At 54.6% G+C, this 57,671-nt stretch carries 45 protein-coding genes, 1 pseudogene and 1 riboswitch (2 of these 47 cut by a window edge); of the genes and pseudogenes, 22 read left to right on the top strand and 24 right to left on the bottom strand.

Annotated features, from left to right (window positions below):
* Positions 1–758 carry the beginning of a methionine--tRNA ligase gene (gene metG / locus QLG09_RS00495; RefSeq protein ID WP_049022976.1) on the bottom strand. The gene continues 1,276 nt to the left of window position 1, outside the view, so only the first 758 of its 2,034 coding nucleotides appear in the window; the start codon lies at positions 756–758; its stop codon lies beyond the left edge, outside the window.
* Between the two features lie 137 nt (positions 759–895).
* On the opposite strand from metG, the gene apbC reads away from it, so the two are divergent.
* Positions 896–2,005 (top strand): iron-sulfur cluster carrier protein ApbC, encoded by a 1,110-nt coding sequence (gene apbC / locus QLG09_RS00490; protein WP_020883218.1) that lies wholly within the window; start codon positions 896–898, stop codon positions 2,003–2,005.
* A gap of 94 nt (positions 2,006–2,099) precedes the next feature.
* Here the strand turns inward: apbC and QLG09_RS00485 are convergent, their stop codons facing one another.
* Together QLG09_RS00485 and QLG09_RS00480 are read right to left on the bottom strand one after the other, a co-directional pair.
* On the bottom strand, positions 2,100–2,555 hold the full coding sequence (locus QLG09_RS00485; protein WP_282488669.1) for a GNAT family N-acetyltransferase: 456 nt from the start codon (positions 2,553–2,555) through the stop codon (positions 2,100–2,102).
* The gene (locus QLG09_RS00480; protein ID WP_008500887.1) at positions 2,530–2,862 is read right to left on the bottom strand and encodes an RcnB family protein; all 333 of its coding nucleotides are present in this window, start codon (positions 2,860–2,862) and stop codon (positions 2,530–2,532) included. Before QLG09_RS00480 ends, QLG09_RS00485 begins: the two co-directional genes overlap by 26 nt.
* Positions 2,863–3,351: 489 nt before the next feature.
* Between QLG09_RS00480 and QLG09_RS00475 the strand changes: the two are divergent.
* The 3 genes and pseudogenes from QLG09_RS00475 (at position 3,352) to QLG09_RS00465 (ending at position 7,138) form a co-directional block, all read left to right on the top strand.
* Positions 3,352–4,491, top strand: a pseudogene (locus QLG09_RS00475) (polysaccharide export protein).
* Entirely contained in the window at positions 4,491–4,940 is a 450-nt protein-coding gene (locus QLG09_RS00470; RefSeq protein ID WP_020883220.1) for a protein-tyrosine-phosphatase, read from the top strand. Before QLG09_RS00475 ends, QLG09_RS00470 begins: the two are co-directional and overlap by 1 nt.
* Positions 4,940–7,138 carry a polysaccharide biosynthesis tyrosine autokinase gene (locus QLG09_RS00465; protein ID WP_040017976.1) on the top strand — a complete coding sequence of 733 codons (2,199 nt, stop codon included), beginning with the start codon at positions 4,940–4,942 and terminating at the stop codon, positions 7,136–7,138. The genes QLG09_RS00470 and QLG09_RS00465 overlap by 1 nt, the downstream gene beginning before the upstream one ends.
* On the opposite strand, the gene QLG09_RS00460 is transcribed toward QLG09_RS00465, so the two are convergent.
* The gene (locus tag QLG09_RS00460; protein WP_049022974.1) at positions 7,135–8,478 is read right to left on the bottom strand and encodes an NCS2 family permease; all 1,344 of its coding nucleotides are present in this window, start codon (positions 8,476–8,478) and stop codon (positions 7,135–7,137) included. The genes QLG09_RS00465 and QLG09_RS00460 overlap by 4 nt on opposite strands.
* A 20-nt stretch (positions 8,479–8,498) precedes the next feature.
* Positions 8,499–10,277, bottom strand: coding sequence for an adenine deaminase C-terminal domain-containing protein (locus QLG09_RS00455; protein ID WP_282488668.1), 1,779 nt, complete (start codon positions 10,275–10,277; stop codon positions 8,499–8,501).
* 122 nt (positions 10,278–10,399) lie between these two features.
* Between QLG09_RS00455 and QLG09_RS00450 the strand changes: the two genes are divergently transcribed.
* Together QLG09_RS00450 and QLG09_RS00445 are read left to right on the top strand one after the other, a co-directional pair.
* On the top strand, positions 10,400–11,320 hold the full coding sequence (locus tag QLG09_RS00450) for a LysR family transcriptional regulator (protein ID WP_160890458.1): 921 nt from the start codon (positions 10,400–10,402) through the stop codon (positions 11,318–11,320).
* Positions 11,321–11,390: 70 nt separating this feature from the next.
* Positions 11,391–11,906: a protein disulfide oxidoreductase gene (locus QLG09_RS00445; protein ID WP_121339288.1), complete on the top strand. Its 516-nt coding sequence runs from the start codon at positions 11,391–11,393 to the stop codon at positions 11,904–11,906.
* 36 nt (positions 11,907–11,942) lie between these two features.
* Here the strand turns inward: QLG09_RS00445 and QLG09_RS00440 are convergent, their stop codons facing one another.
* Positions 11,943–13,409 carry an aspartate aminotransferase family protein gene (locus QLG09_RS00440; RefSeq protein WP_041162772.1) on the bottom strand — a complete coding sequence of 489 codons (1,467 nt, stop codon included), beginning with the start codon at positions 13,407–13,409 and terminating at the stop codon, positions 11,943–11,945.
* Between the two features lie 18 nt (positions 13,410–13,427).
* The gene (locus tag QLG09_RS00435) at positions 13,428–14,804 is read right to left on the bottom strand and encodes a diaminobutyrate--2-oxoglutarate transaminase (protein ID WP_014170865.1); all 1,377 of its coding nucleotides are present in this window, start codon (positions 14,802–14,804) and stop codon (positions 13,428–13,430) included.
* A gap of 493 nt (positions 14,805–15,297) precedes the next feature.
* Positions 15,298–15,394: riboswitch (TPP riboswitch) on the top strand.
* Between the two features lie 35 nt (positions 15,395–15,429).
* Here QLG09_RS00435 and thiM point away from each other — a divergent pair.
* From thiM to QLG09_RS00420, 3 genes are read left to right on the top strand one after another with little or no spacing between them, the layout of a single operon-like run.
* On the top strand, positions 15,430–16,200 hold the full coding sequence (gene thiM, locus QLG09_RS00430; protein ID WP_049022970.1) for a hydroxyethylthiazole kinase: 771 nt from the start codon (positions 15,430–15,432) through the stop codon (positions 16,198–16,200).
* Positions 16,197–16,997 carry a bifunctional hydroxymethylpyrimidine kinase/phosphomethylpyrimidine kinase gene (gene thiD, locus QLG09_RS00425; RefSeq protein WP_049022969.1) on the top strand — a complete coding sequence of 267 codons (801 nt, stop codon included), beginning with the start codon at positions 16,197–16,199 and terminating at the stop codon, positions 16,995–16,997. Before thiM ends, thiD begins: the two co-directional genes overlap by 4 nt.
* A 42-nt stretch (positions 16,998–17,039) precedes the next feature.
* Positions 17,040–17,786: a GntR family transcriptional regulator gene (locus tag QLG09_RS00420; RefSeq protein ID WP_014170861.1), complete on the top strand. Its 747-nt coding sequence runs from the start codon at positions 17,040–17,042 to the stop codon at positions 17,784–17,786.
* Here the strand turns inward: QLG09_RS00420 and QLG09_RS00415 are convergent.
* The 3 genes from QLG09_RS00415 to QLG09_RS00405 are packed head-to-tail and all read right to left on the bottom strand — an operon-like array spanning position 17,760 to position 20,988.
* Positions 17,760–18,713, bottom strand: coding sequence for a PfkB family carbohydrate kinase (locus QLG09_RS00415; protein WP_047955866.1), 954 nt, complete (start codon positions 18,711–18,713; stop codon positions 17,760–17,762). The two genes, QLG09_RS00420 and QLG09_RS00415, sit on opposite strands and share 27 nt — an antisense overlap.
* Entirely contained in the window at positions 18,710–19,714 is a 1,005-nt protein-coding gene (locus tag QLG09_RS00410; RefSeq protein WP_049022968.1) for an ADP-ribosylglycohydrolase family protein, read from the bottom strand. The genes QLG09_RS00415 and QLG09_RS00410 overlap by 4 nt, the downstream gene beginning before the upstream one ends.
* The gene (locus tag QLG09_RS00405) at positions 19,711–20,988 is read right to left on the bottom strand and encodes a nucleoside permease (protein ID WP_020883238.1); all 1,278 of its coding nucleotides are present in this window, start codon (positions 20,986–20,988) and stop codon (positions 19,711–19,713) included. Before QLG09_RS00405 ends, QLG09_RS00410 begins: the two co-directional genes overlap by 4 nt.
* A gap of 251 nt (positions 20,989–21,239) precedes the next feature.
* Here QLG09_RS00405 and fbaB point away from each other — a divergent pair, with 251 nt between their 5' ends.
* Positions 21,240–22,292, top strand: coding sequence for a class I fructose-bisphosphate aldolase (fbaB, locus tag QLG09_RS00400; RefSeq protein ID WP_049022967.1), 1,053 nt, complete (start codon positions 21,240–21,242; stop codon positions 22,290–22,292).
* A gap of 54 nt (positions 22,293–22,346) precedes the next feature.
* On the opposite strand, the gene yegS is transcribed toward fbaB, so the two are convergent.
* The 11 genes from yegS to QLG09_RS00345 all read right to left on the bottom strand — a co-directional run bounded on the left by yegS (position 22,347) and on the right by QLG09_RS00345 (position 38,351).
* The gene (gene yegS, locus QLG09_RS00395; protein ID WP_025203669.1) at positions 22,347–23,246 is read right to left on the bottom strand and encodes a lipid kinase YegS; all 900 of its coding nucleotides are present in this window, start codon (positions 23,244–23,246) and stop codon (positions 22,347–22,349) included.
* A 181-nt stretch (positions 23,247–23,427) separates the two neighbouring features.
* Positions 23,428–24,033 (bottom strand): hypothetical protein, encoded by a 606-nt coding sequence (locus tag QLG09_RS00390; RefSeq protein ID WP_049022966.1) that lies wholly within the window; start codon positions 24,031–24,033, stop codon positions 23,428–23,430.
* Positions 24,034–24,040: 7 nt separating this feature from the next.
* On the bottom strand, positions 24,041–25,006 hold the full coding sequence (locus QLG09_RS00385; RefSeq protein ID WP_025203671.1) for a hypothetical protein: 966 nt from the start codon (positions 25,004–25,006) through the stop codon (positions 24,041–24,043).
* Between the two features lie 417 nt (positions 25,007–25,423).
* Positions 25,424–26,785, bottom strand: coding sequence for a tRNA 5-hydroxyuridine modification protein YegQ (gene yegQ, locus QLG09_RS00380; RefSeq protein ID WP_049022965.1), 1,362 nt, complete (start codon positions 26,783–26,785; stop codon positions 25,424–25,426).
* 154 nt (positions 26,786–26,939) lie between these two features.
* The gene (locus QLG09_RS00375) at positions 26,940–27,272 is read right to left on the bottom strand and encodes a YegP family protein (RefSeq protein ID WP_014170853.1); all 333 of its coding nucleotides are present in this window, start codon (positions 27,270–27,272) and stop codon (positions 26,940–26,942) included.
* A gap of 135 nt (positions 27,273–27,407) precedes the next feature.
* Positions 27,408–28,130: a two-component system response regulator BaeR gene (gene baeR / locus QLG09_RS00370; protein ID WP_014170852.1), complete on the bottom strand. Its 723-nt coding sequence runs from the start codon at positions 28,128–28,130 to the stop codon at positions 27,408–27,410.
* A complete protein-coding gene (gene baeS, locus QLG09_RS00365) occupies positions 28,127–29,530 on the bottom strand; it encodes a two-component system sensor histidine kinase BaeS (RefSeq protein WP_020883244.1) in 1,404 nt (467 codons plus the stop codon). Before baeS ends, baeR begins: the two co-directional genes overlap by 4 nt.
* Positions 29,527–30,942, bottom strand: a complete 1,416-nt coding sequence (locus QLG09_RS00360) for an MFS transporter (protein ID WP_049022964.1) — start codon at positions 30,940–30,942, stop codon at positions 29,527–29,529. The genes baeS and QLG09_RS00360 overlap by 4 nt, the downstream gene beginning before the upstream one ends.
* Entirely contained in the window at positions 30,943–34,020 is a 3,078-nt protein-coding gene (gene mdtC, locus QLG09_RS00355; protein ID WP_014170849.1) for a multidrug efflux RND transporter permease subunit MdtC, read from the bottom strand. It lies immediately after the preceding gene.
* Complete coding sequence (locus QLG09_RS00350; RefSeq protein WP_049022963.1) at positions 34,021–37,143, bottom strand: MdtB/MuxB family multidrug efflux RND transporter permease subunit; 3,123 nt, start codon at positions 37,141–37,143, stop codon at positions 34,021–34,023.
* Positions 37,143–38,351, bottom strand: a complete 1,209-nt coding sequence (locus QLG09_RS00345) for an MdtA/MuxA family multidrug efflux RND transporter periplasmic adaptor subunit (RefSeq protein WP_020883246.1) — start codon at positions 38,349–38,351, stop codon at positions 37,143–37,145. The genes QLG09_RS00350 and QLG09_RS00345 overlap by 1 nt, the downstream gene beginning before the upstream one ends.
* Positions 38,352–39,080: 729 nt before the next feature.
* Between QLG09_RS00345 and QLG09_RS00340 the strand changes: the two genes are divergently transcribed.
* The 8 genes from QLG09_RS00340 (at position 39,081) to QLG09_RS00305 (ending at position 48,375) form a co-directional block, all read left to right on the top strand.
* Positions 39,081–39,665, top strand: coding sequence for a common pilus major fimbrillin subunit EcpA (locus QLG09_RS00340; protein WP_020883247.1), 585 nt, complete (start codon positions 39,081–39,083; stop codon positions 39,663–39,665).
* 51 nt (positions 39,666–39,716) lie between these two features.
* Positions 39,717–40,394 (top strand): hypothetical protein, encoded by a 678-nt coding sequence (locus QLG09_RS00335; RefSeq protein WP_032678543.1) that lies wholly within the window; start codon positions 39,717–39,719, stop codon positions 40,392–40,394.
* A 55-nt stretch (positions 40,395–40,449) separates the two neighbouring features.
* Positions 40,450–42,942, top strand: a complete 2,493-nt coding sequence (locus QLG09_RS00330; RefSeq protein WP_282488667.1) for a CS1-pili formation C-terminal domain-containing protein — start codon at positions 40,450–40,452, stop codon at positions 42,940–42,942.
* Between the two features lie 4 nt (positions 42,943–42,946).
* The gene (locus QLG09_RS00325; protein WP_282488666.1) at positions 42,947–44,563 is read left to right on the top strand and encodes a fimbrial protein; all 1,617 of its coding nucleotides are present in this window, start codon (positions 42,947–42,949) and stop codon (positions 44,561–44,563) included.
* On the top strand, positions 44,560–45,255 hold the full coding sequence (locus QLG09_RS00320) for a fimbrial protein (RefSeq protein ID WP_032680624.1): 696 nt from the start codon (positions 44,560–44,562) through the stop codon (positions 45,253–45,255). The genes QLG09_RS00325 and QLG09_RS00320 overlap by 4 nt, the downstream gene beginning before the upstream one ends.
* Positions 45,256–45,351: 96 nt before the next feature.
* A complete protein-coding gene (locus QLG09_RS00315; protein WP_151711892.1) occupies positions 45,352–46,080 on the top strand; it encodes a winged helix-turn-helix domain-containing protein in 729 nt (242 codons plus the stop codon).
* A complete protein-coding gene (locus tag QLG09_RS00310; RefSeq protein ID WP_020883251.1) occupies positions 46,055–46,528 on the top strand; it encodes a hypothetical protein in 474 nt (157 codons plus the stop codon). The genes QLG09_RS00315 and QLG09_RS00310 overlap by 26 nt, the downstream gene beginning before the upstream one ends.
* A 359-nt stretch (positions 46,529–46,887) precedes the next feature.
* Positions 46,888–48,375 carry an EAL domain-containing protein gene (locus QLG09_RS00305; RefSeq protein ID WP_223398945.1) on the top strand — a complete coding sequence of 496 codons (1,488 nt, stop codon included), beginning with the start codon at positions 46,888–46,890 and terminating at the stop codon, positions 48,373–48,375.
* A 41-nt stretch (positions 48,376–48,416) separates the two neighbouring features.
* Here QLG09_RS00305 and yegD read toward each other — a convergent pair whose 3' ends face one another.
* Complete coding sequence (gene yegD / locus QLG09_RS00300) at positions 48,417–49,769, bottom strand: molecular chaperone (RefSeq protein WP_020883253.1); 1,353 nt, start codon at positions 49,767–49,769, stop codon at positions 48,417–48,419.
* Positions 49,770–49,899: 130 nt separating this feature from the next.
* Here yegD and alkA point away from each other — a divergent pair, with 130 nt between their 5' ends.
* Positions 49,900–50,772 (top strand): DNA-3-methyladenine glycosylase 2, encoded by an 873-nt coding sequence (gene alkA, locus QLG09_RS00295; protein ID WP_032679714.1) that lies wholly within the window; start codon positions 49,900–49,902, stop codon positions 50,770–50,772.
* Here the strand turns inward: alkA and QLG09_RS00290 are convergent.
* Positions 50,737–54,066, bottom strand: a complete 3,330-nt coding sequence (locus QLG09_RS00290; protein WP_282488665.1) for a diguanylate cyclase — start codon at positions 54,064–54,066, stop codon at positions 50,737–50,739. The two genes, alkA and QLG09_RS00290, sit on opposite strands and share 36 nt — an antisense overlap.
* Positions 54,067–54,409: 343 nt before the next feature.
* Here QLG09_RS00290 and udk point away from each other — a divergent pair, with 343 nt between their 5' ends.
* From udk to asmA, 3 genes are all read left to right on the top strand, one after another.
* A complete protein-coding gene (gene udk / locus QLG09_RS00285) occupies positions 54,410–55,051 on the top strand; it encodes a uridine kinase (RefSeq protein WP_020883256.1) in 642 nt (213 codons plus the stop codon).
* Between the two features lie 91 nt (positions 55,052–55,142).
* On the top strand, positions 55,143–55,724 hold the full coding sequence (gene dcd / locus QLG09_RS00280; protein ID WP_020883257.1) for a dCTP deaminase: 582 nt from the start codon (positions 55,143–55,145) through the stop codon (positions 55,722–55,724).
* Positions 55,725–55,746: 22 nt separating this feature from the next.
* On the top strand, positions 55,747–57,597 hold the full coding sequence (gene asmA, locus QLG09_RS00275) for an outer membrane assembly protein AsmA (RefSeq protein ID WP_032680627.1): 1,851 nt from the start codon (positions 55,747–55,749) through the stop codon (positions 57,595–57,597).
* A 46-nt stretch (positions 57,598–57,643) separates the two neighbouring features.
* Here the strand turns inward: asmA and QLG09_RS00270 are convergent, their stop codons facing one another.
* Positions 57,644–57,671, bottom strand: partial view of a TerC family protein gene (locus tag QLG09_RS00270; RefSeq protein WP_126487905.1) — the 3' portion only. It continues 1,556 nt past the right edge of the window; only the last 28 of its 1,584 coding nucleotides appear in the window; its start codon lies off the right edge, out of view; it ends in the stop codon at positions 57,644–57,646.

The following is a 57,671-nucleotide window of genomic DNA, read 5'->3' as shown; positions in this document are numbered from 1 at the left end:
ACGTAGAAGTATTTACCCGGTGCGTTCGGAATTTCGAAACCGAAGTACGGTGCATCGCGGGAGATATCCCACTGCTGCAGACCGGATTCGAACCACTCCTGCATTTTATTCGCGACTTGCTCCTGCAGCGCGCCGCTGCGGGTCCACGCCTGCAGCATTTCGCTGAAGGACGGCAGGTCGAAGAAGAAGTGCTCGGAATCACGCATTACCGGTGTGGCACCCGAAACAACAGATTTCGGATCGATAAGCTCGGTCGGGCTGTAGGTTGCGCCGCATACTTCGCAGTTATCGCCATACTGATCCGGTGATTTACATTTCGGGCAGGTACCTTTGACAAAGCGGTCCGGCAGGAACATGCCTTTTTCCGGATCGTACAGCTGAGAGATGGTGCGGTTTTTAATAAAACCGTTCTCTTTCAGGCGAGAGTAGATCAGCTCCGACAGCTCACGGTTTTCGTCGCTGTGCGTGGAGTGATAGTTGTCATAGCTGATGTCAAAGCCCGCAAAATCGGTCTGATGCTCCTGACTCATTTCGGCAATCATCTGCTCTGGGGAAATCCCCAACTGCTGCGCTTTCAGCATGATCGGCGTGCCGTGGGCATCGTCCGCGCAGATGAAGTTAACCTCGTGGCCGCGCATTCGCTGGTAACGGACCCAGACATCAGCCTGGATATGCTCCAGCATGTGGCCGAGGTGGATTGAGCCGTTGGCGTACGGCAGTGCGCACGTTACCAGAATTTTCTTCGCGACTTGAGTCATAGTAGGCATTACTTCTTTTAACTGTGAAAAGGGTTTTTGATATTACCAAAAGGGGCATTATTAAGTAAGCACAAACCACGGCCTTTCAGGTAAACTTGTTCATCTAAGGTCTTATTCACAAGAACAAAGGAGTCGGGATGAGTTCTCAATCCCAGGCCAAATCACCGGAAGCCTTAAGAGCAATGGTCGCCGGGACGCTGGCTAACTTTCAGCATCCAACCCTGAAGCACAATCTCACCACGCTGAAAGCGTTACACCATGTCGCATGGCTGGACGATACGCTGCACATCGAGCTGCAGATGCCCTTCGTCTGGACCAGCGCGTTTGACGCGCTGAAAGAGCAAACCAGCTCTGAGCTGTTGCGCATTACCGGCGCGAAAGCCATTGACTGGAAGCTGACCCACAGCATCGCCACCCTCAAGCGTGTGAAAAACCACCCGGGCGTTAACGGCGTGAAAAACATCATTGCCGTCAGTTCAGGCAAGGGTGGGGTGGGTAAATCCTCCACGGCGGTAAACCTGGCGCTCGCGCTGGCAGCCGAAGGGGCGAAAGTCGGTATTCTGGACGCCGATATTTACGGACCGTCTGTGCCTAACATGCTGGGCGCGGAAAACCAGCGCCCAACCTCGCCGGATGGCACGCACATGGCGCCGATCATGGCCCACGGTCTGGCAACCAACTCCATTGGTTATCTGGTGACTGACGATAACGCCATGGTGTGGCGTGGCCCGATGGCCAGCAAAGCGCTGATGCAGATGCTGCAGGAGACAATGTGGCCCGATCTGGATTATCTGGTGCTGGATATGCCGCCGGGCACCGGTGACATTCAGCTGACGCTGGCGCAAAACATTCCGGTCACGGGAGCGGTCGTGGTGACCACCCCGCAGGACATCGCGCTGATCGACGCCAAAAAAGGCATCGTGATGTTCGAGAAAGTGGACGTGCCGGTGCTGGGTATTGTCGAGAACATGAGCATGCATATCTGCAGCAACTGCGGACACCATGAGCCTATTTTTGGCACCGGTGGGGCAGAAAAACTGGCTGCGCAGTATCACACCCAGCTGCTTGGGCAGATGCCGCTGCACATCTCGCTGCGTGAAGATCTGGACAGCGGGAAGCCGACGGTCGTCAGCCGTCCGGACAGTGAATTTGCAGAGATGTATCGACAGCTGGCGGGGCGCGTTGCGGCGCAGCTTTACTGGCAGGGCGAAGTCATCCCGAGTGAAATTGCGTTTCGCGCGGTGTGAGTGCTTTAGTCTGAATTGCCGGGCGGCGTTTGCACCTGACCCGGCCTACGGAAATAACGTGTTGTAGGCCGGCTCAGCGAAGCGTCACCCGCGTTTAACGCTGTACGTAATGCATTAAAAAGTACTCACCTTCCGGCGAGTCACCCTTCGCTTCAATATGCCAGCCATGGCGCTGGTAAAAGGCAACAGCCCGGTCATTCTTTACCAGACACTTCAGCGAACCCGTACTGGTGAACGCGTTTTGCACCTGTTCAAGGAGCAAATGACCGACGCCCAGACCTTGATACTGCGGATCGACAAACAGATTGTGCAGGAAATTGTCGTTCGTCCACACCGAAGCAAAACCCAGTCGATGCCCGTCCTGAACGGCCACCCAAATCACTTCGTCGCGGGTTGCCGCGTCAAAGTCTTCAAGCTGCCACTCGGAACCGTCCAGCCATGGCCAGGCCTCGCGCCGCGCGTGGAGATAGAGTGTTCGCAAAAAGGGGCGATCGCTCTCCTGCCAGAGCCGGATTAAAATGTCATTAGCGGTGATAGAAGATATCTCCATTGTAGGCTTTGTAGATTTTGCCATCTGCATCGCCAATCAGGACGTAGTTCTCGCCCATATAGGTCCAGTGGGTACCCGCATCCGGGGCCGGCAGGTTACGCAGCTGGTACTGTTTAATGGTGTACTCAGGCGTTTGATACTGCGCCGGTGCGGTGTCGCCAATCTTGAATTTGGTGAAATCAGCGATGAACTCTTGTTCCTCATAGGCTTTAATGCCTGATGGCGCAGCGGCGGTTTGCGGGGCAGAAAACGCGGAACCCGCCAGAGACAGTAATACACCCAGAAGCAGCAATTTACGCTTAGCCATTTTTTCTCCAGTGATATCGTTACAGATACTTTTCGTCTGCGGGTTCATGGAACGCGAGGCAGACGGTCCATTTTAAGTACCAAAGCATGGTGTGTTTGAAAAAAAATGTAACAAAAGTGGACGGTTTTGTGTAGTCGTAATGACGTGTGCAGTATCACTACAGTCAATATCTCCCGAGTTTGATATTTCCAATATTTATTATTTCATTAATCAATTCTGAAAATACCTTTTCACTTCGCAAATGGACTGTTCAACGCATGCTTTCCCACGTAAGAACATTTAATATCGCCTCCGTATGACATCAATCTCTTTCCATTTTTTCCAAAAGAATGGGAACGATTTTGCTTTTTTATCACCAGGAAGGGAAACGTTGTCTGTATTTTGTAATACGTCCGCTAAAACAATAACCCGTTGAAAATTTTAATGTAAATGAATTTATTTTTTATCTGTTTAACAACAAACACAACAATAAAAGAACTTTTTATATAAATGAAAAATACAACGCTATTTTCACTTTTATTTCTTTCAGTCGGCCAGTTAACTGGTTGCGTATTTTCGCCAGGTCAGGATCTCAGCATTACCGGGAAAAAAGTCATGGCTGACGGAGAAGCGAATTATCAGCTCGATCAACACGTGGAAATTTATCCCCTGACCCCGACGCTCGTTGAAAAATTGCGACCGCCTGTCCTCAAATCTCAGGCAAATCCTACTCTGGATGAGCAGGTTAAAAATTGGGAATACCGCATAGGCACCGGCGACATCCTGACGGTCACCGTCTGGGATCATCCGGAATTAACCACGCCCGCAGGGCAGTATCGTACCGCGAGTGACGCGGGTAACTGGGTGAATGCGGATGGAACGCTCTTCTATCCCTACGTCGGAAAACTGCATGTTGCAGGCAAAACGGTCGCGCAGGTGCGTGAAGCAATCACCGCGCAACTGGAGAAGGTTATTGAGAGCCCGCAGGTGGATGTCAGCGTGGCGTCTTTCCGCTCACAAAAAGCTTATGTGACAGGAGAGGTGGCAAAATCAGGCCAGCAACCGATAACCAATATTCCGTTGACGGTAATGGACGCGGTCAACGCCGCAGGTGGGCTTTCCGCGGATGCCGACTGGCGTAACGTGGTCCTCATGCATAATGGCCAGGACGCGCGCCTTTCGCTCTAAGCGCTGATGCAGCATGGTGATTTAAGCCAGAATAAGCTGCTGTATCCGGGCGATATCCTCTTTGTTCCGCGTAACGATGCCTTAAAAGTGTTCGTGATGGGCGAGGTGGTGAAGCAGAGCACATTAAAGATGGATCGTAGCGGAATGACCCTGGCGGAAGCCCTGGGGAATGCAGGCGGGCTGGATCAGAATATGGCCGATGCAACCGGGATTTTTGTTATTCGCTCGGTAGCGAAAAAAGGGGCGACGGACAAAATTGCCAATATCTATCAGCTCAATGCGAAGGATGCCTCCGCGATGGTACTGGGGACGGAATTCCAGCTTGAACCGTATGACATTGTCTACGTCACCACCGCGCCGTTGTCACGCTGGAATCGCGTGATCACCCAGCTGGTACCCACCATCAGCGGTGTCCATGACCTGACCGAAACCGTCCGCTTCATCCGTTCATGGCCGCAATAATGTTCAACTCAATCTTAGTGGTTTGCACCGGCAATATTTGCCGTTCGCCGATGGGGGAGCGGCTGTTGCGACAACAGCTGCCCGGCAGACTCGTGACATCGGCTGGGATTTACGGATTTGAAGGACGCCCGGCGGATGCAACTGCACGGGAGGTGGCCCGGTGTTACGGCGTTTCGCTGGAGGGGCACGTGGCACGCAAGATGACGCGCAGCATGCTGCAAACCTCCGATTTGATTCTGGTGATGGAGCCGGAGCACCTGCGTTTTATTGCCGCTGTGTCGCCCGAATGTCGCGGAAAATCGCTGCTGTTTGGCCAATGGCTGGAAAACAGGGACATTCCCGATCCTTACCGCAAAAGTCGTGAAGCGTTTGAATATGTTTTCGGGCAGCTGGTAAAAGCCAGTCAGGAATGGGCTCGTCGTGTGGGTCAAAAAGGAATGAAGCGTTAATGTCTTCTCATACATCAGACAAATACGGTGCTGCCGCACCGCACAGTAATGAAATCGATCTTATGCAGCTACTTGCTGAGATGATTGATCACCGCATGCTAATCGGGCTGGTCACGCTCCTGTTTACGGTGTGCGCGGGGCTCTACGCGTTTAGCGCCACGCCGGTCTACCAGGCGGATGCCCTGGTACAAATAGAAGCAAAGCAGGACAACTCGTTGCTTAAAAGCTTAAGCCAGTTTGGGTCTGACCTTTCACCCGACGCTGAACCTGAACTGTTGCTGCTTAAATCGCGCATGATCCTGGGGGGAACCGTTGATAATCTGGGGCTGACATATCAGGTAACACAGCGCGTTCTCCCGGTTGTGGGGCGCCTCTGGGAACGTCTACGCGGCAGCAAACCTGGCAACATGACGATAGGTGAGCTTACCCTGCCCCAGCAGGAGGGGAAACCGCAAGCGGTTGTCCTGACCGTGCTGGGGCAGGGCCGGTATCGTCTGGAAGGGGAGACGCTTAAGGCTGACGGTAGGGTTGGCAAACGGCTGGTGAAAGACGGGATCACGCTTCTGGTGACCTCGCTGAGCGCGGAGCCGGGGACCCAATTTACCCTTCAAGCCTTTACCAGGCTTGAGGCAATTAACGCGCTGCAGAAGAGACTTTTTGTCGCGGAATCCGGTAAACAGAGCGGTATGATCACCCTGACGCTGACGGGTGAAGACCCGGACAGGATAGCGGTGGTGCTCAATACGATTGCAGAAAATTATCTCAGCCAGAATATTGCGCGTCAGGAGGCACAGGATTCCCGAAGTCTGGCGTTTTTACAGGAGCAGTTGCCTAAGGTCCGTCACGAACTGGATGAGGCCGAAGCACGACTGAATGCCTATCGGGCGCAGCGCGATTCCGTCGACTTATCCCTTGAGGCGAAGTCCGTACTGGATCAGGTCGTTAACGTGGAAAATCAGCTCAACGAACTGACCTTTCGTGAGGCAGAGGTTTCTCAGCTTTTCAAAAAGGATCACCCGACCTATCGCGCATTACGGGAGAAGCGACAAACGCTCGAAGAGGGACGCGCGCGCCTGAACAGCCGGGTTTCATCTATGCCTTCTACCCAGCAGGAAGTGTTGCGCCTGAGCCGTGATGTCGAGTCCGGGCGTACCATTTACCTGCAGCTGCTGACACGCCAACAGGAACTGAACATTTCACGCTCCAGCGCCATCGGCAACGTGCGGATCATTGATACCGCGGTTACGCAACCTGAGCCAATAAAACCCCGTAAAGCGCTTATTATTCTGCCTGGCGTGCTGTTAGGGCTGATGGTCTCCATGGGCTGGGTGTTGGTTCGTACTGCCTGTCGGCGAGGGATCACCTCGTCAGAGCAAATAGAAGAGCAGGGGATGCCGGTTCTGGCGACGCTGCCGCGCTCGGTCTGGCTGTGGAAAAAAACGCATTTGCGCCGAAAGCACTTTTTGGCGCCCCACGGGAAACATAAAACTTCGGATATCCCCTTCCTGCCCACAGACCGGCCAGCGGATATGTTTGTTGAAGCGATGCGTGGACTGCGTACCAGCCTGCATTTCACGATGATGGATGCCTCAAACCAGATCGTGGTGATTACGGGCCCCACGCAGAATTGCGGCAAAACGCTGGTCAGCACGTCACTGGCATCAATAGCGGCTCAGGCCGGAAAGCGGGTGCTCTTTATCGATGCGGATATGCGTAAAGGCTATGTGCATAATCTCTTTAAGCTGAACAACCATCACGGATTATCCGCTGTCCTTGAGGGAAATGTGGCGTGGCAGGAGGCGATCCAGCGCGTTGATAAGGCGGGATTTGATGTTCTGACCTGCGGTCCTCAGCCGTTACGTCCCGCGGAGCTGCTCATGGGAGAACGCTTCCAGGAGGTGATGTCGGGGATGAACGCACACTATGACGTTGTTATCGTTGATACACCGCCGGTGCTGGCCGTGACCGATGCGGTGCTGATTGCCAGAGTGGCCGCAACCACGTTACTGGTTGCCCGCTTTGGTAAAACCAACGTGAAAGAGACGGAAAACTGTGTAAAGCGTCTGCAGCAGATGGGTGTGCAGGTGAACGGTGCCATTCTCAATGATATCGTGAAATCTGCGGCGCTGTATTACAGCGCGGGGTATAGCCATTTCGACTACGGCTATACCCCGAAGGAAAAGCGGCGTGAGGGTTAGTGCTTCACCAGCGTGGCGAAGTAATACACCAGGGGAATGGCGAGGATCCAAAGACCGACGGGGATATCGCGCCATTTCCCGGCTATCGCTTTGATAACGATATAAAACAGCAGCCCGCCCGCAATACCGGTCCCGAAACTGTTGGCAATCAGCGTAATCATCACCATCATCAACACTGGCAAGCCGTCGGTGAAGTTCGCCAGATCAACCTTACGTAAACCGCTAAACATATTCAGCCCGATGAGGATCAGGGCGGGCGCCGTGGCTTCTTTCGGGATCATCAGCGCCACAGGGGTAAACAGCAGCATCAGCAGGAACATTACCGCCGCGGCCAGCGCGGTCATGCCGGTTTTGCCGCCGGCTTCCGCGGCTGCGGACGATTCAATCAGCGCCGTGGCGGCAGGAATGCCTACCCACGGGCCAATCGCGGCGGCAATGGAGTCCACCATAAACGGGCGGTTAATGTTTGGCATATTGCCTTCTTCATCCAGCAGCCCTGCTTCCCCGCCCACCGCCAGCGTTGTTCCCATGGTGGAGAAAAACTCGGAGGCGAAGAAGACAAACAGGAATGGCAGAAAAGCAATATTCAGCGCGCCCAGCATATCGACATGCCCAAGGACGGGAGCGATGGAGTGGGGCACATCGATAAAACTGGCGGGTAATTTCGTGACGCCCATCGGAATACCCACGAGGGTCGCGAGCAGGATAGCCCACAGGATCGCACCCGGAATACGACGAGCCTGCAGGCCGATAGCCAGGAACAGGCCGAGTAACGCCACCAGTGCACCGGGTGACAAAAAATCTCCCAACATCAGTGCGTTCGTTTTGGCATTCGCCAGCACCAGCCCGGCGTTGCGGAAACCGAGTACGGCGACAAACAGCCCGATGGAGGCCGTCAGCCCCAGCTTGATGGACTGCGGCACCGAGCGGGTCACCACTTCACGCAGGCCAAACCGGGTCAGCAGGAAGAATAAAATCCCCGACCAGCAGGCGATACCCAGACCAATTTGCCAGCCAATGCCTTCACTGCCCGAAAGCGTCACCCCGACCAGCACCGAGCCACCAATTCCTGGCCCGACGATAAACGGCAGGTTGGCGTAAAACGCCATCAGCAGCGTCCCGGCAACGAAGACCAGAATGGTGCCCGTGGTCGCGGCGCCTTTGTCCATTCCTCCCACGGCCAGCAGCCCCGGGATCACCACCAGCAAATAGGCGGCGGCGAGAAAACCGGTGATACCCGCCAGGCACTCGGTGCGCACGGTGCTCCCGCGTGCACGGAGTGCAAAACGACGTTCAAGCCAGCGCCCTGGTGCTGGCGAATTAACGGTATTGTCGGCCATTATCCGGCTCTCCTTCGGTATTATTGTGTGTTGTCCGGGGTTTCCCGGTAAGAAATCAGCGTATCGACAATCTGGCGCGTGCTGCCATCGGTCAGTCCAAGATCGGTCAAATGTGGCCCGGCATTACAGGCAAGGCAGGTTCCTTCGATGGCCTTAAAGACCCGATACGGCGGTTCCCAGTCGGCAATCAGACTGCTGCGATCGCGCAGCGTCCTGAACTGCAGCGCCAGCTCGGCAGGTGGCAGTTCCGACAGCATGCCCGCAATCGGCATGGCAACGTGGGCAATCACGTCACCCTGTTGCGCCAGCGCCATGCCACCACCGCTGTTGATAAGCGTATTGGCAGCCAGTGCCATATCGTTCGGATCGCGGCCCAGAACCACCAGGTTGTGAGAGTCGTGCGAGTAGCTAGTGGCAATCGCCCCACGCAGTTCCCCCCAGCCTTCAAGCAGGGCAATTTGCGGTTTTGCTGCATGACGGGCATGGCGATGCTGAACCCAGATCAGGCTAAAGCCGTCCGGGATCTGCACGCACCCGTTGCGCACCTGCACATCTGTTTCACCCCAGCGGGTAAAGCGCGCGCCGCAGATGTGGCGCAAGCGAGCCACGCCATGGCTCGCGTTGCCAATACGCATGCAAAAATCATCAGCGGTCAGGGCAGACAACCGTACGGTATCACGCGGCAACGTAAGAGGCGTATCAGCAACAGGTTCGAGCGTTGCCCCGTCCCGGGCAATCAGCTTTCCGGCGACGTAGACCTGGTGCGCCGTCAGTTTATCCAGCGAGTCAAACACCACCAGATCCGCGCGACGCCCGGCGGCAATCAGCCCCAGGTCGTTACGCTGCAGGCGAATGGCTGCATTGAGCGTTGCAAAACGCAGTGCGTCGGTGGCCGCTAATCCATTTTCAATCAGCAGGTTCAGCAGCGCGATGATCCCGCCTTTTTCCATGAGGATGTCTGGCGGAACATCATCGGTACAAACCGTGATGTGAGACGAAAGATGGGGGAGCGTTTTCAGGGCGCTGACAATATCGGGCAGCAGATAAGGGTGCGAACCGCGGATCTCCAGCGTCAGCCCGGCACGCAGCTTTTCCAGCGCATCGTCAGCCGACGTTAACTCATGGTCAGAAGTCACGCCTGCTGCCAGATAAGCCTGTAAATCCGCACCGCTGAGACCGCGGGCATGGCCTTCAATCAGCTTTCCGCTGTCGAGCCCGGCCTGCATAATTTCAAGCATACGCTGGCTGCCATTGAGCACCCCATGCATGTCCATCACTTCAGCCACACCGCGCACTTCCGGCCAGCCAAGCAGGGTGTTCATCTCGTCTCCGGCAAAATCCGCCCCGGACATTTCCAGGCCGGGCGTTGAGGGCACGCTTGAAGGCGCGGCGACCATCACCTGCAGCGGCAGATTGCGGCTGGCCTCAATGGCAAAACGGACGCCGTCAATGCCCAGCACGTTGGCCAGTTCATGCGGATCCCAGAAGACCGCCGTGGTGCCCTGTGCAAGCACAATCTCCGCGTAGCGGGCGGGCATAAGATGAGAGCTTTCAAGGTGGACGTGGGTATCGATCAGCCCTGGCGACAGAAACTGGTTGTTCAGCGCGTGGGTCTCATGTGCGTCGTTGCGGCTGCCGCGCGGATGGACGCTGGCAATCAGTGATCCCACGATACCAACATCCGCTTCGCGGATCTCACCGGTGACCATATCCACAATACGGGTATCGGTGAGCAGCAGGTCAAAGGGCATTTCGCCTCGTGCAGCCTGAACGGCGCGGCGTCGGGTTTCAGCAGTCATGCAATTAACAGTTCCAGCATCAAAATAATGACGCTACTCTATGCACACGGCAAACGTTTGCCCAGCTGATAAAATTTATCGCCCGATAACCCCGGGTTATTCTGTGACGTGTGTAATGGATAATCATGACGGAACCCTGGCAGCGCTTGCCCGCGCTCTCTCTTCGACAGCTACAGTATTTTGTCACTCTGGCGCAGCTGCGTCATTTTACTGATACCGCCAGCAAACTGGCTATCAGCCAGCCGGCGCTCAGCAGTGCGTTGCGGCAAATCGAGACGGTGCTTGGGGGCAAACTGGTTAACCGGACCGCCTCGGCCGTGACGTTGACGGAGCTTGGCAATGCCATCCTGCCGCACGCGCAGCGGGTGCTCAGCGTGGCGCAGCTTGCGTTTGACGACATGCAGCACATTGTTCAGGCGGGCGGAGAAGGTACGGTGCGTATCGGGCTGATCCCTTCCGTGAGTTCGCTGCTGTTCCCCTTGTTGCCCCGGACGCTCGCGCAGGCTTTTCCCCGCCTCAGGGTGGAATTTCACGATCAAACCAACGATGCGCTGGTGGCCCAGCTGCTGAAAGGGCAGATTGATTTCGGCATTGGTGCGCTCGATAACTCTGTTCCCGACCAGCTGAACGTGTTTCCCTTACAGGACGACCCGTTTGTCGCTGTCATTCACAGCGACGATCCGCTGGCCGCGTCGGCGCACCTGCCCTGGAAGCAACTGGCAGGGCGGGATATCGCCGTGTTCTCAAAAGGTAATATTCAGCGTCTGGTTGCGGCGCTCGCGGAAAGCCACCGTTTGTCGTTGCCGACACGCTATCAGGTGGACTACATCGAAACTTTGTATGGTCTGGTGCGCTCGAAACTCGCCGTGGCGATTTTACCGCAGCTCTATACCACGCACCTCCAGGACCCGCAGCTCAGGGTGGTACATCTTCAACAACCGGCCCTGGCCCGCACGGTGGCGTTAATGCGCGCCCCGCAGCCGCTTCCTCCGCTTATCGAATCCTGCTTTACGCTGATGGCCGACACGTTGCGAACGAAATGACCCGACACTTCTTTACAGCGTGAGGGCGCATTGCTCGCTAAGATGACCGTCGATTCATCAAGAGGTCACAATGGAAAACCGCAAATTCAGTCGACTGCGCCGCTGGGCGCGGGAAGGGATCATCTTCTTTCTGCTCGCGCTGGCCGTAATGTGGGGCGTGGATCAATACCGCAAGCCCACACTCCCCGCCAGCTTTAGCGCTGCACCGATGCACAGCATCGACGGAAAGATCCACGATATAACGGTACTCAGCCAGGAACGCCCGCTGCTGATATACGTATGGGCAACCTGGTGCAGCATCTGCCGGTTTACGACGCCCTCGGTCAATACGCTGGCAGAACAGGGTGGCAACGTCGTAAGTATCGCCATGCGTTCCGGCGACGATGCAAAGCTGGCGCGCTGGGTCGACAAGAAACAGCTGGTCATGCCGGTGGTCAACGATGCCAACGGTGCGCTGTCGCAGGCGTGGCAGGTGAGCGTAACACCGACGCTGGTGATCGTGTCGAAGGGGAAAGTGGTCAGTACTACTACGGGGTGGACAAGTTACTGGGGAATGAAGCTCAGACTGTGGTGGGCAGGGCTGTAAAGAGAGCCCCTCTTCCGGCGGAAGAGGGGCTGGATATTACTTCGCCAGAACTTCCTGTGCGGTACGCTCAACCAGCGACAGCAGGACTTTAATGTCCTCCAGGGTCACGGTTGGGTTCAGCAGAGTCAGCTTCAGGCAGGTGACGCCGTTATGCTCGGTCACGCCGACGTTAGCACGGCCGGATTCCAGCAGCGCATCACCAATTTTCTGGTTCAGCAGGGCGATACCCGCGTCGTCCATCTGTACCTGTCCACGGAAGCGGAACAATACGCTTGCCAGCTGCGGCTGCATAACCAGTTCCAGAGCAGGCTGCTCTTTCACGTAAGCCGCAACCTGCTGTGCCAGCGTAACACCGTGATCGATGATCGCCGCGTATTGTTCCTGACCCAGCGCTTCCAGGCTCATCCACAGCTTCAGCGCGTCGAAACGACGGGTCGTCTGCAGAGATTTCGACACCAGGTTAGGCACGCCAGCTTCTTCATCGAACTCAGAGTTCAGATAGGCCGCCTGATAGCGCATCAGCTCATAGTGGCGCGCTTCTTTGAGCAGGAACGCACCGCAGCTGATGGTCTGGAAGAACTGCTTGTGGAAGTCCAGAGTAACGGAATCCACCAGCTCGATACCGTCCAGGTAGTGACGATACTGCTCAGACATCAGCAGTGCGCCGCCCCAGGCCGCATCAACGTGTACCCAGATATTCTGTTTCGCCGCCAGTTCAGCAATGGCACGCAGCGGATCGATTGCACCTGCATCGGTAGTACCGGCAGTGGCAACAATCGCCAGGATCTGCTCGCCGTTAGCATTGCACTGCTCAATTTTCGCTGCCAGATCGCTGAGATCCATGCGCGAGAATTCATCCGTTTTCACCTGCACGACGGACTGGTAGCCCAGACCCATCAGCGCCATGTTCTTCTGCACGGAGAAGTGTGCGTTTTCAGAGCACAGCACGCGGATTTTACGCAGATCGCCAACCAGGCCGTCCTGCTGAACGGAATGACCCTGACGCGCGAAGAACGCATCACGGGCCAGCATCAGACCCATCAGGTTGCTCTGCGTGCCGCCGCTGGTGAACACACCGGCGTCGCCAGCCTGATAACCCACGCGGGTACGCAGCCATTCGATCAGCTTGATCTCAATGATGGTTGCGGACGGGCTTTGATCCCAGGAGTCCATGCTCTGGTTAGTGGCGTTAATCAGTACTTCCGCCGCCTGGCTAACCACCAGGCTTGGGCAGTGCAGGTGCGCCACACACTGCGGGTGATGAACGGACAGGCTGTCTTTCAGGAAGAACTCCACGGCGCGTTCAATCGCCGCTTCGTTGCCCAGCCCTTTCGGGTTGAAATCCAGCTTAATACGGTCGCGCAGTTCCGCGACCGTTTTGCCCTGATACATCTCAGGCTGTTTCAGCCACTGCATCACAGCCTGAGTGCTTTGTTCAATCGCCTGCTGGTAAGCTTCAATGCTCTGTGCAGAGGAGAACAAAATTGGGTTTGAATCTGACATCGTGTTCAACAACTCCGGTTACGCCGGGCGAACGCCCGCAGCAAGCAGCGCCTGCTCGAATTTATCCAGGAAGACTTTCAGCTCATCATCGCTGATCAGCAGGGAAGGCAGCAGACGCAGAACAATACCGTTGCGACCACCGCGCTCCAGAATCAGGCCGGCTTCGAAGCACTTCTTCTGAATCAGTGCAGACAGCTCGCCATCACCCGGGTAGCAACCCATGTGGTCTGCCGCTTCGTGTGGCTTAACGATCTCAATCCCGATCATCATGCCCAGGCCGCGAACGTGACCGATAACCGGATAGCGTTTCGCCATCTCGTTCAGCTGGCCTTTCAGCCATTCGCCCTGTGCGGCCACTTTGCCCGCGATGTTCTGGTCTTTCAGGATTTTCAGCGTTGTCAGACCGGTTGCCATTGCCAGCTGGTTGCCGCGGAAGGTACCGGTGTGGTGGCCTGGTGCCCATGCATCGAACTGTTTTTTGATGCCGAGTACCGCCAGTGGCAGACCGCCGCCAACCGCTTTAGACATCACGATGATGTCTGGCTCAATGCCCGCGTGTTCGAAGGCGAAGAATTTACCGGTACGGGCAAATCCAGCCTGAACTTCGTCGAGGATCAGCAGAATGCCGTGTTCCTGAGTCACTTTACGGATGCGCTGCAGCCACTCAACCGGAGCCGGGTTCACGCCGCCTTCACCCTGAACGGCTTCAAGGATCACTGCCGCAGGTTTACGCACACCGCTTTCAACGTCGTTGATCAGGTTTTCGAAATAGTAGGTCAGCGCTTTCACACCCGCCTCACCGCCGATACCCAGTGGGCAACGGTACTGGTGTGGGTAAGGCATGAACTGCACTTCTGGCATCATTCCGTTAACCGCTTCTTTCGGAGACAGGTTGCCGGTAACGGCCAGTGCGCCGTGAGTCATACCGTGGTAACCACCAGAGAAGCTGATGATACCGCTACGACCGGTCACTTTTTTCGCCAGTTTCAGCGCCGCTTCAACGGCGTCAGCACCGGATGGACCGGTGAACTGCAGGCAGTACTCTTTGCCCTGACCAGGCAACAGAGAGAGCAGATATTCTGAGAACGCGTCTTTCAGAGGCGTAGTCAGATCCAGAGTATGTAACGGCAAGCCGCTGGTAATGACATTTTGGATGCTTTTCAGCACATCAGGATGGTTATGTCCAAGCGCAAGGGTCCCTGCGCCTGCTAAACAGTCAAGGTATTCTTTATTGTCTGCATCGGTGATCCACACGCCTTCTGCTTTAGTGATTGCTAAAGGCAGTTTGCGCGGATAACTCCTGACGTTAGATTCAAACTCGGCCTGACGGGCCAGATAGGTTTCGTTGCTTTTGTGGGCATCTACGGTGTCAATACGGACTTTATCCGTCATCATATCACTCCTACAACCGCCGCTTCGTTATGAGCAACGATTGAATAAAAAGTTAAAAAACAGATGGGGGCCTGAAAAAAACGCCGCCAATATAGAGCCTTTTGTCACGAGGCTCAATGGTTAATTTGTTTACTGTTTTGTGACATGCGGTACGGGGGAGGGAATATCCTCATTTTAAGAATGAAAATTGCGCTTTATGCCAAACAAAAACAGCCGGTTACGCGTATTTTGTCAGGACTGTAAAAAGAGAGAAAAGTGTGTGACAAATCGTGCCATTGAGGGACGTTAAGGGGGGGAGATAGCCCCTTTAAGCGCATTATCTCGACATTACCTGCAAAATACCGGGGTCACGACAGGTTGTTTTTATTCCCGGACATAGCGGTTACAGGCTTCTCATTACATCTGATTGGTATAACAAAATCGTGAAAGCGAGAAATCAACAGGTCTTGCATCACTGGTACTCTTCCCCTAATCTGCCAAATGTAAGTGAATTCTTACCAATGACTCGGGGTGCCCTTCTTTGTGAAGGCTGAGAAATACCCGTATTACCTGATCTGGATAATGCCAGCGTAGGGAAGTCAGATGCCTTCCCGGTCATCGCTTCTTCACGCACGGCAGGAGCGATACCATGCAGCCTGACCTGCTCGATTTACACGTTTTACATCAGTTTCGAACCCGTTCCCCACTTACCCACTGTATGACCAACGATGTGGTACAGACCTTTACGGCCAATGTGTTACTGGCGCTTGGCGCTTCCCCGGCTATGGTGATTGAAGCCGAAGAGGCCGAGCAGTTTGCCGCGCTCGCAGATGCCCTATTGATTAACGTCGGGACGCTGACGGCGCCGCGCGCCCAGTCGATGCGCCGGGCGATTGAGAGTGCAGTGGCAGCAGGGAAACCCTGGACGCTTGACCCGGTTGCCGTAGGGGCGCTGACGTTCCGCACCCGTTTTTGCCACCAAATCCTCGGCCTGAAACCGGCGGCCATTCGCGGCAATGCCTCGGAAATTCTCGCCCTTGCCGGGATGAGTGCGGGCGGGCGCGGCGTCGATACCACCGACACGGCGGCGGCTGCGTTGCCTGCCGCGCAGGCGCTGGCTCGCCAGACGAATGCCATTGTGGTGGTCACCGGTGAACGGGATTACGTCACCGACGGGCAGCGCACCCGCACGGTCGTGGGCGGTGACCCGATGATGACCCGCGTGGTGGGAACGGGATGCGCGCTCTCGGCAGTCGTGGCGGCGAGCTGCTCGCTTCCCGGCGACCGGCTGGACAACATCGCCGCCGCCTGCGGATGGATGAAACGTGCCGGAACGGCGGCCGTCACCCGGTCTGGTGGTCCCGGCAGTTTTGCCAGCGCGTTCCTCGACGCGCTCTACACTCTGGAGGAACGGGTATGAAACGGATTAACGCCCTTACCATTGCCGGTACCGACCCAAGCGGCGGCGCGGGCATTCAGGCTGATTTGAAAACATTCTCCGCACTCGGCGCATACGGCTGCTCGGTGATTACTGCGCTGGTGGCGCAAAATACGCGTGGCGTGCAGTCGGTTTACCGCATTGAGCCGGACTTTGTCGCCGCACAGCTGGATTCGGTTTTCAGCGATGTGCGAATCGACACCACCAAGATTGGGATGCTGGCCGAGACCGACATTGTTGAAGCGGTGGCAGAACGGCTTCAACGTTACCAGGTGCAAAACGTGGTGCTGGATACCGTGATGCTGGCAAAAAGCGGTGACCCGCTGCTGTCCGCCTCCGCCGTCGAGACGCTGCGAAATAAGCTGCTGCCGCAGGTTGCGCTTATCACGCCAAATCTGCCTGAAGCCGCTGCGCTGCTGGATGCGCCGCACGCGCAGAATGAGCGCGAAATGAAAGAGCAGGGGAATGCGCTCCTGGCGATGGGCTGCGGCGCCGTGCTGATGAAAGGTGGTCATCTTGATGATGAAGAAAGCCCTGACTGGTTGTTTACCCACGACGGTGCGCTGCGTTTCACGGCCCCGCGGGTACAGACCAAAAACACCCACGGGACCGGCTGCACACTCTCTGCCGCGCTGGCGGCTTTGCGCCCCCGTCGTGACAACTGGGGGGATACGGTCCGCGACGCTAAAATCTGGCTCTCTGAAGCGCTGGCAAAAGCCGATACTCTCGAGGTTGGTCACGGTATTGGTCCGGTACACCATTTTCATGCCTGGTGGTAAGCCGTATACTGGCAACACACACCAGGCCTGAGAAAAACAGAGATGGAACAAGCGCATACCCGCTTAATCGACCAACTGAATGAACGCATTGCCGCCCCGGACAACACGCCGCTGTATCTGAAATTTGCCGAAACGGTAAAAAACGCGGTACGCAACGGGGTGCTGGAGCATGGGAATATACTGCCCGGCGAGCGCGATCTCAGTCAGTTAACCGGCGTGTCGCGCATTACCGTGCGCAAAGCGATGCAGGCTCTGGAAGCCGAGGGCGTAGTGACGCGCGCCCGGGGCTATGGGACGCAAATCAATAACATCTTTGAATACTCGCTCAAGGAAGCGCGCGGTTTTTCTCAGCAGGTGGTGCTGCGCGGCAAAAAGCCCAACACGCTGTGGGTGAATAAACGGGTGGTAAAATGCCCGGAAGAGGTGGCCAGCCAGCTGTCAGTGCCGCCGGAGAGCGAGGTCTTTTTGCTTAAGCGCATCCGCTATGTGGATGATGACGCCGTATCGATTGAGGAGTCCTGGGTGCCGGTAGGGTTGATTCACGATCCGGATGCAATTGGGATTTCCCTGTATGACTACTTCCGTAGCCAGAATATCTTCCCGCAACGCACCCGCTCACGCGTCAGTGCCCGCATGCCGGACAGCGAGTTTCAGACGCATATCCGCATGGATGACAAAATCCCGGTGCTGGTGATCAAGCAGGTTGCACTTGATCAGCAGAACCGGCCCATTGAGTTCAGCATCAGCTACTGCCGTAGCGATTTATACGTCTTTGTGTGCGAGGAGTAACGCCTCGCGCCCTGGCGCGCAGTCGCCGCCGCGGTGGCTAACGACCCAGGCTGCCACTGCATTGCCAAGCGTAACGGCATCAGCCAGCGACCATCCTGCCGCCAGCCCGGCAAGCGTGCCACCGGCGTGGCTGTCGCCCGCACCGATCGTGTCGACGACGGTTGCGGGAAACGCCGGAACGTAGCCCGATTTATCACCCTCAAACCAGGCGGCACCGTCTTTATCGTGGCGAATAATCAGCGCAGAACCAAAACGCTGTAGCCACTGCGGGCCGAGTGTTTCAGCTTCCATGCCAAATCGTCCCGCTGCCATCTCCGCTTCCTGGCGATTAAGCGATACCATCGGCCTACAGGCCATGATCCGCGCCATCAGCGCATCGGGAATATCGGCAATGCGCGGCCCAAAGTCGATAAACGCGGTAACGTTTTCCAGGCCTTCCAGCCAGGCCGTCAGGAGCTCTCCGCACGGTGACGCCAGCTGATAGCCTGAGAGGTAGACCAGACTTTCAGGCGGCACGTGCAGCGCATCCAGCCAGCGCTGTTGCCACTGGTTCTCCACGCCGCTAAACGACATAAAGGTCCGCTCACCGTCCGGTTCGACCAGCGCCAGACACCAGCCGTTGTCGCCCGTTTCTACTTCGACGACGCTGTGCAGATCCTGTTTTGCCATGGCGTTACGGATGATGTCTGCCCACACTCCGTGACCGACGGGGAGCGCGTTTTGCGCGGCGATCCCAAGCCGTTTCAGCGCAATAGCAATATTCAGCGCACAGCCGCCGATATTGACACCCTGTTGTTTGAGTTCGATATCACACCCGCGCCAGGGCAGGGCATAGGCGTCGGCGATCACGTCGATGACCGCGGCACCCAACACCGTGACCGGGCGAGTGGCGTGCAGTGTTTCAAGGCGTGCAGCAAAAGCACTCATACGCCCTCCCTTTGCTCCCGGAAGTGCAGCAGTTTTTCACAGTAGTGGTTAAAGTCGAGGCGGTTTACGGCGTCGAGTTCCTCCTTGTACGCCGGGTCAATCGCCTGTACGCCGTGAAGCGCACCGCAGATTGCCGTCGCCATCGCGCCGATGGTGTCCGTATCACCGCCGAGGTTGGCGCACAAAATGGCGCAGCGGTTCGGGTCGGTGCCTGCCAGTTCGACCATCGCAATCGCCGCCGGAACCGACTCAAGCGTGCTGGTGCCCGCGCCAATAAGCTGGTAAACCTGCTCGCTGGCGGAATCGATGCCGTTGGCTTCACGCACGGTCTTAAGGGCGAGCTCAATCCGTGCCGCCAGCGATGCGCTGAAGGTGGTTGTTTTCGCTTCCTGTGCGTAGCGGGCAATGGCTGGCAGGGCATCGACGATGTTCTGCCAGCGTTCACCGTCAATGGCACGCGACACTGCCCAGGCTATCACCACCGCGCCGGCAATCGCGAGGTCGGATTTATGGGTCGGGCTGGAGGCCAGCGCCACCTCTGCGACAAAGTGCTCCAGACGCGTGGCCGGCAGCAGGCAGCCCAGCGGAGAGGCGCGCATCGCCGCACCGTTGGTGACGCCGTTGTTTTCCAGTTCACTGACCGGCTTGCCGTCACGAATGGCGTTAAGCGCAATCTTCGATGTCGGACCTAACACATTCTTGTTAAACGCATCGAACGACTCCGCCCAGTGCAGAATATGTTTGCCGATAACATCCGCGTTGATCTGCCCGTCGCATTCGATAATCGCATCCGCCAGGCATAACGCCATTGACGTATCGTCGGTGAATTCTGCCTGCTTAAAATAGCAGGCGGCGTTATTTTCAGCCGGTCCGGGTAAAAAACGGTCGATCCAGCCGAAGTGCGCTTTGACGCGCTTTCTCGGCCAAAGCTCCGACGGCATGCCCATCGCATCCCCTAACGCTTGCCCGTAAAGGGCACCGAGAACACGTTCTTGTTTCATTTAACTTCCCCTCGTGTCAGCGCGGTATCGCCTTCAACCACCTCAATTGCGGTGATCTCTTTGTCCGATTCGCGGAAAAACAGCATAAACAGCACGGCGATCACGGCAATCATGATCCCTCCGAATGCCCACATTCCGGCCCAGTTGAAGGTCAACCCATTCACCGGCTCTTTGTATGCGAACATTTTTTCCATCATCACGCCGCCCAGGCGGTAACCTAACAGGCTACCAAACCCCTGACAGCACAGCGTAATCAGGCCTTGTGCGGCGGTGCGCATATGCACCGGCGCTTTTTTATCCACGTAGATATACGCGGTCACATAGTAGAAGTCGTAGCTCACGCCATGCAGCAGAATGCCGAGGAACAGCAGGGCATAGGTGAAGTACTGATCGGCACCACCGTAAACAAAGAAGCCATAGCGGATGGCGGCGGTGAGCAGGCCCAGCAGCAAGACCTTCTTAATACCAAAGCGTTTGGTGAAGAACGGCAGCGCCAGCATAAAGAAGATTTCGGAGAACTGGCCGAGCGTCATCCAGCCGGTGGCGTTTTTCATCCCCACTTCGGTGAGATAGCCGTTAGCAAAGATGTAATAGAAGGCCAGCGGCATCGCGAACAGGAATGAGCAGAAGAAGAACACCAGGAAGTTTTTATCGCGCAGCAGGATCAGCGCATCCAGCCCCAGCATGACTTTGAAATCCATCTTGCCGGTACTCTTCGGCGGGGTGTTCGGCAGGAACAGCGCAAAGACACCGAGCAGCGCGGAGCTGCCCGCCGTCATCAGCAGCGGAATATTGGTATCGGAAATGTCGTTATAGCCCATCATCTGCGGGAGGAAACCGCACGCCAGTCCCGAGGCGATCCAGCCGAGGGTGCCCATCACGCGGATACGCGGGAAATCAGCCTCCACATCATCCACATTGGCGAAGGCAATACTGTTGGTCAGCGCAATGGTCGGCATATAGGTCAGGGAGTAAATCAGCAGCAGCGGGAAAAAGGTGCTGAACTGGGTTTGCTGTGCGGCGAAGTACATCACAATGGCACCGGCGAACATCAGTACGGCCAGTACTTTCTGCGCAGCGAAAAAGCGGTCGGTCAGTGAACCCACCAGAATGGGGGAGAGGATCGCGGCAATCGCGGTACAGGCATAAGACCAGCCAATTTCCCCGGCGGTAAAACCGCTTTTGCTCAGCCACAGCCACAGCGGTACAAACCACGCGCCCCAGATAAACCATTCAACAAACATCATGAATGACAGTTGGACTTTCGTTTTCATTGTTTAATCCTGCATGTCAGAGAGGGTACGCCTTTAACATACCACTTAATAATACCTTTTAAATACCTTTGCGGTGATTGTTTGATCAATGTAACAGTTTTGTTGTACACGAATCGAGCCAGCAGATTGTGCTGAAAAAAAATGCAAATGGTGGAAAATCTGTTAAGTCGGTACCAGGCTTAGTCTGCCCATAACGCTATGGGCCTGGATAAACACTCACCGACATTACGTCGGGCTTACGGGAGCATCACATGACTGATATTGCGCAGTTGCTTGGCAAAGACGCCGACAGCCTTTTACAGCATCGTTGTATGACCATTCCAGCCGACCAGCTTTATCTGCCTGGCCATGATTACGTCGACCGCGTGATGGTTGATAACAACCGTCCGCCTGCGGTACTGCGTAATATGCAGACCCTCTATAATACCGGGCGACTGGGGGGAACCGGGTATCTTTCTATTCTGCCGGTTGACCAGGGCGTTGAGCACTCCGCGGGCGCCTCCTTTGCGGCGAACCCGCTGTATTTCGATCCGAAGAACATCGTCGAACTGGCGATAGAAGCGGGCTGTAACTGCGTGGCGTCCACCTATGGCGTACTGGCCTCCGTATCGCGTCGCTATGCCCACCGCATTCCATTCCTCGTCAAACTGAATCACAACGAAACCCTGAGCTACCCGACCGAATACGATCAGACGCTTTACGCCAGCGTAGAGCAGGCGTTCAATATGGGCGCGGTCGCGGTTGGGGCGACGATCTACTTTGGTTCTGAGCAGTCGCGTCGCCAGATTGAAGAAATTTCTGTTGCCTTCGAACGCGCGCATGAGCTGGGTATGGTCACCGTTCTGTGGGCGTATCTGCGTAACTCCGCATTCAAGAAAGACGGAGTGGACTACCACGTTTCTGCCGACCTGACCGGCCAGGCGAACCATCTGGCGGCAACCATTGGCGCGGATATTGTGAAGCAGAAGATGGCGGAAAATAACGGCGGTTATAAAGCGGTAAACTTCGGTTACACCGATGACCGGGTCTACAGCAAACTGACCAGCGAAAACCCTATCGACCTGGTGCGTTATCAGCTGGCGAACTGCTATATGGGACGTGCCGGGTTAATTAACTCCGGTGGTGCGGCGGGTGGCGACACCGATCTCTCCGACGCGGTGCGCACGGCGGTTATCAATAAGCGCGCGGGCGGTATGGGGTTGATCCTGGGCCGTAAGGCGTTTAAAAAATCGATGGCTGACGGCGTGAAGCTGATCAATGCCGTGCAGGATGTGTACCTAGACAGCAAAGTGACTATCGCTTAAGACTTTTTGTAAAACGCTGGCCGGGTCAGGCATTACCGCCGCCCGGCCACACTGTCAACGCAGAAGCTGGCAGTCCGGTGGCAGCCGGCACTGTAGCGCGCCTGGTAACACCTCAATGCGGAACTGCTTCCCGCTCAGCGGCTCCCCGTCAAGATTAAACGTCATGCCGTGTGGGGCATTCACTTCAAACCACGCGGATTTACCGGCAATAATATTCGGGCTCTCCTCTGGCTGGGTCAGGGTGGTAAATAGCGCAGGCAGCAGGCCATCACCCGTGAAAATACGCAGCTGTAACTGACCATCATTGATCAGCGCCTCCGGGCATAACTGCTGTCCGCCACCGGCCTGACGGCCATTGCCGATACCAATCACCAGCGCATCACCCTGCCACTGAAAGTTCTCGCCGTGAATCTCACAGCGGTCCGGCTTCAGGGTATCCATGCGCATCAGGCCATGGATCAGATACGAGACGCCGCCCAGCGCTGCCTTCAGCTTTTCAGGGGTTTCGCTGGTAATGCGCGTCCCGAATCCACCGGTCGCCATATTGATAAAACAGGTTTTTTCATTCACCTGAGCAATATCCACGGCGGTGGCTTTGCCGAGGATAGCCAGCTGCAGGGCTTTTCCCAGTTCTTCGGGGATTCCGGCGCTGGTGGCGAAATCGTTGGCCGTACCGAGCGGCAAAATGCCCATCACCGGGCGGTCGGTTGAGGGAAGATCTATCAGAGCGCCGGCAATTTCATTAATGGTGCCATCGCCCCCGCCAGAAATAATGGTTTCGACCCCGAGCTTCAGACCTTCGTCGATATAGCGTGCCGCATCACCTTTTTCCCACGTCACTCGTACGTGTATACGTGCACCGTCTTCACGCAAATCCGTCACTGCCTGGCGCAACAAATCGTTGCCCGCACTTTTGCCATTGAGAATCAATAAACTGTCTGGATAGATTGCCATCCGCGCTGCTCCCTTTTTTAGCGTTAGTAAGAGTGTATAGCAGGGAGGAAAAAAGCGGGTAAGAACAGGATGAAAGGGAAAAAAATAAGCCTGTGTAAAGGAGATTTTTCCCCCGTATAACGTAATCTGTGCCCGGTGTCGTTTACACTTTTTACGTCTGTCAATCACTGGGCTATTGCCCTCAACGTTTGAGTCGCGACATTTGCCTTGTCTCTATTTTCAGCTGTTTACGCCAAATCCGATTATGTAGCGTTAGGGCGATTGAACGGTAAAAGAGTGATGTATTCATCCACACGACATTCATGCAGAAAAATCCCAACCCTAAAAAAGAGGTTATTTGCGGGATGTAATTCTCAACAGAGCCGAATAAAAGTGAACTCCACGTCCAGATAAAATAAACGATGCTCATCAGTCCAGTCAGCGTGATAACGGAAATATGCGCTTTAAATCCAGCCAAGGACCCCCGAGCAGTCAGAAACATAGTACTCATCGCAATCATGCAATACGCCACTGCTGCAAGAAATACACCCATCATGACTTTAAATTCGGGTAAGCCGAGCAGGCGAAATAGTAATATCCAGACAGAAACTTGTAGCATAGCGTAGCAAAAAATGGCGAGTAACATACTGATAGCCAAGGGAATGCCTGTCATATGTACACCTACAGGAACGCCAAACTGATCTTTTAAGCCATCTTTTAAAGACTCAAGCCGTTGGAGATCGTCAGTCGCCATTTGACTTGTGATCACAGTACTTAATGCCAGGCTCTTCTTGATGTATTTTATCATGCTCAGGTCAATAACTTCCTGTAAATGAAAAAGACTGGATCAAACCAAAAACGTATTTTCCAGATTGTGTAATATTCTGAGGATTCCTGATTGTACCCGAGACCGCACTTCCAACAAAAGCTGAGGAGTTGGAAATGGCATTCAACAGCTCACGCTGTAAGAGCAACTGCAGCGCTTCCGATGGGTAACGTTTAGGGTAAACCCCAGCTTTCATCGCTGCTTTAACACCTGAATTCGAGATGCCGGGATTTCGGATGCGAATAATTTCCTCCGTTAACCTCGTGCGGTCCGCTCGGCTCATTTTTTGTAATAAAGAGAGTAAACTTTCAGACGTCGAGCGATTAAGAAGGCGGTAGGTCAATACCGCACTTTTTAGACCCGCAGCGGCCCCAGCAAGTGAAATCGCATCCAGAGCGGTATTGGTTGCAGTATACCATTCCTGGGAATCCATCCACGCTACATAGTCATTATGATTCATGGCAATAAGTGACAAGCGGCCAAGCCCGTTCGCACACTGAATTCCTGTTGCCACACCACCGGCGACAATCACGGCAGCAACAGCACCGGAAGAGCCTGCGGTGAGAGGAATGGCCATACCTGCGCCAGCAGCAAGTACGACAGTGAGAATGGCGGCTCCGCAAGAAATTGCCGTAGAACCGATTTCAGTCGCCAATGAAGGTGACTGAATCGTAGTCGTCGTTGCCTGGATGGCACTACTTGAGGAAGCATTTACTTTAGTGATGACTACATGACTTACCGAGCTTTCGTTTGGTGTCGCAATCCGCCTTGAGGGCCTTACTAACCACTGACGCGCACCGTCTGAGTAGATGATCCCAACCTGGCTAAAGTTTCGGCTACAGTCCAGGTGACTGGCAAAATCGTTGAAATTAATATCGCCGCCGGAGGCAAGGCCCAGACTGCGTGCGAGTTCGTAATCCGGAATGTCCTTTGAAAACTGACCGGGGAATGTCATGTCGTCTCTCAGTCCATGTGAAAACGTATTGTGCTAAGAAATCAAGAGTAAAGGGCATGCTATGGTCGGGAATTAGGAATGCTCTGAATAACACTCCCGCCTACCAGATCCAATAAAAGTTGTGATGAATATCATAGGTCCGTCCGATTTTCATGAACGGTATTCCGGCATACGTTATTGCGAATACACACCCTTCATATGGTGGGTCTATGCCATTGCATTCTTAATAAGTGGACTGAATTGTACAAAAAAATAAGCCCGCGTAAGGGAGATTACGCAGGCTAAGGAGGTGGTTCCTGGTACAGCTAGCATTTATGGGTTATGTTTTTCAGCGGGGGGATAATACCCGTATTGAACGAAGCGGTATGTGATCCGATTCTAAGAATTATCCCAGCGCGAAAAAATTTCCCTGCTTGATTATTTACTGTGCGGGTTACGGGTACTTTCACCGTTGAAATTACGCATCAGTAGCGCAAACTCCAGCTCCACTTCTTCGGGTACCGGCAGCCAGACGGTATGGCCGTTGCCTGGTGCCACGTCAATTGCTTCGCCTTTACCGTTTTCCAGATGTTCCAGGGTGAAGTTCATGTTGCCCTGCGGGGTCATCAACTCCAGGCTGTCGCCTTTGGTGAATTTGTTCTTCACCGCCACGGCGGCCAGCGCACCTTTGCGCTCACCGGTAAAATCACCGACAAACTGCTGACGCTCGGAAACGGAATAGCCGTGTTCGTAGTTCTGGTAATCGTCATGGGTGTGACGACGCAGGAAGCCTTCGGTATAACCGCGATGCGCCAGGCCTTCCAGGGTTTCCAGCAGGCTGGTATCGAACGGTTTACCGGCGGCGGCATCATCGATGGCTTTACGGTACACCTGAGCAGTACGCGCGCAGTAGTAGTAGGACTTGGTACGGCCTTCAATTTTCAGGGAATGCACGCCCATCTGCGTCAGACGCTCAACGTGCGCAATCGCACGCAGGTCTTTGGAGTTCATGATGTAAGTGCCATGCTCGTCTTCAAAGGCGGTCATGTACTCACCCGGACGTTTGGCTTCTTCAATCATGAACACGCTGTCAGTTGGCGCGCCGATGCCTAAGGTTGGCTCCACGTTGGTCACCGGGATCGGCTCATGTTTGTGGACGATATTGCCGATGTCGTCTTCTTTGCCTTCCTGAACGTTATATTCCCAGCGGCAGGCGTTGGTGCAGGTACCCTGGTTCGGGTCACGCTTGTTGATGTATCCCGAGAGCAGGCAGCGACCGGAGTAGGCCATGCACAGCGCGCCGTGAACGAAGATTTCGATTTCCATATCCGGCACCTGCGTGCGGATCTCTTCAATCTCTTCCAGCGAAAGTTCACGAGACAGAATGACGCGGGTCAGCCCCATCTGTTTCCAGAATTTCACCGTTGCCCAGTTAACGGCGTTGGCCTGAACGGAGAGGTGAATATCCATCTCCGGGAAGTGCTCCCGAACCAGCATGATTAAACCCGGGTCCGACATGATCAGCGCGTCCGGTCCCATATCAACCACCGGCTTCAGATCGCGGATGAACGTTTTCAGCTTGGCGTTATGCGGCGCAATGTTGACCACCACGTAGAATTTTTTGCCCAGGGCATGTGCTTCGTTAATGCCGAGCTGCAGGTTCTCGTGGTTGAATTCATTGTTACGCACGCGCAGTGAGTAGCGCGGCTGGCCAGCATAGACGGCGTCAGCGCCATAGGCGAAAGCGTAACGCATATTTTGCAGCGTTCCCGCCGGGGAAAGGAGTTCCGGTTTAAACATGTTTGTTCTCGTTCTGATGACAGGTCAGATCCGCATGCACCAGGTGCAGCGGTAAGGGGAGATCCCCCACTTTAAGGGCGGGCATTGTAGCGCTGAGGGACAGGGAGGTAAAGCGCCGGGTCGTACCATCGCTAACCCGGCCGGAGGCGTGTCGTCAGGTATTGTCTTTTACCGTCTGGCTTGAACCGTTAGTTTTGACCGACGCGATGCCTTTATCTCGCGACTGTTCCGAGGCATACATCTGGCTGCTGCCAATAACCTGATGATTCCCGGCCTTCAGATTGAAGTGGAATTTACCGTTGGTGGCCACTTTCTTCTCATAACGTTCATCAGAAGGGCTATTGGTGCGAACGGAGGCGATACCGTTTTCGGCGGAATTTTTGGTGGTGTAAAGCTCACTGGTCAGGATCGTTTCTCCGTTTCCTGCTTTGAGAACAAACCTGAACTGACCATCACTGCTTTTGTTTAACTCGAACCAACCAGACATAGGAACTCCTTGAACGAAGTGGAATTATCTGCACCAGTTATCAATAAGCGAACCGGTAATGTGAGTATGGTTGATTCTTCGTTGCTTTCCAGAATTGAAAAACCCGCCAGCAGGCGGGTTCGGTAAGCTAAATGCTCAGGCTATCCTGCACGCATCCGCTTCCCATCGGTAGCCCACGCCATACACCGCGCGGATAAATGACTGCTCCGCATCGAGCGCTTCCAGCTTGCGGCGCAGGTTTTTAATATGGCTGTCGATGGTACGGTCAGTCACGACCCGGTAATCATCATACAGACGGTTCAGCAGTTGCTCGCGGGAGAAGACCTTCCCCGGCTCGTGGGAGAGGGTTTTCAACAGGCGGAATTCGGCGGGGGTGAGATCCAGCAGCTTGCCGCGCCAGCTCGCCTGGAAGCGGCTTTCATCGACGATAAGTGGGCTTTCCGCGTCCAGTACCTGCAGTTCTCGATGGGGCTTACAGCGGCGCAGAATGGTTTTTACGCGCGCGACCACTTCACGCGGGCTGTATGGCTTGCAGATGTAATCATCCGCGCCAATTTCGAGGCCCAGCAGGCGGTCGATCTCTTCGATTTTCGCCGTCACCATCACCACCGGCACGTCTGAGAAGCGACGAATTTCCCGGCACAGGGTCAGGCCATCGGTTCCGGGGAGCATCAGATCCAGCAGGATCAGGTCCGGCGGCGTCTGGCGCACATAAGGCAGCACCTGATCGCCATGGCTGATAAGCGTGGGGGCATAGCTTGCCGCGCGTAAATAGTCGATCAGTAACTGCCCGAGCTTCGGCTCGTCTTCGACAATCAAAATGCGTGGCGTGTTTTCGTCAATCGGTAACTCGGTCATGCTTCTCTCGATAAATCCCGTTCCAGAGGTAACTCTACTGTAATGCTTACCCCGCCAAAAGGCGAATGGGCGGCGCGGATCGTGCCATTATGGGCCTCGACGATGTTTACGCAAATCGCCAGTCCCAGACCGGACCCGCCGCTGGCGCGATTGCGGGAGCCTTCGGTGCGATAAAATCGCTCAAACAGTTTTTCCAGCTGTGCATCCTGCACGCCGGGGGCGGAATCCGCAAAGGTCAGGGCAAAATGCCCGTTTTCTTGTTTGCCGGAAATATGCAGGCCACCGCCGCTGTCGGTGTAGCGCAGGCTATTTTCCAGCAGATTGTTGAACAGCTGCATCAGGCGATCTTTGTCGCCAAACACCACGGCGCTGTCAGGCAGTGAGAGATCGATTTTCAGGTTGCGGCTGGCGAAACGTTCGCGGAAGGCACCGCTTACCACCTCCAGCACGTTTATCACATCGACGGGCGCTTTCTGGTAGGCCAGCGCGCCTTCGTCCGACATGGAGAGCTGGTGGAGGTCATCGACCAGTTTGGTCAGCGTGCCCACTTCCGCCTGCAGCGAGGCCACCGATTCGGGAGTGAACTGACGCACGCCGTCCTGAATAGCTTCCAGCTCGCCGCGCAGCACCGCCAGCGGCGTGCGGAGTTCATGGGAAATATCGGCCATAAAATCGCGTCGCATCTGCTGGTTTTTTTCCAGGGTACTGGCGAGCTGGTTAAAGTCCTGCGCCAGCTTGCCGAGTTCGTCCTGGCTACGGGTATCGACGCGGGTGGAGAAATCCCCGGCGGCCAGCTTATGCGTCCCTTCCACCAGCCGTTTAACCGGCGCGAGCAGGCCACGGGCCAGCGGGAAGGTCGCGAGCGCGGCCAGCAGGGTGGAGAGCGCGACAATCAACCAACTGGTGCGGCGCTGCTGGCGATCAAAGTTGATATCGGTGTTACGCGTCAGGCGTTCAACCGGCGAGGCGATCACCCAGCCGACGGTGGCGTTATTCACTGTGATCGCCCGCTTTGTGCCATCCGGCGGAATGGGCGCGCGCGGGCCAACCAGTACGCGCATATCCTGGTCTATCACCCAGAACTGGGTGCGCCAGCCGTGCGGCGGCATCCCAGGCCCCGGGCGATCGTCACCGGTATCATGCTCAAGCGAGCGCAGGATCTGGAATACAAAGCGGTCGTTATTGCGCAGAAAACGCCAGTTACCGTGCAGGGCATATTGATCGCTCAGCGCATCGCTCAGCCCCTGTAAACGCTGTTCATTTCCATGCTTGATGTAATCAATAAAACCCCGTTCGAAACTGACCCGCACGGCCCAGTGCATGGTGACCAGCAGCACGATACAGGTGGCAAATATCGCCACAAAGAGTTTACCGGTAATGCCCGGACGCCAGAATTTCATGGTGCACTCCTTTTGCCGTGTCGGATAACGACGTTATTACGGGTATCATCCGGCACTCTGGCGAAGATGAACGCGGGCAGGGCAATAATCACCGCCATGCTGAGATAGGTATACAAAAAGACCTGATGGGCGACCGGCGTGTCGACGCTAAGATGATGCTGTCCGTACATGCCGAGCAGTAAACCGGCAAGGGTCACCCCTACGCTCATGGAGAGCTGCATGATCATCGACAGCAGGCTGTTTCCGCTACTCGCCAGGTCATCCGGGAGTGCTTTTAACGTCAGGGTATTCATTGATGAAAAGCGCACAGAGTTAATTATGCCCTGGCAGAACAGCACCAGCGGCAGCGCGTAGTACCAGCCCAGCAGCGCCACGGCCATAAACAGCAGGCTCACCAGGGCCAGCCCAAGCGTCGCGGCGACCAGGACGTGGCGATAACCAAAACGGTTAACCACCTGCACCACGATGCGTTTCATTCCCATGCTGCCAAGTACCATCGGGATCATCATCAACCCGGCGTGAAACGGTGAAAATCCCATTCCAATCTGCAAAAAGACCGGCGTCATAAAGGGCAACATGCCGCTGCCGACGCGCCCGGCAAAGCTCCCGAACAGGCCCAGACGATAGGTGGGGTTTTTAAACAGATCGAGCGTGAACAACGCGCTCTCGTTACCTCTGGCATGCCAGAGGTACCACAGGATAGCGGTAATGCCGAGCGCCACCAGAAGACCAAGCGTCAGGGCGGAAATCCCGAGGCCTTTTTGACCATCAAGCGCGAGGGTGAGCATCGCCATCCCCGCCGCCAGCAGGATAAAACCCAGGAAATCAAAGCGCCGGGTCTGCATGGTGTAGTTAGGCATCAGCATCAGGGTGGCAATCGCGCCGATGATGCCCACCGGCAGGTTGATTAAGAAGATCCAGTGCCAGGAGGCATACTCCACCAGCACTCCGCCCAGCGCCGGGCCAAGCAGCGGGCCGACCTGGCCGGGCAGGGTGACGAAGGTCATTGCGGCCATGTACTGCTCGCGGGGCACAATCTTCATCACCGTCAGCCGCCCGACAGGCACCATCATCGCCCCGCCAATGCCCTGTAACGCGCGGGCCATCACCAGTTGATCCAGCGTATTCGCCTGGGCGCAAAACAGCGAGCCTGTGGTAAACAGCACGATGGCGGTGAAAAAGATATTCCGCACGCCCACTTTGTCCGCCAGCCAGCCGCTGGCCGGAAGCATAACGGCCACTGTTAATACATAGGAGACAATCACCATATGCATATGCAGCGGACTCTCCCCCAGGCTTTTTGCCATCGAGGGGAGGGCGGTATTGACGATGGTTGTATCCAGCGACTGCATAAAGAAGCCGAAGGCGACAATCCACAGCTGCCAGCGCACGTGACGTGGGAGGTCGGTCATTTATTCGGTTACCGTCGTTCTGTTTTTACGCGAAAAACGCACCCGCAGACGGTCAAAGAACAGATAGACCACCGGCGTGGTGTAGAGCGTCAGCAGCTGGCTCATCACCAGCCCCCCGACAATGGTGATCCCCAGCGGCTGGCGCAATTCTGAGCCGTCACCGCCGGAAATCACCAGCGGCAGCGCGCCAAACAGCGCCGCCAGCGTGGTCATCATGATCGGGCGAAAACGCAGCAGACAGGCCTGGAATATGGCCTCTTCTGGCGTCAGGTTGCCATTTCGCTGGGCGTCCAGCGCGAAGTCCACCATCATGATGGCGTTTTTCTTCACGATGCCAATTAACAGCATGATACCAATCAGCGCAATCAGGCTGAAGGGCGCGCCGAACAGCTCCAGCGCCAGCAGCGCCCCGACGCCCGCCGACGGCAGCGTGGAGAGAATGGTCAGCGGATGGACGTAGCTTTCATAAAGCACGCCCAGCACGATATAGACTGTCGCAATGGCCGCCAGAATCAAAATCACCTGCGAATTCATCGTCTCCTGGAACACCTGCGCGGTACCGGCAAAACTGCCGCGTACCGTGGACGGCACGCCAAGCTGGGTCATCGCACGGTTGATTGCATCGCTGGCCTCAGAGAGGGACGAACCGGCTGGCAGGTTAAAGGAGATGGTCGATGCCGCCGAAAGGCCCTGGTGGTTCACCGACAGCGGCGCGTTCGCCGGCTGCCAGCTGGCAAAGTAAGAGAGCGGGATCGCCTTACCGTCGTTATTAATCACAAACATGTTGTCCAGCGCGCTGATGTCCTGGGTGTAACGTGGGTCCACCTCCATCACCACCTTGTATTGGTTCATGGGCTGGTAGATGGTGGAAATCTCACGCTGGCCGAAGGCATTGTTCAGCAGGCTGTTGGCGGCATCGACGTTAATCCCCAGACGTGACATGGTTTCACGATTGTAGGTTAGCGCCATTTCTGCGCCGTTGTCCTGCTGATCGGAGTTAACGTCCGCCAGCTGTGGCAGGGCGGCCAGCGCCTTGCGGATCTTAGGCTCCCACTCGCGCAGGGCGGCTAAATCGTCAGAGAGTAACGTGTACTGATAGCTGGCGTTAGCCTGACGCCCGCCGACGCGGATATCCTGAACGGCCATCAAAAACAGATTAGCGCCCGGCTCTTTGGCGAGCTTCACGCGCAGGCGGTCGATAACCTGCTGGGCGGTTTCATTGCGCTCGTCACGCGGCTTCAGGGTGATAAACATCATCCCGCTGTTCACCCGCGAACCGCCGGTGAAGCCGGTTACGTTATCTACCGCTTTATCTTCGCGGATGATCTTCATAAAGTCCTGCAGCTTGCCGCGCATGGCCTGAAACGAAATACTCTGGTCTGCCTGGATCCCGCCCATCAGCACCCCGGTGTCCTGCTCCGGGAAGAAGGTTTTCGGGATAGTAATGTACATCCAGACGTTGAGCACGATGGTGCCAATCAGCACCAGGCCGACAATGCGCGTATGCCTCAGCACCCACTTCAGGGACTTGCCATAGCTCTCCTGCATCGCCAGCAGGAAGCGACCAAACCCCTTACGGCGCGGCTGAGAGTGGGGCTTGCTGCGTTTTAACATCCAGCCGCACATCATCGGCGTGAGCGTGAGGGACACGATCAATGAAATACCGATGGCGACAGAAAGCGTGACGGCAAATTCCCGTAACAGCCGGCCAGGCAGGCCGCCCATCAGCAGTAACGGCAGGAACACCGCCACCAGCGACAGGCTCATCGACAGTACCGTAAAGCCCACTTCACGCGTTCCCTGCAGTGCGGCCTGCAGCGGTTTCATCCCCGCCTCCAGATGGCGCGAGATGTTCTCCAGCACCACAATGGCATCATCCACCACGAAGCCGGTGGCAATCGTCAGCGCCATCAGCGACAGGTTGTTAAGGCTAAATCCGCACAGGTACATCGCCGCGAAGGTCCCTATCAGCGAGACAGGCACTGCCACCGCGGGGATCAGCGTGGCCCGGCCTGAACGCAGAAACAGGAAGACCACCAGAATCACCAGCGCAACGGAGATCACAAGCGTCTGCTCCACCTCTTCGAGCGAGGCGCGAATGGTGGGGGAACGATCCTGGGCAATCTGCAGATCGATTGCCGCCGGGATGGTCTGCTGGAGTTCCGGCAATCTCGCGCGGATACCGTTCACCGTCTCAATAATGTTGGCTTCCGGCAGCTTGCGGATCATCAGCAAAATGGCCGGTTTAGCGTTGGTCATCCCGGCATTGCGCACGTCCTGCACCGAGTCGGTGACGCTCGCGACATCGCTCAGGCGCACCGCCGCACCGTTGTTGTAGTGAATGATCAGCGGCTGGTATTCCGCAGCGGTTTTCAGCTCATCGTTAGTCTGGATCTGCCAGCGGTGGCTACTGTTCTCGATGGCCCCCTGCGGTTTGCGCACGTTTGCATTGCTGATGGCGGAGCGCACGTCGTCCAGGGAAACACCCTGGTTAAACAGCGCCTGCGGGTTTAAGCCCACGCGCACGGCGGGCAGAGAGCTTCCGCCAACGCTGACATCACCCACGCCGTTAATCTGGGCTAGGGTCTGCGCCAGTTGGGTGGAGGCGAAATCGTACAGCTGCCCCTGCGAATAGGTGTCCGAAGTAAGCGTCAGGATCATGATCGGCGCATCGGACGGGTTCGCTTTACGGTATGTCGGACGGCCCGGCATCCCGCTCGGTAGCAGATTCTGCGCGGCGTTGATCGCCGCCTGCACATCGCGCGCGGCGCCGTTAATATCCCGGTCGAAGCTGAATTCCAGAATGATGCGCGTGCTGCCAAGCGAGCTGCTGGAGGTCATCTCGTTGACCCCGGCAATTCGCCCGAGTGAACGTTCCAGCGGTGTGGCAACCGACGAGGCCATGGTTTCCGGTGATGCACCGGGCAGCGAGGCGCTGACCATGATCACCGGGAAATCCACCTGCGGCAGCGGGGCCACCGGCAGCAGCCGGAAGCCCAGGACGCCGCACAGGGTGATGGCGAGTGAGAGTAAAATCGTCGCCACCGGGCGATAAATGAAGAGGGCGAAAAACTTCATTTACGCCTCCTCTTCACGTTTCGGGAAGCGGCTTTTCGTCCACAGCGCCAGACGGTCAAACAGCAGATAAATGACCGGCGTGGTGAACAGGGTCAGGACCTGGCTTACCAGCAGGCCACCGACCATGCCAATCCCCAGCGGACGACGCAGCTCGGCCCCGACGCCGGTACTGAGCATCAGCGGCAGGGCACCTAACAGGGCGGCGAGCGTGGTCATCAGGATCGGGCGAAAACGCAGCAGGCAGGCCTGGAAAATTGCCTCGCGCGGCGACATCCCCTGCTCGCGCTCGGCGGCAAGGGCAAAGTCGATCATCATGATGGCGTTTTTCTTCACGATCCCGATAAGCAGGATGATCCCAATGATGGCAATCACGTCCAGCTCGCTCCCCGCCAGCATCAATGCCAGCAGTGCCCCCACGCCCGCCGTTGGCAGGGTGGAGAGGATGGTAATGGGGTGAATGAAGCTTTCATACAGCACACCGAGCACGATATACATCGCCACCACGGCCGCGACAATCAGCCAGATGGTGTTGCCCAGCGCGGCCTGGAACGCCAGCGTGCTGCCCTGGAACTGGGTCTGAATATCGGACGGGAAGTTCAGCGTCTTCTCTGCGGCCAGAATGGACTCCACCGCTTCGCCCAGTGAATAACCGTCCGGTACGTTAAACGAGATGGTGGTGGACGGGAACTGATCCAGATGGTTAATCGACAGCGGTGTGTAGCGCTCCTCTACCGTCGCGATGGCGCTGAGGGGCACGATGCCCCCGTCTTTGCTGGTCAGGCGCACCGAATCGAGCGCGGCCAGGCCGGGCGTGTTTTCCGTGTTGTGTTCCAGCACCACGCGATACTGATTCGCCTGGGTATAGATGGTGGAGATCAGACGCTGACCGAATGCGTTATACAGCGCGTTATCCACGTCGGCCATGGTGATCCCAAGCCGGCTGGCGGTATCGCGGTTAACGTTCACATATGCCGCCAGCCCTTTGTCCTGCCAGTCGCTGCTGACGTCAGAGAGCTGCGGCAGGGCGTTGAGTTTATCCACCAGCTGCGGTACCCAGGTGCTGAGCGCATCAAGGGTGGTGGCCTGCAGCGTGAACTGGTACTGGGTACGGCTCACCTGGGTATCGATGGTTAAATCCTGAATCGGCTGGAGGTACAGCTCAATACCCGGCACGCGCGCCACGGCAGTTTGCAGGCGGTCGATCACCGTCTGCACGCGGTCGTCGCGATCGTCAAGCGGTTTAAGGTTGATCTGCAGGCGGGCACTGTTTAGCGACGGGTTGGTGCCATCGACACCGACATACGAGGTCAGGCTCTCTACTGCCGGATCTTTCATGATGATCTCTGACACCTGCTGCTGACGCTGCGCCATGTTAGCGAAGGAGACCGTCTGCGGTGCCTGAAGCGTGCCCTGGATAATGCCGTTGTCCTGAATCGGGAAGAAGCCTTTCGGGATGAAAATCCACAGCATAACGCTGAGCGCCAGCGTACCAAGCGCCACGCCAAGGGTTGCCCATGGATGGTTAAGCACTTTCGCCAGCACCCGTCCGTAAGCGGCAATAATGCGTTCGAACATCCGCTCAGAGGCGCGCGAGAAGCGGTTTTGCTTGCGCAGGGAGGCGTGGCTCAGCATACGGGCGCACATCATCGGCGTGAGGGTCAGTGACACCACGGCGGAAATCAGAATGGCGACGGCCAGCGTCACGGCAAATTCGCGGAACAAACGCCCGACGATATCGCCCATAAACAGCAGCGGGATCAGTACCGCAATCAGTGAGAAGGTGAGGGAGATAATGGTAAAGCCGATCTCGCCCGCCCCTTTCAGCGCCGCGGCTAACGGTTTTTCACCTTTTTCGATATAGCGCGAGATGTTCTCGATAACAACGATAGCGTCATCGACCACAAAGCCGGTGGCAATGGTAAGGGCCATCAGCGTCAGGTTGTTTATCGAAAAATCGAGGAACACCATGACGGCAAATGTTCCCACCAGTGAGAGCGGCACGGCGACGGCAGGAATGAGGGTCGCCGGCACGTTACGCAGGAACAGGTAGATGATCATCACCACCAGCGCAATCGCCAGCATCAGTTCAAACTGGGTGTCAGTCACGGACGCGCGAATATTGGTGGTCCGGTCAGACAGCACTTTCACGCTAACTGACCTGGGCAGGCTTTCAATCAGTTGCGGCAGCATAGTGCGAATGCTGTTTGCGGTTTCAATGATATTGGCACCCGGCTGGCGCTGGACGTTCATCACGATTGCCTGCTGTTTGTTGGCCCAGGCGCCGAGCCAGCTGTTTTCCGCACCTTGCTCAACGGTTGCCACATCGCCCAGACGCACCGGCGCACCGTTCTGGTACGCGACGATCAGCTGTCGATATTCATCCGCGGACTGCATTTGATCGTTCGCCGAGAGGGTCACGGCCCGGGTTGGGCCATCAAGCGAGCCTTTCGCCGAGTTGACGTTGGCATTACTGATGGCGCTGCGGATGGTTTCGCTGGTAAGGCCCAGCGCGGCAATGGCCTGGGCATTGAGCTTCACGCGCACCGCCGGACGTTGACCGCCGGCAAGCGTAACCAGCCCCACGCCAGAGACCTGTGAAATTTTCTGCGCCACACGCGTTTCGACCATGTCTTCGACCTGGGTCATCGGCATGGCGGAGGAGGTGACGGCGAGCGTCATGATCGGCGGATCCGCCGGGTTTACTTTGCTGTAGACCGGTGGGTTGGGCAGGTCCGATGGCAGCAGGTTGGTGGCTGCGTTAATCGCGGCCTGTACTTCCTGTTCGGCAACGTCGAGTGAGAGCGTAAGCTGGAACTGCAGCGTCACCACGGATGCTCCGCCGGAGCTTTGCGAGGACATTTGCTTCAGGCCAGACATCTGACCAAACTGGCGCTCCAGCGGCGCGGTGATGGCCGACGTCACCACATCCGGGCTCGCACCCGGATAAAGGGTGACCACCTGGATGGTGGGATAATCCACTTCCGGCAGCGCCGAGACGGGCAGGAAGCGATAGCCAATAATCCCGGCCAGCAGGATCGCCACCATTAACAGCGTGGTGGCAACAGGGCGCAGAATAAACAGGCGTGAAGGCCCACCTGTAGAGCTCGGGGGCATAACCTGCATCAGGACGTCGCTCCCTGCTTAGCAGGCTGTTGCTGGCCTTCAACCACTTCGACTTTCGCCCCCTCGGTGAGACGATCAATACCGTCGGTAACCACGCGGTCACCTGCGGAAAGGCCGGCGCTGATCACCACCGTCTGGCTGTCCTGAATGCCGGTTTTCACCAGATGCTTGCTGACGTTATTCTCACTGTTAAGCACCCAGACAAAGTTCCCTTCGTTGCCCATCTGCAGCGCCGCCGTTGGGATAACGACCGCATTTTCCTGCGTTGCGACCAGCATCCGCGCATTCACGAACTGATTCGGGAAAAGCGCATCATCCTGATTGTTAAAGCGGGCTTTTAACTTGATGGTGCCGGTGGTGGTGTCAATCTGGTTATCCAGACTGAGCAGGGTGCCTTCGCTCAATTTTTGCTTGTTGGTGCGATCCCAGGCCTCCACAACCAGCCCTTTGCCGGCTTTTTGCGCCTGAACCACGGTTGCGATGTCGCTCTCCGGCAGGGTAAAGACTAAATCGACAGGATGCGTCTGGGTGATGACCACGATACCGGTGGTATCGCCGCTGGAAATCTGGTTGCCAATATCAACCTGCTTCAGACCGACGCGGCCGTCAATCGGGGCGGTGATGCGGCTCCAGTCGAGCTGTAACTGTGCGCTGGCCACGGCGGCTTCGTCAGCTTTAAGGGTGCCCAGCGCTTCGCTGACCAGAGACTGCTGCGTATCCAGTTCCTGACGCGATACCAGGTTGGTTTTCACCAGTTGCTGATAGCGTGCCAAATCGCGTCGGGCGTTCGCGAGCGTGGCCTTGTCTTTCGCGAGCTGACCCTGCGCCTGCGCGAGGGTGACTTTAAACTGGCTTGGGTCAATTTCCGCCAGTAAGTCCCCGGCTTTAACCTGCTGGCCTTCCTGGAAGTGAAGCGCCATCAGCTGCCCGTCCACACGGCTGCGAACCGTAACGGTGTTGGCGGCGGTAATGGTTCCCAGCCCGGAGAGATAACGGGGCACCGCTTTATTTACCGCAGTAGCCGCCTGAACGGGAGCCAGCGCACCGCCGCGCATGCCGTGACGCCCGCCACTCGCGGGACGCTGTGATGGGCTGCTGGCACCTGCGGAAGTGTCAGAAGAGTGATTGTGCCAGAACCAGGCGGCGGCAAGAGCCACCACAATGATGCCAGCGGCGATTGCCCAGCGGGATTTGTTACTGCCTTTCATCGTTATACGTTCTCATCCTGAATACTTCGGGGAATGATACTAGTTTAGTCAGGCAACACGGCAGAAAAATGGAGGAAATATGGAAGACTGTCTGGATTTGTCTGATTGGCAGGGGGAGGGGCGCGGCGTGAGACGGCCTTCAAATCGGATCAATTGCCAGTGCATAATTTACCAGGAATATTCCCTGCCACCTGAAATATTCTTATTATTTATCTGCCGGGTGAGAAACGGAGAAAGATAACAATTGGTTTTATTATTTAATTTGTCTTTAGGAAAATTTCATTATTCATCATGTAAGGATCGGAATATTCTCTGTTATACCAATATTTTTCATCTTGTTATCAAATCATTAACAAACTAATGATTTTTTGCAATGTGACGTATTTATTTGATTTGAAATATGTTTTTGTTATTCCTTTCATTGCACCACTTTTGATTTGTATCAAAAAGCTAAAACAGTTTAAATTACCTAAAATTGCGATAATTATAGATTTTTATTTTAAAAATGTTATTTAAATGGTTTTATGTTTTCATTTAAGCGATCTCGTCATGAATGATTATGAGAAAAATCCTAACGACGGAGGTTTTTTTCGTCATTCGATTGGTTGTTCTGAAACATAATTCAAATAATACTTTTTTGGCGCGGTAAATCCCGTTCGCATTTAAATGGAGCTTCCAGGTTATTTATTAAATGGCACCTGGCAGTACGTTTGTTCTCAGGAGATGAAAATGAAAAAATTATTACTGGTGGCCTCTCTGGTTTCTGTATTTGCTGCTGCAAATGCTATGGCTGATGTTACGGCATCTGCCACCGCATCATGGGATGCAACGGCAACGAAAGATACAACCAGCCTGCTGGTCGTGACCCCATTGAACTCGCTGACGTTCCAGTATGCAGAGGGCCTGAATGGGTTTAACACTCAGGATGGCGCTTTTGATGTGACGATTCAGGGACAGGAAAGTGCAACCGATTTTGAACTGACTGCTCAGGTCATCAGCAATACGCTGACCAATGCAAGCGGTGATGCATCTACCCTGAATGTGGGCGTGGCATGGAATGGTCAGGCGCTGTCTAACTCTGCCGAAACCGTTCTGGTGAATGCGGCTTCCACTTCAGGTCTGGAAAGCCTGCTGGCCGATGGAGCCTATAACGGCGCTGAGCGTGTAAGCGATCAGTCCAGCTTCAAATTCTCCATCGCTTCAGCGACTTCTGACGGTTCGACTGCTGTAACTGACTATTCTGCGCTGCCGGATGGTTACTGGACGGGTGACGTAAAAGTTCAGTTCAATGCAACCTGGACCACTCCAGCGTAATGAATATTAATTCGGGAGAGGCTCTCTCCCGAATTTCTCAGGAATGCACTGATGAAGAAATATTTGCCACTCGCAGCGCTGGCAGGGATGGCTATATCCTTTTCCAGTCTGGCGATTAATGTGGGTGATATCACGTCGATAATGACGGCCGATCAAAACGCGTTATCAAAAGAAATTATCAACACCACTGATTCCGCCCGCTATGTGAGCGTTACCGTAAAAAGGCTCTCTTCACCGCTGCCTGACGGAACAGAAATGCAATTTGAAACGTCGGGAGAATTACTTTCTACACCGGCGAGCCTTATTTTACCCGGTGATGCAAAAGATGTTTTTCGCTTTTTCTATAAAGGGCCAGAAGATGATAAAGAACGTTATTACCGGCTGCAGTGGGTTGACGAACCCGTAAGCGAAAGCGCATCGACTAAGGCTGGCAAAGCCGCGATTGCGACAGCGTCGGCAGAAATCGGGACAATACTGGTCGTGGCGCCACGCAAGGAACGATTTGAATACGGTCGTGACGGGGATGTCATCACCAACAAAGGCAACGTCTCGTTTCGGGTCATTGCTTACGGAGCCTGCAAAGAGGCGTCACAGGATCGGGGACGCGGGTGTCGCGAGCGTTATTACGTCATGCCAGGCACAAAAATAAGATTGCAGAAAAGCGATGTGTCAAACAGTCGCACCCGCATTGGGATTTGGCATGGCAAGCAATTTATTACAGTGAAGTAATACACGGCGTCATTTCCGGTACCAGTAATAAAAATACCGAAAAGTAAGGATGCGTATGTCTTTTAAATATCTTATAGGAGGGAGTTTATTACTCTCTTATGCGCTAACATCAGGGGTTGCGCATTCTGCACCGGTTAAGATTGGTAATTATGTTATTCCAGGGGCATTCGCGCGTTCTCTTGAACAGGGGATGACGGTCCCTGTTTATATCCGCTACCAGGAGACGGATACAAAAAGCCAACAAAAAATTGCTGATGCGGTCATCTCGCTGGTTGAGGGAAATATCGTTGTAAAATCCATTATGATTGCCGATTTGCCCAATAACGCGGTGCTTTCAGAGAAAACGCGCGAGATGGTGGAAAAAATAGGCGATGCGAAATTTATCGACAATACCTCTCTTGCCCTTTCGCGAGACGCACGGCTGAAATTAAACGTCTCCTCTTTTCATCTGGAGATGATTGTCAGCCGGGATGCCCTGACTGAAGCGGTAGTCGCCCGCAGTTCATTGCTGGGACCGTCCAGCGTTGATCGACTATCTAATGTGCTGAATTACAACTTTGGCACCTATTACAATGACTACCGCAATGGCAGCAGCTCTCGCAGTTATTTAACACTGGATAACACCACCTCGTTGAGAGAGCACCACCTCAATATCAATGGCTCGGTCTATGGTATTGGCGAGAGTAACCGCTCCAGCAAACTGTATCGTGCCATGTATGAGCGCGATTATGAGGGTTATCGTCTGGCGTTGGGCATGCTCGACACCTGGAACGTTCAGTCGATCGCCAGCCTCAATGCGCTGAATGGCGGCAAGATCTACGGCGTCAGCTACGGCAATAAAGGCAGTACGGTGGTTGAAAACACCTCCCTGTCCTTGATCCCAATAACCATATTTTTGCCGTCTGCCGGTGAAGTGCATGTGTTTCGTGATGGGCGCTTGTTAAGCGTTCAGAACTTCAACATGGGCAGCTACGAAATTGACACCAGCCGGTTCCCTTACGGTGTGTATGACGTCACGGTGGATGTCGTGGTAAATGGCCGGACGGTGAACACCCGCGTCAGTCGGGTGAATAAAATTTTTGCCCGCCAGCAGGCCGCAGGCCTGCATGAAGTCGCATGGCAAATTTTTGGCGGTTCACTTGATTACGACCGCGTGAGTTATAAGCGCAATCATTACCGTGATGCCGGCAGTGAACAGACCTGGATTGCGGGTGGTGCGGCCTCGTTAACCCTGGCAATGCTCTCCGGGCTCACCCTGAAAACGACAGGTTATGGGTTTGATGACAATGCCGTCAATGAAACGGACATTACCCTTAACGTCAACGAATATGTCAGTGTCGGGACACAAACGCTGGTGGCGAACGACGGAACATGGCGCAACGTCAGCAGCGCCAGTCTTAATGCTCCAGGCGGGTTTGGATCGCTGTGGGCGTCGCGGGAAGACAGCAAAATCGGTAACCGTCTGCCGGTGCAGGAGCGGGATAACTATTCGGTTGGCGCAACATTGAACCTGAGCCGGTTTATTCCGCACGGTGGCACGTTAACGGTCAGCCAGACCGAAAACCGCTATTCCGGTAATACCTACCGAAACCTGGATTACAGTACCACCCTCTATGCAGGACGGTACGCCACAGTGGGGTTACGGGCCGGGGTACAGCGCTATTACTACAACAATACGAATGATGACGGACGTCAGGAACGCTATGTCAGCCTGGATTTATCGCTGCCGCTGGCCTCGTGGATGAGTGTCGGGGTTTCACGCGATCGCTACGGCGCAACACAGGGCAATATCAGCGCGCGTAAACAATTTGAGGATAGCGTTATTACGTCTGCAGGCATTTCCGCCTCGACTCGCCTGAGTGGAGAGCAGAACTACGACAACAATTACGCTGTAAATGGCAACCTGAGTTATGACACCCGCTATAACGGCGGTACGGTTTCGGTGACCCGTTCAGCGGACAACTCGACCAATATGAACTTCTCCTCTCAGGGTTCCGTTGCCTGGGCGGGCGGCGATTTTGGTCTGAGCAAAGAGCGACAGCGCTCGGGCATCATTGTGAAAACCGAGCTTGTGGGTGATGGAAAGCTGGCCGCAAAAATAAATAACCGAAATTATATTCTTAGCGGCAAATCGAGCTTTATTGCACTCCCGCCTTACGCGCAATACAAGCTGGAAATTATGAATGATAAAAACTCTGAAGACAGTTTTGACATTGTCTCGGGCCGTAAACAGGCGCTTAACCTTTATCCCGGTAACGTCGGCGTGGTGTCACCTGAGGTGAAAAGCATGGTGACCGTGTTTGGCCGGGTGCGATATCCCAATGGTGAACTGGCGTCAAATACGGACATCCATAACCACATTGGCAAAACGCGTACCGACGCGAAAGGTGAGTTCGCCATTGATATTGATAAGAAGTATCCCGTTATTACCCTGGTGTCTGCCAACGGTAATATCTGCGAAGCGGATTTAGATCTGGAAAAAGCCAGGGGCGCTGCGTGGGTAGGGGATGTTAAATGTGCACCGCAAACCACGATGGCGCAGAGATAATGCTATGAAAAAAAGTGCTTCCGTTTTTATTTTGCTCCTGTTTTTGGCGGGGTTAATTCCCTTCTCCGCAAGGGCACTGACCGCCTCATCGTCAGGGGCGATCAACAACACGTTTTTATTTATCGAGAACGACATTGACGGTGAGTATTTCATTACGCCGTCCGCGTTAGATCCCCGTTTCAGCGGGTCAAATACCTGGGTTAAATACGGTACCTCCCAGGTCAGCCTCGGTTACCTGGGTTATGTCATTTGGACTGCGCCGGCCAATAATTATCAGGATATGTGGATTGATAATTCGCCCATTGATGTTCCTTTCACAGGAATACGCTGCTACCGAGGTTCGCAGTGTCCGACGACGGGCTACATTGCCGGGCAGGGGGTGGATAACAATGGTTTTTACCACGCGCAGGTTGGATCCGTGGCGGGGGTTATTGGCGGAGCGTATGGCTTTGCTTCGCTGAGCAACTCAGCCTATGAGTATTTTCGTAATATGCCGACGGGTGGCAGCGAAACCTATGTTTTTAACCGCTGCTATACCTCGGTTAACTATGATTACGCCTCAGGACAACGTTGTAAGGATCAGACAACAGGTCGCTGGAATTACATCAATTACACGTTAAACAAGCGGGGACATCTGGCGCTGGAATCAACAAGTGCCTTTCAGGAGCTGTGGATCGCCAGTGATGGAACCCCAAGTATCACAAATGATTCCGGATCCTGTGAGCTGGGTGTCGTCAGTAACGTTGATGGCGTAATTTGTAAAATGGTCAAATACAACCTTGAGCAGACGCAAAATTTGACGGCATCGTTGACATTCAGAGCGTATATCGATTCTGCTGCGTTGGGTTTTACCCCTTCCGCAACCACCGTGAAATATTCAGGAAATGGCTCGACATGGTATAACTTCAGCGCCTCGACGGCGTATTACAACGTCTTTTCGACATCTGGCCAGTATATCTATGTCTTTTTGTCGAAAACATTCCTTAAGAATCTGGTGGATGCAGGCGTCAGTATTACCAACAGCCAGCCCTTTACGTTTGCGTTTACGAATGCCTTAACCCCGGAGTCAGGCTATTACCAGTTTACCCCCTCTTTGCAGCTCAATATTGTGCCGAAGGAGTATGGGATTAGCATTGTCTCATCGAATAATACGGCCTCTGCCAGTGGAAGCGGCACCATCGGAGATGACGCGCCGATCGAGATGGATTATGTCGTCACCGTATCGGGACCCCGTCAGGCTGACAGTATTACGGCCCAGGTTATCGGGGACAGCACGACAATCAACGATACCCCTTACTGCCTGTTTACGTCGGCCCAGGGGGGAATAAACGTGCCTGTCCCTGCCTATCTGCAATACAACACCGCGTCGGGAAGCCCTACTCTGGTGAGGAACAGCTGCAGTGAAAATGCCATTAGTCTGAACGATGCGTTATGGCAACAGGTGCCATGGGATGCCAACAACACGGATGATGGCAGCTTTTTCAGCACCAACTTAACGCTGCTGTTCCCGATGAATGATTCCCGCTCAGCACTGACGGTGGCTGGCGCTGACTGGGAAGGCGTGGTCAGCGCCAGTGGTGAAATCAAAGTCACCGCGAACTGGCTGGGAGTAACAAAATGATGCGCTGGCGGAAGGTCGCGGAGGGTGTGGTGGGACTCTGCATTGCGCTTTACACGCTTTCTGCCCACGCGCTGTATCTGGACTCCACGATCTATGATATCCCCGCAGAGCGGTCGTTCATTAGCAAACGTATTTACAACGACAGCCACAAACAGAATGTGTACAGCATTTCGGCGATTAAAATCGACCGTCCAGGCCCGGGTGGGGAAAAGCGTCTGCCAATAGAGGACGGTGAGTTGCTGTTTACACCGCTCACGTTTTCGCTCGCCCCTGACGCCGGGGAGTATTTTAAGATCTTCTATCGCGGGCCCGAGGATGACAAAGAGCGTTACTACCGGATTCAGTTTCGCGAGATGCCGGTAACGCTGTTTGCTGAACGTCATTCAGGCAAAGCAAGTGAAGCTGTACCCGCTATTGCATTGGATACGATCCTGGTGGTCAGGCCCAGAAAGCTGACGCTAGGTTATACTCTGGATGAGCAAAAAGGGGCGCTGACAAATACCGGTAATACGTTTTTCAGGATCATCGTACACAAGGGATGCCAGTCAACCGATGACGAGGCGACGATGCGCTACCTGCTGCCTGGAGAGACCTACCGAAGCAGCGCGTTAAACACTAAAAATAAAAAATTCATCGTTGCGTTGAAAAAATATATACCGATAGGCGATGGTTGTTTTAAAAATAACAGTTAAAGTTTAAAGAAACAGTTCTTATATTGCTAACTGAACTCTGGGAATATATTCTGTACTGCGTGCTGGCATTGCCGCCGATAATAAAAGAGTTCCCGGATGAAAAAGATAATCAATGATCATATTGTATACGATTCAGAGACCAGAGCGCTAAGTGTACAGGGAGAAAGAGTGGTTCTGTCCGCTGCAACGGCAAGATTACTGGAGCTCTTTATTGCGAACAACCGCAAACAATTACATCGGGATCTGATTATAGAAGAAGTGTGGGGAAGGTATGGGTTGATCCCATCAGGTCACAGTCTAAATAAAAATGTCAGTATTTTGCGCAAAACGTTAGCAGAACTGGGAATGGATAATCTGATCGCAACTATCCCCCGAGAAGGATTTGTTTTTCAGGCTCAGATCGAAAACGTAATAGAAGATGCGTTGCCGCATAGCATCACTGCATTAACCTCCGCCACCAAACCCGGGTTAAGGCGATACGGTAAAACTATCGTTGGCGGAATGTTAGGCATCAGCCTGGTGATATCTGGTTTTGTTCTTCTGCCAAAATTATTACGAGATACCGATGGTGTCGTGCATGTACAAAAATCCGGTTCCTGTGAAATATTTACGACAGATGATAATTCAGTTGAGAAAATATCCACTTTTTTGAATTCATCCCGATGGCAGCAATTCAAATCTATCTGCAAGGGAAGAAATAAGGTCATTGTGTTTTATGATGACAATGGATTGTCTGCAGGTAATAAACTAAAGGAATCATTTTTCAGTATTTGTACGTTAGGCTCCCGGGGAGTTGCACATGCGTGCGAAAATTATGTATTTTAGTCTTGCCGTAGCGCTTGTTATCATTTTCTTGTTTTTATTTAAACGTCATGAGGTTCCGGCAGCGCTGGTATGCTCAGCGAAGAACCATCTTGTGCTCAATACGCAAAAAACAGGTATGCACATAGAAGGGGAGGTATTGCTGGTTTTCAGGATATCATCTGCTGAAGAGGGGGTATTGTCACAAGTGGGCGTGATTAATGTTAATGGGAAAAGCTACGCCATTAACCGTTCCACGATGCTTAAATTTTTAGGTAATGATAGTGACGGCTACATACGTACCCAACGGGTTTCTGTGATCAAAAATGATAATGATGATTTGCCTGATGAGATCACGGGATTAATTATGTCTAAGCAACACAACTTCTATTATAAAATAATGCATATTGCGCACAATGTGTACGGTATACGCGATTTGCGACGCACCCTGTTGGTGTGTCGGGCAGCGTAATCCTCAGAATAGGGTATCGTCTTATTCTGAAATAATAACCTATGTGTCGCATTATTTATGGTTTTTTATTCTGTTAAAATAGTGTTTGTTATCACTAAAGTTTGTCCGAATGTGAATATAAGCGCATAAGTTTGTACTCATTTCGGACCTCAGAATTCGCTACCGATACAGCAAGAATATTCTTATCATTTCCCCTGCGCTCAGTTTTATTGTAAGGGGGATGAGCTACTACACACTATGCAATCTAAAGGCATTTTATTTGTTTTACCTTAAGTCTATGTGAATACCAGGTCAATTGTGAATACACTTTCCTGTTCGGGAAGGCTGCGTTTTACAATGAAAACGTGATGGTGATTATTATGAATAAGAAAAAGGTCTTCCTGCTCAGTTATGACATTTATCTTTTCGCCGGGCTTAGGGCTTTTTTGCCTAATCTGGTACTGGTCGACAGTCAGACATTTATATCAGAGTCAGACCTTTCTTTTCAGCAATACAACTCCTGTCTGTTAATTGTTGATAACCGGATGCCCTTTTTCCTGGTGAAGAAATGGCTACATCGTAACAGTAGCCAGTTTATCATGGTAAACAGCGTTGTTCTCAGGGTGAGCGAAAATGAGTGTATTAATCGAGGCTATGAATACAGTACCTCAATTGATGTAACACTGCATTATACGACCGTCATCGATATACTCACGCGTATACTGATGACCACCCCGCAACCGGAATCACGCGTAAAATCAGATGAGCTGGACGTTTTCGCGCTAACCGAATTTGAGGCAGACATGCTTAATGCCATGATGACGAAAGAGGGGCAGGCCGAATTCTGCCGGGCAAATTCATTGACCACAAAATCCCTGTATCGCTACCGGGATAAAATAACGCACAGGCTTGGTTTTAAAAATTTTATTGAATCTATTATTTTTCTTATCCGCAATGGTTTCCTGACTGAAAGGGATGTGGGGCAGAACAGTATGCTAATGCGCAAATCCACCGGGCGTAGTTATGATAATAATGATGCGGGGCGTCTGAGTCTGGCACTCAAAAATGATGAAATTTTACCTTATTATCAACCCGTTGTCGGTGCAGGTGGTGAACTGTGCGGTATAGAGATTTTGGCCCGCTGGCCATTAGGGCATAATTACACGATTTCGCAGCGAGAATTTATTCCGCTGGCAGAAAGTTGTGGTCTGATTAACGAACTCACCAGCTATTTAATGCATAAAGTTGCCAGTGACTTAAAGCAAAAGAGCAACGGGTTAAATACACCGCTGTTTGTGGCGTTTAATGTCAGTCCAACCACGTTAAGTAACCCGGTGTTTTATTGGGAGTGCCTCAATTTTTTAGAGCTGACAGAATCGTTACCGGTGAAGCTCATGATTGAGATCACCGAAAATCAAACGCTGGCCGTGACGCCTGCAATAAAAGAACTGATACGTTCACTGCGTAATCGCGGGGTGATGTTTGCTCTGGATGACTTTGGTACAGGATACGCGAATTTATGCTATCTGAATGAACTCGAACTGGATGTCATAAAAATTGATAAGACCTTTATCAACGCTATCCAGGCTGATAACCAACCGCTGCCGATGCTGGAATCGATTATTAATCTGGCGATGATTCTGGGACTGCGTACCGTGGCGGAAGGGGTGGAGTACGCTTATCAGCGAGAGTGGCTTATCAGCAAACAGGTGGATTACCTGCAGGGGTATCATTTCCTGCCCCCGGTGCCGTTCGCTGATTTCCGGCGATTTGTCGAGCAAAGCCAGCCGACGACAAGAGAAGCGGCATGCAAAAAGGGCAGCGTGCTGCCAGGTAAAAAGGAAAATGTGCGTTTTAACGCGCTGTAAACGACGGAAGCCCTGCGCATTTCGAGGGCTTCCGTCGGGGCTTAACGGAACATCACCTGTGCCCAGCGGGCCAGACCTGCCGTTACGGAGCCAAAGTCATCGCCACCGGCAATCGGAATACCCGGAAGCTGTTCCGCCAGCGCTTTCTTGATAAGCGGTGAACGGGCGCTACCGCCGGTCAGGTAAATCACATCCGGCTTCTCTTTACCATTCTCCAGCGCCAGTTGCACCTGCTCGAGGATCCGCTGCAGCGGCTGGGCGAGTGCCGTTTCCAGCCCTTCCTGCGATATCGCGGTCGCCAGCTCATCACTGATAAAAGGTAATGAGACAGCGTGTTCAGCACGGTCAGAGAGGGCGATTTTGCTCTCTTCAGCGGTACGCACCACGCGATAGCTGAGACGCTGACGCCACACTTTATAGAGCAGGGCGACTTTATCCGCGTCCTGCGCGTCGCGTACCAGATCGTTCAGGAAGCGCCCGTTCGCGGTGCTGTAAAAATCACTCTGCGCCGGAACGTCGTTGATGGCGATGGCGTTCCACCAGGGCAGAATTGGCAGGGCAATGCCTTTTTCGGTTTGTCCGCCCATGCCGAGCAGCGGCATCAGGCTTTTAAATGCCAGAGCAATGTCCAGGTCGTTACCGCCTACGCGGCAGCCGCTGTGGCCCAACAGGCTGGTTTCGCGGTCACGACGCTGATGCCATTGTGGCCCCATCAGCAGTAAAGAGCAGTCGGTGGTGCCCCCGCCAATATCCACAACGAGCACGCGTTGCTCTTGCGTTAATGTGGCTTCAAAATCCAGCCCTGCCGCTACCGGCTCATACTGGAAGACCACGTCACGGAAACCGGCTCGGTGTGCGGCGCGCTCGAGGATCCCCTGCGCTTGCTGGTTAGCCTCTTCACCGCCCAGACCCTGGAAGTTGATCGGGCGACCAATAACGGCCTGCGTGATGGGATCGGGTACCTGGGTCTGCGCCTGGTTACGGATGTGCAGCATCATGGCGCACACCAGGTCTTCGAACATCGCCACCTGCTGTGGTTTTAACCCACTGGCGCCCAGAAACGACTTCGGTGATTTAACGAAGTAAACCTCTTCCGGATCGTCAATGTAATGGCCCAGCGATGAGAGGCCAAACTGCACGCTGGAAGGGGTCACGTCGATATCTTCGTCGCGGTTAAAACTGACCGCCCGGCGCAGCAGCGCCTGGGTTTCCGCTGCGGTAGCGGGCACCTGATGATGACGGAACAGCCATTCGCTGACCGCTTCGCGTGTGGGTGCGCAGAGCATTGATGGCAGCAGCGTGCTCTCTTTTTCCATCTTCAGGAGCTGTGGTTGCCCGTTTTGCATAATGGCAACCGAACAGTTTGCCGTACCGTAGTCAAATCCAATAAACACGATTAATCCCCATGCCAGTGAGAAGGGGCGAGACTTTAGCGAAATGTCTGCCTGGCGACAACAGGAATATGAAAGCAAGGCGAAACAAGGCCTTTCGGTTTATGCTGAGGGGAACAAAAAAGGAGCGATGATGTATACCCTGACCTGGCAACCCCCTTACGACTGGCAATGGATGTTTGGTTTCCTTAGCGCACGTGCGGTAGCGGGCGTAGAGACCGTCACGGACCACTATTACGAGCGCAGTTTCGCCTGCGAGGGGCATCAGGGGATATTTCGCGTTACGCCGGACAGCCAAACCCCTACGCTTGCCGTGACGCTCAGCCCGGGCTTGATTCCGGTTGCGCAGACCTGCCTTGAGCGTATCGGGCGACTTTTCGATCTTGGCTGCGATCCTCAGGCGATCCGCTCGACACTGGGGGATCTGGGGGCCGCACGGCCAGGCTTACGGTTGCCGGGGGCGATGGATGCCTGGGAGCAGGGTGTGCGGGCGATACTCGGGCAACTGGTTAGCGTGGCGATGGCGGCAAAATTGGCTTCCCGCGTTGTCGCCCTGTGCGGAGAGCCGGTTGAAGACGCCCCGGGTTATCTCTGCTTCCCGACCCCGCACGCGCTGGCCGCAGCGGACCCGCTGGCGTTGAAAGCGCTTGGAATGCCGGTAAAGCGGGCGGAGTCGATCGTTCATCTGGCTCAGTCTGTGGTGGACGGGACGTTTCCGCTTTCCCCTCCTGCGGATATTGAGGCGGGAATGAAGGCCTTACAGCAGCGGCCCGGAATAGGACGCTGGACGGCAAACTACCTGGCCCTGCGCGGCTGGCAGGCGAAGGACGTTTTTCTGCCGGATGATTATCTGATTAAGCAACGTTTTGCCGGGATGACGCCTGCGCAAATTCGGCGCTACGCCCAGCGCTGGCAGCCCTGGCGCTCGTATGCGTTGCTGCACATCTGGTATACCGACGGCTGGGCGCCATCAGTTGATGGCGAAATAGCTGGTATTAAGCAGTAGATCCAACGGCTGCGGCTCGGCGATGGTGTCGCCGTAAATAAAATCAATGCCGATGCCGGAGAGCGTGTCCATCATGATGGGCTGGTTACACGGACCAGCGATGGTTTTCATGCCCAGGCGCTGGGCGTGCCCCTGAACGATCGTCACCATCATCTCATCCATCAGGTTGCCATAAACATTCGTCACCATTTCCGTATCAAGCATCAGATAATCGGCCATATTGGCGCTGAGGTGGCTAAAGACGTTCATATCGCGTCCCACCTGGCTGAGTACGACGCGGCAGCCAGCATGGCGAAGCTTTTGCAGGCCCTGCTGCAGGTTCTCATCCGGGTTACATACCACGTCGGCAGCGATAACCAGATGCAGCAGACGGCCCGGCATGGGGCTCTTCTCCAGCAGGTCGACAAGTTCATCAACCAGCGTGACGCTTGCTAAACCCGCTTCAGACAGCGGAAGCGCGACCCCCATGCCTTTGTGGGCGACCTGTGCGGCGGAGGTGCGGAAAAACTCGTTGAAGATACGTCTGTCAAGGGCGTGCAACAGTTCAGGCTCCGCAAGTCCGGAGCGGAACACATGCTCTTCCTGCACTTCGCCCTGGCTGGTCCACAGGCGTAATGAAATCAGCCAGAAGTTGCAGCTTTCCGGTATCCGTGGAGACGCGACGCTGCGGGCAATCATCATCAGGTGATTGTCTTTAATCATGTGCCACTGCTCATCAAGCGACATCATGCTGCGCATGCCGTGGTCCCGTTCCTGCTGGGGTTCGTAAACCGTGACGACGCCGCGTCCGCTGTTTTTCGAGGCGTAACAGGCGATATCCGCCTGTGACATGATTTCTGAAGCCTGATGGTTATTTTCATCAATCAGAGTGATACCCGCGCTGGCGCCGATCCGGTGCAGACGTCCTTCCCACATAAAGTGATAGTCATTGATGGTGTTAATCAGGCGGCCGGTAATATAACGCGCGCTTTCGATATTGCAGTCCGGGAGCAACAACCCGAATTCGTCCCCGCCGAGACGAGCCAGCACGTCGCTGGAGCGGAGCATGGTCAACATTAATGACGAAAGCTCCCGCAGCAGAGCATCACCCGCCGCATGGCCTGCGGTGTCGTTGACGGCTTTAAAACGATCGAGATCGATAAACACCAGCGCATGACGCTGGCGTGTCTCCTGTACGGTCTGTAAGAGCCGTTTGAGGTGATTTTCGAAACTGACCCGGTTTGCGAGGTGGGTGAGGGCATCGTGCGAGGCACTGTAACTGAGCTGACGCAGCATTTTGCGCGATTCCGTCACGTCCTGAATCACGATCACGGAGCCAATGTTCTGCCCGTCCAGCGTACTGAGCGGGGTGATGCTGTAGTGGATATCGTAGTTGCCGCCGGTACGGCAGTTCAGCACCACGTCCTGGTCTATATCGGAACGGGACATATCGCCGCTGTGAATATTCTCCATCAGCGGTCCCTTTTCACCAAAGGTGATGTGCAACACTTTCAGGACAGGCTGCCCGATAGCCTCGGTCTGCAGCCAGCCGCTCATTTTCTCGGCAACCGGGTTCATAAAGGTGACATTCATGTCGATATCGGTACACAACACCGCTTCGCCGATGGAATCGAGGGTAATGTGCAAACGCTCTTTTTCCTGGAACAGCGCTTCGTTGAGCTGCTTCACCTCGGTCATGTCCATGTTGATGCCGAGCAGGCGTTCGACTTCACCCTGTTTGTTCAGTACCCGGTTCGCCAGAGAGCGTATATGGCGCACGCCTTCTTTAACACGAATGCGGAACTCAAGCTTAAACGGCAAACGTGAAATGAGGGAATCCCGGAGCACCTTTTCAGCGTGAGCGCGGTCTTCCGGGAGCATCGTTTCGTGCCAGAGCTGCCAGGTGGGCTTGATGTGCGGCGGGATCTCATACAGCTCAAACATCCGCTTATCCCAGCTGATAATGTCCGGCTCCAGATCCCACTCCCAGATGCCGATACCGCCCGCTTCGTTGGCGAGGGTGATGCGCTCCATCAGGCGTTTATTGACCCACTCGGTCTGCTTCAGGTCGTTAATATCTTCAATCTGGGCGATAAAATAGAGCGGTGAACCGTCGGTGTGGCGCACCACGGAGACGGCAAGCAGGGCCCAGACCACTTCACCGTTGCGGGTGTAGTAACGCTTCTCAAGGGTGTAGGTGTTGATGTCGCCGTTGACCAGCTGCTCCAGCTGTTCGAGATCGGTATTCAAATCTTCCGGCCAGGTTAACTGCTGGAAGGTGAGGGCCTGAAGCTCCGTCTGGCTGTATCCCAGGAAGTTACACAGGGCTTTATTGGCCTGAAGCCACTGCCCCTCTATGCTGACCAGCGCCATGCCGATGGCGGAATACTCCATCGCGTTACGAAAACGCGCTTCACTTTCGGTGATATGTTTGCGTTCGGCGCGAAAGGCATACATCACCATGGTCATAATATTGGCCGGCAACAGCATCATCAAAAAGGGTAGCCAGGGCGCGTTTAGCGTCACCAGCAGGTTTTGCGGCGTCATGGATACAGGGTTACGCGTCATGATCAGCGAGACCATCATCACGGTGACCAGAAATACCAGAAACGCCTCCATTCGCGGCAGGCGCACGGCGCTCCACATAAGCAGAACGATAACGCAGGTGAAGGGCCACGGCAGCCAGGTAATCGCCATCCAACTGAGAGCCAGCGTCACGGCCATGGTGGCGAGCGTTTCCAGCAGCAATTTTGGGTTGCGGTGACGCAGCAGATAATGTGGTTTAAAGAGTAACCCTAACGGCACCAGCGCCAGCGCACCAATGGCTTCTGATAACACCCAGACGAGGAAATTACGCAGCGGCTCCGGACCCGGCACCAGAAGATACACCAGCACCCCGCCAACCAGCGGTGGCACCAGCGCACTACCGATGGACAGACGGATCCAGTCATTCAGATTCTGCAGGGGGTTATACCACGGGAGCAGTTTACGCAGTAACACCGCGCCAATCACGGCTTCAACCACGTTGATAGCGGTATAGGTCGGGTTGATCGACGACCAGGAGAAAAGCATCCACGCGGCCAGGATATTGCCAAACGAGCAGGCCAGAGCGATACCCGGCCACATCTTTCCTGCATGACGGTAAAAGGCCACCATCATGATGGCGGTAGGGAACCAGAGCGGGGCGAGCAGGGTGCCGAAGCGGGTCAGCTCCAGCGAAAATAAGGTAAAGATAAAGGTGACCAGGCCCAGACAGACAAGTCGCAATAAAGGATGTGGGGTGGTAACCAAAACCCGCTGGTATTGTTTATTCATTACCGCTTTATCCAGAGACGCCATGCCGTCAGGAGAGAAATCCGGACGAGTGAATTTGATAATTTGGTTTATGCTAGTACAAACAATTTACAATTCATATGGCGACTGCTCATAATTTGACATCATAGACTTATTAAATAGTTACTCGGTAAAAAATCCCCGACAAACGCTGAAAAAACGTGCGTTTAAATTTCACAAAGGGATCATTTCGTCGCTTTTCACCCTGTCTCGCAGAACCTGCGCTTTCGACTGGTATCATGCCCGCGAAATCCCTATAATTGCCGCGTTTGACGCTCCGGCGTCGTCCTTCCTTAACATCCAGGTTAATCAGGTCGCTAAATTTATGACTGATAAGTCTCATCAGTGCGTCATTATAGGCATCGCCGGCGCATCGGCTTCAGGTAAAAGTCTTATTGCCAGTACGCTTTACCGCGAACTGCGTGAACAAGTTGGTGATGAGCATATCGGCGTCATTCCCGAAGACAGCTATTACAAAGATCAATCCCATCTGTCGATGGAAGAACGCGTAAAAACTAACTATGACCATCCTAATGCGATGGATCACAGCTTACTGTTCCAGCATTTAGAAGCACTTAAAAGCGGCCAGGCAATAGAACTTCCCGTCTATAGTTATGTAGAACATACCCGTACGCAGGAAACGATCCGTATCGAACCGAAGAAGGTCATTATTCTTGAAGGTATTTTGCTTCTGACCGACTCCCGTCTGCGTGAATCAATGAACTTCTCGATTTTCGTCGATACGCCGCTGGATATCTGCCTGATGCGCCGCATTAAGCGTGACGTCAATGAGCGTGGACGTTCGATGGACTCCGTGATGGCGCAATACCAGAAAACTGTCCGCCCGATGTTCCTGCAATTCATTGAACCATCCAAGCAATACGCCGATATCATCGTGCCTCGTGGCGGTAAAAACCGCATAGCCATTGATATCTTAAAAGCGAAAATCAGCCAGTTTTTTGAATAAGCCGCGCGAATTGTGTACCGTTCAGGGATAACCTGGTTTTGCCCTGAGTCTTTATGGCTTCAGGGTACGATGCATGAAAGGAGAAAGTGCGATGCGTCTTTGTGATCGCGATATTGAAGCCTGGCTGGATGAAGGCCGTCTGTCTATTACACCACGTCCACCCGTGGAGCGTATCAATGGTGTGACTGTTGATGTGCGCCTGGGAAATAAATTCCGCACCTTTAGCGGCCATACCGCACCGTTCATCGACCTTAGCGGGCCGAAGGATGAAGTCAGCGCCGCACTTGATCGCGTGATGAGTGATGAAATCGTTATTGACGAGGGCGAAGCCTTTTATCTGCATCCGGGTGAACTGGCGCTGGCGGTGACCTATGAATCCGTGACGCTGCCTGCGGACCTGGTCGGCTGGCTCGATGGCCGTTCTTCTCTGGCGCGACTGGGGCTGATGGTTCACGTGACCGCGCACCGTATCGATCCAGGCTGGTCGGGCCGTATCGTGCTCGAGTTCTTCAATGCCGGTAAACTGCCTCTGGCACTGCGTCCGGGGATGATGATCGGCGCATTGAGCTTTGAACCGCTAACCGGTCCGGCAGATCGTCCTTATAACCGCCGTCAGGACGCTAAATATCGCGACCAGCAGGGTGCGGTCGCGAGCCGTATTGATAAAGACTGATCGTTAGTCCACTGAGGATGCTATGAGAAGAGTTCTGACAACGCTGATGATTTTGCTGGTGGTTCTGGTTGCTGGCCTTTCGGCGTTAGTCCTGCTTGTTAACCCTAATGATTTCCGTGCTTACATGGTGCGGCAGGTCGAAGCGCGTAGTGGTTATCAACTGAAGCTTGATGGGCCGCTGCGCTGGCACGTCTGGCCGCAACTCAGCATTCTCTCAGGCCGCATGTCGTTAACCGCGCCGGGTGCCTCCCAGCCGCTGGTCTCTGCCGATAACATGCGTCTTGATGTGGCGTTGATCCCGCTCTTTTCACACCAGTTGCAGGTCGACCAGGTGATGCTGAAAGGGGCGGTGATTCAGCTGACGCCGCAAACTGAAGCCGTGCGTGACTCGGATGCGCCGGTCGCCCCGCGGGAAAATACGCTGCCCGACGAGCCGACGGATACGGGCTGGTCATTTGATATAGCCAAACTGAAAGTCGCCGACAGCGTGCTGGTTTTCCAGCATGAGTCCGACGAGCAGGTAACCGTCCGTAACATCAACCTGAAGATGGAGCAGGACGCCCACCATATTGCCTCGCTGGAGTTTAGCGGAAGGCTGAACCGCGATCAGCGCGATCTGAATCTGTCGTTGAACGCCAACGTGAATGCCTCAGATTACCCCCATCAGCTCACGGCGGATATTCAGCAACTGAACTGGCAACTGACGGGAGCCGATCTTCCTGCCCAGGGGATCACCGGTCAGGGAACGCTGCAGGCCGTGTGGCGCGAAGAACAAAAACAGCTTGAGCTGGATAATCTCAACCTGCAGGCGAACGACAGCAGTCTGACAGGGCAGGCGAGCGTCACGCTTGAGGAGAAGCCGAAGTGGGTAATGAATCTGCAGTTTGACAAGCTCAATCTGGAGAACTTACTTCCGCCTCAGCCAGCAGGTGCAACCGACGGTAACGCTGCTCAGAATGGGCAAAGCCAGCCGTCCAAGCCGCGTCCGGTCATCTCCTCGAGTCTTGATCAGCCAGACTATAATGGTCTGCGCGGATTCACGGCTGATATCTTACTGAAAGCTAACAGCCTGCGCTGGCGCGGTATCGATTTTACCGACGTGAGCAGCCAGATGTTTAACCATAACGGTTTGCTGGTGATCTCCGAACTGAGCGGCAAAATGGGCGCCGGACATCTTTCTCTGCCGGGCACGCTGGACGTGCGTAAAGAGACGGCCAGCGCCGAATTCCAGCCGCGTCTCGACAACGTTGAGATTGGTACCATCCTTAAAGCCTTTAATTACCCGATCTCCTTAACGGGCCAACTGACGCTGGCGGGTGACTTTTCGGGGACGAAGATTGATGCTGAGGCTTTCCGCCGCGAATGGCAGGGGCAGGCCCATCTTGATCTGAAAGACTCCCGTATGGAAGGGCTTAACTTCCAGCAGCTGGTGCAGCAGGCGGTGGAGCGCAGCAGTGATGTCAAAGCCCAGGAAAACTACGACAGCGCAACGCGCCTCGACAGCTTTACCACTGACCTGACGCTGGATAATGGGCAGCTCACCCTCGACGGAATGCAGGGGACCTCTTCACTCCTGTCGTTAACCGGTGAAGGTAAGCTGGATCTGGTGAAAGAGACGGCGGATACCCGATTTAACGTGCGGGTACTTTCCGGCTGGCAGGGTGAAAGTAAACTGATCGACTTCCTTAAAGAGACGCCGGTTCCGCTCACTGTCTATGGCAAATGGCAGGCGCTGAATTACAGCCTTCAGGTGGATCAGATCCTGCGCAAACATCTGCAGGACGAAGCGAAACGTCGTCTGAACGACTGGGCGGATCGGAATAAAGATTCACAGTCAGGGAAGGATGTGAAGAAGCTGTTAGATAAGCTTTGATGCCCGAGCGCCCGGTAGCGCACATGCTACCGGGCAAAACAACTCACTAAACCTCATAGTCCAGTTCTTCATCA

The organism is Enterobacter sp. V89_11 (assembly GCF_029967775.1).
Classification (GTDB): Bacteria; Pseudomonadota; Gammaproteobacteria; order Enterobacterales; family Enterobacteriaceae; genus Enterobacter; species Enterobacter ludwigii.
The sequence above is the reverse complement of the archived record's forward strand: the minus strand, read 5'-3'. Positions and strand labels throughout refer to the sequence as shown.

Bases quoted from the DNA above. Each gene is read 5' to 3' on its own strand.
- apbC (WP_020883218.1), top strand. From the start codon at position 896: ATGAGTTCTCAATCCCAGGCCAAATCACCGGAAGCCTTAAGAGCAATG.
- QLG09_RS00485 (WP_282488669.1), bottom strand. From the start codon at position 2,555: ATGGAGATATCTTCTATCACCGCTAATGACATTTTAATCCGGCTCTGG.
- QLG09_RS00480 (WP_008500887.1), bottom strand. From the start codon at position 2,862: ATGGCTAAGCGTAAATTGCTGCTTCTGGGTGTATTACTGTCTCTGGCG.
- QLG09_RS00470 (WP_020883220.1), top strand. From the start codon at position 4,491: ATGTTCAACTCAATCTTAGTGGTTTGCACCGGCAATATTTGCCGTTCG.
- QLG09_RS00465 (WP_040017976.1), top strand. From the start codon at position 4,940: ATGTCTTCTCATACATCAGACAAATACGGTGCTGCCGCACCGCACAGT.
- QLG09_RS00460 (WP_049022974.1), bottom strand. From the start codon at position 8,478: ATGGCCGACAATACCGTTAATTCGCCAGCACCAGGGCGCTGGCTTGAA.
- QLG09_RS00455 (WP_282488668.1), bottom strand. From the start codon at position 10,277: ATGACTGCTGAAACCCGACGCCGCGCCGTTCAGGCTGCACGAGGCGAA.
- QLG09_RS00445 (WP_121339288.1), top strand. From the start codon at position 11,391: ATGGAAAACCGCAAATTCAGTCGACTGCGCCGCTGGGCGCGGGAAGGG.
- QLG09_RS00440 (WP_041162772.1), bottom strand. From the start codon at position 13,409: ATGTCAGATTCAAACCCAATTTTGTTCTCCTCTGCACAGAGCATTGAA.
- QLG09_RS00435 (WP_014170865.1), bottom strand. From the start codon at position 14,804: ATGATGACGGATAAAGTCCGTATTGACACCGTAGATGCCCACAAAAGC.
- thiM (WP_049022970.1), top strand. From the start codon at position 15,430: ATGCAGCCTGACCTGCTCGATTTACACGTTTTACATCAGTTTCGAACC.
- thiD (WP_049022969.1), top strand. From the start codon at position 16,197: ATGAAACGGATTAACGCCCTTACCATTGCCGGTACCGACCCAAGCGGC.
- QLG09_RS00420 (WP_014170861.1), top strand. From the start codon at position 17,040: ATGGAACAAGCGCATACCCGCTTAATCGACCAACTGAATGAACGCATT.
- QLG09_RS00415 (WP_047955866.1), bottom strand. From the start codon at position 18,713: ATGAGTGCTTTTGCTGCACGCCTTGAAACACTGCACGCCACTCGCCCG.
- QLG09_RS00410 (WP_049022968.1), bottom strand. From the start codon at position 19,714: ATGAAACAAGAACGTGTTCTCGGTGCCCTTTACGGGCAAGCGTTAGGG.
- QLG09_RS00405 (WP_020883238.1), bottom strand. From the start codon at position 20,988: ATGAAAACGAAAGTCCAACTGTCATTCATGATGTTTGTTGAATGGTTT.
- fbaB (WP_049022967.1), top strand. From the start codon at position 21,240: ATGACTGATATTGCGCAGTTGCTTGGCAAAGACGCCGACAGCCTTTTA.
- yegS (WP_025203669.1), bottom strand. From the start codon at position 23,246: ATGGCAATCTATCCAGACAGTTTATTGATTCTCAATGGCAAAAGTGCG.
- QLG09_RS00390 (WP_049022966.1), bottom strand. From the start codon at position 24,033: ATGATAAAATACATCAAGAAGAGCCTGGCATTAAGTACTGTGATCACA.
- QLG09_RS00385 (WP_025203671.1), bottom strand. From the start codon at position 25,006: ATGACATTCCCCGGTCAGTTTTCAAAGGACATTCCGGATTACGAACTC.
- yegQ (WP_049022965.1), bottom strand. From the start codon at position 26,785: ATGTTTAAACCGGAACTCCTTTCCCCGGCGGGAACGCTGCAAAATATG.
- QLG09_RS00375 (WP_014170853.1), bottom strand. From the start codon at position 27,272: ATGTCTGGTTGGTTCGAGTTAAACAAAAGCAGTGATGGTCAGTTCAGG.
- baeR (WP_014170852.1), bottom strand. From the start codon at position 28,130: ATGACCGAGTTACCGATTGACGAAAACACGCCACGCATTTTGATTGTC.
- baeS (WP_020883244.1), bottom strand. From the start codon at position 29,530: ATGAAATTCTGGCGTCCGGGCATTACCGGTAAACTCTTTGTGGCGATA.
- QLG09_RS00360 (WP_049022964.1), bottom strand. From the start codon at position 30,942: ATGACCGACCTCCCACGTCACGTGCGCTGGCAGCTGTGGATTGTCGCC.
- mdtC (WP_014170849.1), bottom strand. From the start codon at position 34,020: ATGAAGTTTTTCGCCCTCTTCATTTATCGCCCGGTGGCGACGATTTTA.
- QLG09_RS00350 (WP_049022963.1), bottom strand. From the start codon at position 37,143: ATGCAGGTTATGCCCCCGAGCTCTACAGGTGGGCCTTCACGCCTGTTT.
- QLG09_RS00345 (WP_020883246.1), bottom strand. From the start codon at position 38,351: ATGAAAGGCAGTAACAAATCCCGCTGGGCAATCGCCGCTGGCATCATT.
- QLG09_RS00340 (WP_020883247.1), top strand. From the start codon at position 39,081: ATGAAAAAATTATTACTGGTGGCCTCTCTGGTTTCTGTATTTGCTGCT.
- QLG09_RS00335 (WP_032678543.1), top strand. From the start codon at position 39,717: ATGAAGAAATATTTGCCACTCGCAGCGCTGGCAGGGATGGCTATATCC.
- QLG09_RS00330 (WP_282488667.1), top strand. From the start codon at position 40,450: ATGTCTTTTAAATATCTTATAGGAGGGAGTTTATTACTCTCTTATGCG.
- QLG09_RS00325 (WP_282488666.1), top strand. From the start codon at position 42,947: ATGAAAAAAAGTGCTTCCGTTTTTATTTTGCTCCTGTTTTTGGCGGGG.
- QLG09_RS00320 (WP_032680624.1), top strand. From the start codon at position 44,560: ATGATGCGCTGGCGGAAGGTCGCGGAGGGTGTGGTGGGACTCTGCATT.
- QLG09_RS00315 (WP_151711892.1), top strand. From the start codon at position 45,352: ATGAAAAAGATAATCAATGATCATATTGTATACGATTCAGAGACCAGA.
- QLG09_RS00310 (WP_020883251.1), top strand. From the start codon at position 46,055: ATGCGTGCGAAAATTATGTATTTTAGTCTTGCCGTAGCGCTTGTTATC.
- QLG09_RS00305 (WP_223398945.1), top strand. From the start codon at position 46,888: ATGAATAAGAAAAAGGTCTTCCTGCTCAGTTATGACATTTATCTTTTC.
- alkA (WP_032679714.1), top strand. From the start codon at position 49,900: ATGTATACCCTGACCTGGCAACCCCCTTACGACTGGCAATGGATGTTT.
- QLG09_RS00290 (WP_282488665.1), bottom strand. From the start codon at position 54,066: ATGAATAAACAATACCAGCGGGTTTTGGTTACCACCCCACATCCTTTA.
- udk (WP_020883256.1), top strand. From the start codon at position 54,410: ATGACTGATAAGTCTCATCAGTGCGTCATTATAGGCATCGCCGGCGCA.
- dcd (WP_020883257.1), top strand. From the start codon at position 55,143: ATGCGTCTTTGTGATCGCGATATTGAAGCCTGGCTGGATGAAGGCCGT.
- asmA (WP_032680627.1), top strand. From the start codon at position 55,747: ATGAGAAGAGTTCTGACAACGCTGATGATTTTGCTGGTGGTTCTGGTT.